48 protein-coding genes (2 of these 48 only partly in view) are annotated in these 57671 nt (G+C 60.5%); 21 read left to right on the forward strand and 27 right to left on the reverse strand.

All coding sequences use genetic code 11. The annotated features are described in order from the left end of the window. The 8 genes from LIS66_RS26605 to LIS66_RS26640 all read right to left on the reverse strand — a co-directional run. Positions 1 to 886, reverse strand: partial view of a peptidoglycan DD-metalloendopeptidase family protein gene (locus LIS66_RS26605; RefSeq protein ID WP_064365143.1) — the 5' portion only. The gene continues 11 nt to the left of window position 1, outside the view; the window shows 886 of its 897 coding nt (coding positions 1–886); its start codon is at positions 884 to 886; the stop codon falls past the left edge of the window. Positions 887 to 1071: 185 nt separating this feature from the next. Beyond that, positions 1072 to 2022: a response regulator gene (locus LIS66_RS26610; protein WP_227973319.1), complete on the reverse strand. Its 951-nt coding sequence runs from the start codon at positions 2020 to 2022 to the stop codon at positions 1072 to 1074. Between the two features lie 187 nt (positions 2023 to 2209). Next, positions 2210 to 2971 carry a phosphate signaling complex protein PhoU gene (gene phoU / locus LIS66_RS26615; protein ID WP_016772483.1) on the reverse strand — a complete coding sequence of 254 codons (762 nt, stop codon included), beginning with the start codon at positions 2969 to 2971 and terminating at the stop codon, positions 2210 to 2212. 118 nt (positions 2972 to 3089) lie between these two features. Beyond that, positions 3090 to 3923 carry a phosphate ABC transporter ATP-binding protein PstB gene (gene pstB, locus LIS66_RS26620; protein WP_016772482.1) on the reverse strand — a complete coding sequence of 278 codons (834 nt, stop codon included), beginning with the start codon at positions 3921 to 3923 and terminating at the stop codon, positions 3090 to 3092. A 131-nt stretch (positions 3924 to 4054) separates the two neighbouring features. Beyond that, positions 4055 to 5725 (reverse strand): phosphate ABC transporter permease PstA, encoded by a 1671-nt coding sequence (gene pstA / locus LIS66_RS26625; protein ID WP_042608075.1) that lies wholly within the window; start codon positions 5723 to 5725, stop codon positions 4055 to 4057. 16 nt (positions 5726 to 5741) lie between these two features. After that, entirely contained in the window at positions 5742 to 7775 is a 2034-nt protein-coding gene (locus LIS66_RS26630) for an ABC transporter permease subunit (protein WP_172667892.1), read from the reverse strand. 506 nt (positions 7776 to 8281) lie between these two features. Continuing rightward, a complete protein-coding gene (locus LIS66_RS26635; RefSeq protein ID WP_042608073.1) occupies positions 8282 to 9280 on the reverse strand; it encodes a phosphate ABC transporter substrate-binding protein PstS in 999 nt (332 codons plus the stop codon). A gap of 231 nt (positions 9281 to 9511) precedes the next feature. After that, positions 9512 to 10810, reverse strand: a complete 1299-nt coding sequence (locus LIS66_RS26640; RefSeq protein WP_227973320.1) for an MFS transporter — start codon at positions 10808 to 10810, stop codon at positions 9512 to 9514. A gap of 377 nt (positions 10811 to 11187) precedes the next feature. On the opposite strand from LIS66_RS26640, the gene LIS66_RS26645 reads away from it, so the two are divergent. Continuing rightward, on the forward strand, positions 11188 to 11592 hold the full coding sequence (locus tag LIS66_RS26645) for an acyl-CoA thioesterase (RefSeq protein ID WP_003229628.1): 405 nt from the start codon (positions 11188 to 11190) through the stop codon (positions 11590 to 11592). Positions 11593 to 11649: 57 nt separating this feature from the next. Next, complete coding sequence (locus LIS66_RS26650; protein WP_227973321.1) at positions 11650 to 12549, forward strand: D-hexose-6-phosphate mutarotase; 900 nt, start codon at positions 11650 to 11652, stop codon at positions 12547 to 12549. Between the two features lie 85 nt (positions 12550 to 12634). Here LIS66_RS26650 and LIS66_RS26655 read toward each other — a convergent pair whose 3' ends face one another. From LIS66_RS26655 to LIS66_RS26675, 5 genes are all read right to left on the reverse strand, one after another. Next, positions 12635 to 13171, reverse strand: a complete 537-nt coding sequence (locus LIS66_RS26655; RefSeq protein ID WP_042608068.1) for a DUF3299 domain-containing protein — start codon at positions 13169 to 13171, stop codon at positions 12635 to 12637. A 93-nt stretch (positions 13172 to 13264) separates the two neighbouring features. Then, entirely contained in the window at positions 13265 to 13510 is a 246-nt protein-coding gene (locus LIS66_RS26660) for a GlsB/YeaQ/YmgE family stress response membrane protein (protein WP_016772475.1), read from the reverse strand. Between the two features lie 112 nt (positions 13511 to 13622). Continuing rightward, complete coding sequence (locus tag LIS66_RS26665; protein ID WP_042608067.1) at positions 13623 to 14705, reverse strand: 5-(carboxyamino)imidazole ribonucleotide synthase; 1083 nt, start codon at positions 14703 to 14705, stop codon at positions 13623 to 13625. A gap of 10 nt (positions 14706 to 14715) precedes the next feature. Then, on the reverse strand, positions 14716 to 15207 hold the full coding sequence (purE, locus tag LIS66_RS26670) for a 5-(carboxyamino)imidazole ribonucleotide mutase (RefSeq protein WP_007920220.1): 492 nt from the start codon (positions 15205 to 15207) through the stop codon (positions 14716 to 14718). 330 nt (positions 15208 to 15537) lie between these two features. Continuing rightward, positions 15538 to 16446, reverse strand: a complete 909-nt coding sequence (locus LIS66_RS26675) for a LysR substrate-binding domain-containing protein (protein WP_083353846.1) — start codon at positions 16444 to 16446, stop codon at positions 15538 to 15540. Between the two features lie 180 nt (positions 16447 to 16626). Between LIS66_RS26675 and aspA the strand changes: the two genes are divergently transcribed. The 3 genes from aspA to LIS66_RS26690 all read left to right on the forward strand — a co-directional run bounded on the left by aspA (position 16627) and on the right by LIS66_RS26690 (position 21173). After that, the gene (aspA, locus tag LIS66_RS26680) at positions 16627 to 18051 is read left to right on the forward strand and encodes an aspartate ammonia-lyase (RefSeq protein ID WP_016772472.1); all 1425 of its coding nucleotides are present in this window, start codon (positions 16627 to 16629) and stop codon (positions 18049 to 18051) included. A gap of 498 nt (positions 18052 to 18549) precedes the next feature. Continuing rightward, positions 18550 to 19998 carry an alanine/glycine:cation symporter family protein gene (locus LIS66_RS26685; RefSeq protein ID WP_042608066.1) on the forward strand — a complete coding sequence of 483 codons (1449 nt, stop codon included), beginning with the start codon at positions 18550 to 18552 and terminating at the stop codon, positions 19996 to 19998. Between the two features lie 170 nt (positions 19999 to 20168). Further along, a complete protein-coding gene (locus LIS66_RS26690; RefSeq protein ID WP_227973322.1) occupies positions 20169 to 21173 on the forward strand; it encodes an asparaginase in 1005 nt (334 codons plus the stop codon). 72 nt (positions 21174 to 21245) lie between these two features. Here LIS66_RS26690 and LIS66_RS26695 read toward each other — a convergent pair whose 3' ends face one another. Then, positions 21246 to 21677 (reverse strand): hypothetical protein, encoded by a 432-nt coding sequence (locus tag LIS66_RS26695; RefSeq protein ID WP_227973323.1) that lies wholly within the window; start codon positions 21675 to 21677, stop codon positions 21246 to 21248. Between the two features lie 404 nt (positions 21678 to 22081). On the opposite strand from LIS66_RS26695, the gene LIS66_RS26700 reads away from it, so the two are divergent. The 4 genes from LIS66_RS26700 (at position 22082) to LIS66_RS26715 (ending at position 30193) form a co-directional block, all read left to right on the forward strand. Then, complete coding sequence (locus LIS66_RS26700) at positions 22082 to 23077, forward strand: AraC family transcriptional regulator (protein WP_065616391.1); 996 nt, start codon at positions 22082 to 22084, stop codon at positions 23075 to 23077. A gap of 256 nt (positions 23078 to 23333) precedes the next feature. Continuing rightward, positions 23334 to 24359: a histone deacetylase family protein gene (locus LIS66_RS26705; RefSeq protein ID WP_227973324.1), complete on the forward strand. Its 1026-nt coding sequence runs from the start codon at positions 23334 to 23336 to the stop codon at positions 24357 to 24359. Continuing rightward, the gene (locus tag LIS66_RS26710; protein WP_227973325.1) at positions 24356 to 25450 is read left to right on the forward strand and encodes a polyamine ABC transporter substrate-binding protein; all 1095 of its coding nucleotides are present in this window, start codon (positions 24356 to 24358) and stop codon (positions 25448 to 25450) included. Before LIS66_RS26705 ends, LIS66_RS26710 begins: the two co-directional genes overlap by 4 nt. A 138-nt stretch (positions 25451 to 25588) precedes the next feature. Continuing rightward, entirely contained in the window at positions 25589 to 30193 is a 4605-nt protein-coding gene (locus tag LIS66_RS26715) for a dermonecrotic toxin domain-containing protein (RefSeq protein WP_227973326.1), read from the forward strand. Here the strand turns inward: LIS66_RS26715 and LIS66_RS26720 are convergent. Beyond that, a complete protein-coding gene (locus LIS66_RS26720) occupies positions 30150 to 31703 on the reverse strand; it encodes a PLP-dependent aminotransferase family protein (protein WP_227973327.1) in 1554 nt (517 codons plus the stop codon). The two genes, LIS66_RS26715 and LIS66_RS26720, sit on opposite strands and share 44 nt — an antisense overlap. 92 nt (positions 31704 to 31795) lie before the next feature. On the opposite strand from LIS66_RS26720, the gene LIS66_RS26725 reads away from it, so the two are divergent. From LIS66_RS26725 to LIS66_RS26735, 3 genes are read left to right on the forward strand one after another with little or no spacing between them, the layout of a single operon-like run. Continuing rightward, the gene (locus LIS66_RS26725; RefSeq protein WP_227973328.1) at positions 31796 to 32419 is read left to right on the forward strand and encodes an FMN-binding negative transcriptional regulator; all 624 of its coding nucleotides are present in this window, start codon (positions 31796 to 31798) and stop codon (positions 32417 to 32419) included. Between the two features lie 10 nt (positions 32420 to 32429). Then, the gene (locus LIS66_RS26730; RefSeq protein WP_116657238.1) at positions 32430 to 32876 is read left to right on the forward strand and encodes a GNAT family N-acetyltransferase; all 447 of its coding nucleotides are present in this window, start codon (positions 32430 to 32432) and stop codon (positions 32874 to 32876) included. Between the two features lie 12 nt (positions 32877 to 32888). Further along, on the forward strand, positions 32889 to 33560 hold the full coding sequence (locus LIS66_RS26735; RefSeq protein ID WP_227973329.1) for a GNAT family N-acetyltransferase: 672 nt from the start codon (positions 32889 to 32891) through the stop codon (positions 33558 to 33560). A 121-nt stretch (positions 33561 to 33681) separates the two neighbouring features. Here the strand turns inward: LIS66_RS26735 and LIS66_RS26740 are convergent, their stop codons facing one another. Continuing rightward, on the reverse strand, positions 33682 to 34584 hold the full coding sequence (locus tag LIS66_RS26740) for a homocysteine S-methyltransferase family protein (protein WP_227973330.1): 903 nt from the start codon (positions 34582 to 34584) through the stop codon (positions 33682 to 33684). Between the two features lie 113 nt (positions 34585 to 34697). Between LIS66_RS26740 and LIS66_RS26745 the strand changes: the two genes are divergently transcribed. After that, entirely contained in the window at positions 34698 to 35516 is an 819-nt protein-coding gene (locus tag LIS66_RS26745) for an ABC transporter substrate-binding protein (RefSeq protein WP_042608054.1), read from the forward strand. Next, complete coding sequence (locus LIS66_RS26750) at positions 35513 to 36349, forward strand: amino acid ABC transporter permease (protein ID WP_064365163.1); 837 nt, start codon at positions 35513 to 35515, stop codon at positions 36347 to 36349. Before LIS66_RS26745 ends, LIS66_RS26750 begins: the two co-directional genes overlap by 4 nt. A 15-nt stretch (positions 36350 to 36364) precedes the next feature. Here LIS66_RS26750 and LIS66_RS26755 read toward each other — a convergent pair whose 3' ends face one another. The 3 genes from LIS66_RS26755 to LIS66_RS26765 all read right to left on the reverse strand — a co-directional run bounded on the left by LIS66_RS26755 (position 36365) and on the right by LIS66_RS26765 (position 38300). After that, positions 36365 to 36643, reverse strand: a complete 279-nt coding sequence (locus LIS66_RS26755; protein WP_024014849.1) for a helix-turn-helix domain-containing protein — start codon at positions 36641 to 36643, stop codon at positions 36365 to 36367. Further along, positions 36640 to 37989 (reverse strand): HipA domain-containing protein, encoded by a 1350-nt coding sequence (locus LIS66_RS26760; RefSeq protein WP_227973331.1) that lies wholly within the window; start codon positions 37987 to 37989, stop codon positions 36640 to 36642. The genes LIS66_RS26755 and LIS66_RS26760 overlap by 4 nt, the downstream gene beginning before the upstream one ends. A 110-nt stretch (positions 37990 to 38099) precedes the next feature. Further along, positions 38100 to 38300 carry a hypothetical protein gene (locus LIS66_RS26765; protein ID WP_227973332.1) on the reverse strand — a complete coding sequence of 67 codons (201 nt, stop codon included), beginning with the start codon at positions 38298 to 38300 and terminating at the stop codon, positions 38100 to 38102. Positions 38301 to 38356: 56 nt separating this feature from the next. On the opposite strand from LIS66_RS26765, the gene LIS66_RS26770 reads away from it, so the two are divergent. Continuing rightward, on the forward strand, positions 38357 to 40552 hold the full coding sequence (locus tag LIS66_RS26770; protein WP_227973333.1) for an autotransporter outer membrane beta-barrel domain-containing protein: 2196 nt from the start codon (positions 38357 to 38359) through the stop codon (positions 40550 to 40552). A 194-nt stretch (positions 40553 to 40746) separates the two neighbouring features. Here LIS66_RS26770 and oadA read toward each other — a convergent pair whose 3' ends face one another. Further along, a complete protein-coding gene (oadA, locus tag LIS66_RS26775; RefSeq protein WP_116657233.1) occupies positions 40747 to 42555 on the reverse strand; it encodes a sodium-extruding oxaloacetate decarboxylase subunit alpha in 1809 nt (602 codons plus the stop codon). 10 nt (positions 42556 to 42565) lie between these two features. After that, on the reverse strand, positions 42566 to 43981 hold the full coding sequence (locus tag LIS66_RS26780) for an acetyl-CoA carboxylase biotin carboxylase subunit (protein WP_227973334.1): 1416 nt from the start codon (positions 43979 to 43981) through the stop codon (positions 42566 to 42568). A gap of 190 nt (positions 43982 to 44171) precedes the next feature. Between LIS66_RS26780 and LIS66_RS26785 the strand changes: the two genes are divergently transcribed. Further along, positions 44172 to 45134 (forward strand): LysR family transcriptional regulator, encoded by a 963-nt coding sequence (locus LIS66_RS26785; protein ID WP_227973335.1) that lies wholly within the window; start codon positions 44172 to 44174, stop codon positions 45132 to 45134. On the opposite strand, the gene LIS66_RS26790 is transcribed toward LIS66_RS26785, so the two are convergent. The 3 genes from LIS66_RS26790 to LIS66_RS26800 form a co-directional block, all read right to left on the reverse strand. Continuing rightward, on the reverse strand, positions 45076 to 45279 hold the full coding sequence (locus LIS66_RS26790) for a PA3496 family putative envelope integrity protein (protein ID WP_227973336.1): 204 nt from the start codon (positions 45277 to 45279) through the stop codon (positions 45076 to 45078). The two genes, LIS66_RS26785 and LIS66_RS26790, sit on opposite strands and share 59 nt — an antisense overlap. Positions 45280 to 45510: 231 nt before the next feature. Continuing rightward, a complete protein-coding gene (hexR, locus tag LIS66_RS26795) occupies positions 45511 to 46377 on the reverse strand; it encodes a transcriptional regulator HexR (RefSeq protein WP_007962240.1) in 867 nt (288 codons plus the stop codon). A gap of 127 nt (positions 46378 to 46504) precedes the next feature. Next, positions 46505 to 49378 carry a GGDEF domain-containing phosphodiesterase gene (locus LIS66_RS26800; RefSeq protein ID WP_227973337.1) on the reverse strand — a complete coding sequence of 958 codons (2874 nt, stop codon included), beginning with the start codon at positions 49376 to 49378 and terminating at the stop codon, positions 46505 to 46507. Between the two features lie 257 nt (positions 49379 to 49635). On the opposite strand from LIS66_RS26800, the gene uvrD reads away from it, so the two are divergent. From uvrD to LIS66_RS26815, 3 genes are all read left to right on the forward strand, one after another. Beyond that, on the forward strand, positions 49636 to 51819 hold the full coding sequence (gene uvrD, locus LIS66_RS26805) for a DNA helicase II (protein ID WP_064365169.1): 2184 nt from the start codon (positions 49636 to 49638) through the stop codon (positions 51817 to 51819). Positions 51820 to 52115: 296 nt separating this feature from the next. Beyond that, positions 52116 to 52991, forward strand: a complete 876-nt coding sequence (locus LIS66_RS26810; protein WP_042608044.1) for a Tim44 domain-containing protein — start codon at positions 52116 to 52118, stop codon at positions 52989 to 52991. A 136-nt stretch (positions 52992 to 53127) separates the two neighbouring features. Further along, positions 53128 to 53535, forward strand: coding sequence for an SMI1/KNR4 family protein (locus LIS66_RS26815; protein WP_038359443.1), 408 nt, complete (start codon positions 53128 to 53130; stop codon positions 53533 to 53535). Positions 53536 to 53556: 21 nt separating this feature from the next. Here the strand turns inward: LIS66_RS26815 and LIS66_RS26820 are convergent, their stop codons facing one another. Further along, positions 53557 to 55320, reverse strand: coding sequence for a cation:proton antiporter (locus LIS66_RS26820; RefSeq protein WP_083353860.1), 1764 nt, complete (start codon positions 55318 to 55320; stop codon positions 53557 to 53559). 279 nt (positions 55321 to 55599) lie between these two features. Between LIS66_RS26820 and LIS66_RS26825 the strand changes: the two genes are divergently transcribed. After that, on the forward strand, positions 55600 to 56082 hold the full coding sequence (locus LIS66_RS26825; RefSeq protein ID WP_016772447.1) for an acyl-CoA thioesterase: 483 nt from the start codon (positions 55600 to 55602) through the stop codon (positions 56080 to 56082). 107 nt (positions 56083 to 56189) lie between these two features. Here the strand turns inward: LIS66_RS26825 and pdxY are convergent, their stop codons facing one another. Next, entirely contained in the window at positions 56190 to 57062 is an 873-nt protein-coding gene (gene pdxY / locus LIS66_RS26830; protein WP_227973338.1) for a pyridoxal kinase PdxY, read from the reverse strand. 117 nt (positions 57063 to 57179) lie between these two features. Here pdxY and LIS66_RS26835 point away from each other — a divergent pair, with 117 nt between their 5' ends. Continuing rightward, a complete protein-coding gene (locus LIS66_RS26835) occupies positions 57180 to 57593 on the forward strand; it encodes a DUF3301 domain-containing protein (RefSeq protein WP_042608041.1) in 414 nt (137 codons plus the stop codon). Positions 57594 to 57599: 6 nt separating this feature from the next. On the opposite strand, the gene LIS66_RS26840 is transcribed toward LIS66_RS26835, so the two are convergent. Then, positions 57600 to 57671, reverse strand: partial view of a CobW family GTP-binding protein gene (locus LIS66_RS26840; RefSeq protein ID WP_227973339.1) — the end only. 894 nt of this gene lie beyond the right edge of the window; 72 of the gene's 966 nt are visible here — the last part of the coding sequence; its start codon lies off the right edge, out of view; it ends in the stop codon at positions 57600 to 57602.

A 57671-nucleotide genomic window follows, 5' to 3' on the forward strand; every position in this document is an offset into this window, starting at 1 on the left:
CCAGCGCAAAATTGGGCAACGCCCCCAGTGGCTGGTTGAACTGATACGGAATCGACACCAGCCCTTCGCCGGTATTGCGCTGCACCACGAAGTGCAAGTGCGGGCCGCTGCTGTTGCCGGTATTGCCCGACAGGGCCAGCGGGCTGCCGACCTTGACCCGCTGCCCTTCGCGCACGCTCACCGAACCCTGTTTCAGATGCAGGTACACGCCCATGGTGCCGTCATCGTGCAGCACCCGGACGAAATTGCCGGAGGCATCGGTGCCGCGTCCGCTCTGGGCATTCTCGGTCTTGACCACCACCCCCGCTCGCGCGGCAATGATCGGTGTGCCCACGGGCATGGCAATGTCCATGGCGTAGCGATTTTTCGGTCCATAGTGGCTGTACTGCCCGTTGGCGCCTTGGCTGAGGCGGAACGGTCCGCCACGCCAGGGCAGCGGATAGCGATAGCTCTGCGCAGTGCCTGAGGGGTCGCCCAGCGAATACTGGAACTGCGGCGAATACACCAGCGGCTGGTCGCGGCTGATCGCTGTCAGCAGCGCCAGCCGCGTGTTGCTGCGCGGCGGCAGTACGCGACGGATCGCCTGCGCGGGCGCGCCACGCACATTGCTCGTGCCGATGAAGGCCAGCGCAACCTCGACCGGCGCGTACAGATCGTTGCGCGCAAACACCACATCAACGCCCTTCTGCTTCTTGATGTCCAGGTACACCTGGCGATCAAGGCGTTCGACCATGCGATCCTGAAAAACGAACACTTTCGCGCCTTTGCTCGGGCGGTCACTGTACGAGACCACGCCGTTGGCGTCGGTGGATTTGTAGATGGTCATGGCCATCGCCAGCTGGGAGGCCAGGCAGAGACCGCAGAAAAACAGCAGGCGCGCGAGCATGGGCAAGAGTCTGTCGAAGGAAGGCCTGGGAATCAGCCTAGCAGCTGAGACAGACCAGGCTAGTCGACAGATGTTTCAAATTGGCCAGCACACAAAGCAAAAGATCGCAGCCTTCGGCAGCTCCTACATGAGAATGCGATCCCCTGTAGGAGCTGCCGAAGGCTGCGATCTTTTGGGCCGCGCAGTTACGCGCCGGGTACGAAGTGCTTCTGCGCCGTGCCACGGGCGATCAGGCGCGAGATGTAGTCGAGCTTCTGTGCGTCCTGGTCGACGAAGCGGAAAGTCAGTTGCAGCCAGTCGCTGTCGGCTTTCTGCTCGTGGGCGACAATGGCGTGCAGGTAACCATTGAGGCGAGCGATCTCGGCGTTGTCGCCCTGCTCCAGATCGAGCACGGCGCTGTCGAGGATCTGCGGCAGGGTCTCGGTGCGCTTCACTACCAGCAGCGCTTCCTTGATGCTCAAGGCCTTGATCACGCATTGCTGGGTGCCGCTCGGCAGGCGTAGCTGGCCCTGACCGCGACCACCCACCGGCGCTTTCGAGGCGCCAGCTGCCTGCACCGGCGGGCTGTTGAGCAAACCACGCGAGGGTGCAGCGGCGGCCGGAGCGGCGACAGGCTTGGCAAACGGGTTGGCTGCAGCGGCGGCCGGGGCGCCGCCGACCACGGCAGGCTTGCCACCGGTCAGTGCGCTCAGGGAATCGTTGCCGAACGCTGAATTCATCTTCGTCGGTGCGCTGTTCATCAAGGTGTCGAGCTTGCCGACCTTGTTCAGCGCCTGCTTGACCTTGGTCAGCAATTGCTCGTTGGTGAACGGCTTGCTGACGTAACCGGATACGCCGGCCTGAATCGCCTGCACGACGTTTTCCTTGTCGCCACGGCTGGTGACCATGATGAACGGCATGGTCTTGAGGTTGTCCTGCTCGCGGCACCAGGTCAGCAGTTCGAGGCCGGACATTTCCGGCATTTCCCAGTCGCACAGCACCAGGTCGAAGGCTTCTCGGGCCAGCATGGCCTGGGCCTTTTTGCCGTTGATGGCGTCCTCGGTGCGAATCCCCGGGAAGTAATTACGCAGGCACTTTTTCACCAGGTCACGAATGAACGAAGCGTCGTCCACGACCAACACACTGATCTTGCTCATCCAACACCCCTATTAAAATCCCGGCAAGCATAACGCTGGCTGATGGCACATTGCCAAAACTCTTCAGTCACGCCGGGACTTTTCGTTCGCGGGTGCTGCTTTTTAATTCGCTTTAATTCGCCTCCGCCTTTGAAAAGCAGAAACAAAAACGCCCGGCCAGAGGGCCGGGCGCTTTTCTCAGGCAATCTTACTTATCGTCAGCTTCGCCCGGAACATTAGCGGTTTCAGCACTTGTGCCTTCAACTTCTTCCTTCATGCGCTTGAGGCCCATATGGCGCACGTCGGTGCCGCGCACCAGGTAGATCACCAGTTCCGAGATGTTGCGCGCATGATCGCCGATGCGCTCCAGCGAACGCAGGACCCAGATAATGCTCAGCACCCGCGAGATAGAGCGCGGGTCTTCCATCATGTAGGTGGCCAGCTCACGCAGGGCGGTCTTGTATTCGCGGTCGATGATCTTGTCGTACTGCGCCACCGACAAGGCCAGATCAGCGTCGAAACGCGCGAAAGCGTCGAGCGCATCGCGAACCATGTTGCGCACCTGGTCGCCGATGTGACGAACCTCGACGTAACCGCGCGGTGCTTCGCCTTCTTCGCACAACTGGATGGCGCGGCGGGCGATCTTGGTGGCTTCGTCGCCGATACGCTCAAGGTCGATCACCGACTTGGAAATGCTGATGATCAAACGCAGGTCGGACGCCGCCGGCTGACGACGGGCGAGAATGCGCAGGCATTCTTCGTCGATGTTGCGTTCCATCTGGTTGATCTGATCGTCGATCTCACGGACCTGCTGAGCCAGACCGGAGTCGGCTTCGATCAGCGCCGTGACCGCATCGTTGACCTGCTTCTCGACCAGCCCGCCCATGGCAAGGAGGTGGCTGCGCACTTCCTCCAGTTCAGCGTTGAACTGCGCGGAAATGTGATGGGTAAGGCCTTCTTTGGAAATCATTGTTCGCTCCGCGAAAGTTGCAAGCTTCAAGCTGCAAGCTTCAAGCAGTTATGTATAAGTCCTGATATCGCACCGCATCTTTCTTGCCGCTTGAAGCTTGCGGCTTGCAGCTGTACGGCTAGCCGTACCGCCCCGTGATGTAGTCTTCGGTCTGCTTCTTCGCCGGGTTGGTGAACAGCGTATCGGTATCGCCGAATTCCACCAGTTTGCCCATGTACATGAATGCCGTGTAGTCGGATACCCGCGCGGCCTGTTGCATGTTGTGGGTAACGATGACGATGGTGAACTTGGACTTGAGCTCGTAGATCAGCTCTTCGACCTTCAGCGTCGAGATCGGGTCGAGGGCCGAGCACGGTTCGTCGAGCAGCAACACTTCCGGCTCGACCGCGATGGTGCGGGCGATGACCAGACGCTGTTGCTGACCACCGGAAAGGCCAAGGGCCGAGTCGTGCAGGCGGTCCTTGACTTCATCCCACAGCGCCGCGCCTTTCAACGCCCACTCGACCGCCTCGTCGAGAATGCGCTTCTTGTTGATGCCCTGAATGCGCAAGCCGTAGACCACGTTTTCGTAGATGGTCTTCGGGAACGGATTGGGCTTCTGGAACACCATGCCGACACGACGACGCAACTCGGCAACGTCTTCGCCCTTGCGATAGATGTTGTTGCCGTACAGGTTGATCGCGCCCTCGACGCGGCAGCCGTCGACCAGATCGTTCATCCGGTTGAAGGTACGCAGCAGCGTCGACTTACCGCAGCCGGACGGGCCGATGAACGCGGTCACGCGCTGCTTCGGGATGTTCATGCTGACGTCGAACAGCGCCTGTTTCTCGCCGTAGTACAGGCTCAGGCCCGGCACTTCGATGGCAACGGTTTCCTGCGCCAGGTCCAGGCTCTGCTTGTCGCGGCCCAGGGCAGACATGTTGATGCCGTGGCTGTGTGTTTCGTGCTGCATGGGAGGCTCCCTGTGCTAACAAATTCGGTTCGTTTTTTGTAGGAGTGAGCCTGCTCGCGATCCAGACGCTGCGGTTTGTCTATCAAACCGCGGTGTTGCCATCGCGAGCAGGCTCACTCCTACATGAGAAATCAGCTGTCCAGTGCTTTGTATTTTTCGCGCAGATGGTTGCGGATATACACCGCCGACAGGTTCAACGTCGCGATCACCAGCACCAGCAGCAGCGCGGTGGCGTAGACCAGCGGGCGGGCGGCTTCGACGTTCGGGCTCTGGAAGCCGACGTCATAGATGTGGAAGCCCAGGTGCATGATCTTCTGGTCCAGGTGCAGGTACGGGTAGTTGCCGTCCACTGGCAGCGACGGCGCCAGTTTCACCACACCCACCAGCATCAGCGGCGCCACTTCACCGGCGGCGCGCGCCACGGCGAGGATCATGCCGGTCATCATTGCCGGGCTGGCCATCGGGATAACGATTTTCCACAGCGTTTCCGCTTTGGTCGCGCCGAGGGCCAACGAACCTTCACGCACGGTACGCGGGATACGCGCCAGACCTTCTTCGGTCGCCACGATCACCACCGGCACTGCGAGCAAGGCCAGAGTCAGCGAGGCCCAGAGCAGGCCCGGCGTGCCGAAGGTCGGTGCCGGCAATGCTTCAGGGAAGAACAAGCGATCGACCGAACCACCCAGCACGTAGACGAAGAAGCCCAGACCGAACACGCCGTAGACGATCGCCGGTACGCCGGCGAGGTTGTTCACCGCGATACGAATGACGCGAGTCAGGGTGTTCTGCTTGGCGTATTCACGCAGGTACACCGCCGCCAGCACGCCGAACGGGGTGACGATCATCGCCATGATCAGGGTCATCATCACGGTGCCAAAGATCGCTGGGAAAATCCCGCCTTCGGTGTTGGCTTCACGGGGATCATCGGAGAGGAATTCCCAGATTTTGCTGAAGTAGAAACCGACCTTGGTCAACGTGCTCATCGCGTTCGGCTGGTAGGCGTGAACCACTTTGCCCAGACCGATTTCAATCTCTTTGCCGTTGGCATCGCGAGCGGTCAACGCGTCGCGGTTGAACTGCGCATGCAGATCGGCCAGACGCGCCTCGATGTCCTGATAACGCGCGTTCAACTCGGCGCGCTCGGATTCCATGTCCGCTTGTGCGGTGGCGTCGAGTTTGCCTTCAAGCTCCAGCTTGCGGCCGTGCAGGCGGATGCGTTCGAGGCCGGCGTTGATCGCGCCGATCTCGACTTTTTCCAGCGATTTCAGTTGGGCAGCGAGGCCGTTCACGCGGTCGATGCGCGCTTGCAGTTCAGGCCATGCGGCCTCGCCCTCGGCGATGACCTTGCCGTCCTGTTTGACGTTGACCAGGTAGCCGTAGAAGTTGCCCCACTCACGACGCTCGATCGCCATCAGCTCGGGCGGCGTGGTCTGGTTGGTCAGCCACTCGCCGACGATCCAGGTGAAGTCGTTGCCGTTCAGGTCACGGTTGCCGACCTTGATCAGCTCGCGAGTCATGAATTCCGGGCCTTCGTCCGGCACCGGCAGGCCGGCACTCTTCAGACGGGCACGCGGCACTTCTTCTTTTTGCACCACTTCGCCGATCACCAGGTGATTGGCCTGGCCCGGTACGTCGTAATGCGCGTGGATCAGATCCGCCGGCCAGAAGTGACCGAGACCGCGCACGGCAATCACCGCCAACAGGCCAATGGTCATGATGACCGCGATGGACACCGCGCCACCGCTGATCCAGACGCCGGGGGCGCCGCTCTTGAACCATCCTTTCAGGGAGTTCTGTTTCACAGACTTCTACCTTTGCTTAAAGCGACGAGTATTTCTTGCGCAGACGCTGACGAATCAGTTCTGCCAGGGTGTTCATGACGAAGGTGAACATCAGCAGCACCAATGCCGAGAGGAACAGCACGCGGTAGTGGCTGCCGCCGACTTCCGACTCGGGCATTTCCACCGCGACGTTAGCGGCCAGGGTGCGCAGGCCTTCGAACAGGTTCATCTCCATGACCGGGGTGTTGCCGGTGGCCATCAGCACGATCATGGTCTCGCCGACCGCACGGCCCATGCCGATCATCAGCGCCGAGAAAATGCCCGGACTGGCGGTCAGGATCACCACGCGGGTCATGGTCTGCCATGGCGTGGCGCCGAGGGCCAGAGAACCCAGGGTCAGGCCGCGCGGCACGCTGAACACGGCGTCTTCGGCGATCGAGTAGATGTTCGGGATCACCGCAAAACCCATGGCCAGACCGACCACCAGAGCGTTGCGCTGGTCGTAGGTGATGCCCAGGTCGTGGGAAATCCACATGCGCATGTCGCCACCGAAGAACCAGTTCTCCATGAACGGACTCATGTACAGCGACAGCCAGCCCACAAACAGGATCACCGGAATCAGCAGCGCACTTTCCCAGCCATCCGGGACTTTCAGGCGGATCGACTCGGGCAGGCGGCTGAAGGTGAAACCGGCGACGAGGATGCCGATCGGCAGCAGCATCAACAGGCTGAAAATCCCCGGCAGATGACCTTCGACATACGGCGCCAGGAACAGGCCGGCGAAGAAACCGAGGATCACCGTCGGCATCGCTTCCATCAGCTCGATCACCGGTTTGACCTTGCGGCGCATGCCCGGGGCCATGAAGTACGCGGTGTAGATCGCCGCAGCGACGGCCAGTGGCGCCGCCAGCAACATCGCGTAGAACGCGGCTTTCAGGGTGCCGAAGGTCAGCGGCGACAGGCTCAGTTTCGGTTCGAAATCGGTGTTGGCCGCCGTCGATTGCCAGACGTATTTAGGCTCGTCGTAGTTCTCGTACCAGACCTTGCTCCACAACGCGCTCCACGAAACTTCCGGGTGGGGGTTGTCGAGCAGCAGCGGTTGCAGCTTGCCGCCGGCTTCGACGATCACCCGGTTGGCGCGTGGCGACAGACCGAACAGGCCTTGGCCTTCAACGACCTGATCAACCAGCAAAGTGCGGTGCGCGGTGCTGTGGAACACGCCGAGCTTGCCGCTGGCATCGAGGGCGAGGAAGCCTTTGCGGCGTTCTTCGGCAGCGATTTCAACGATCGGCGTGGTGCCCATCTGGAAAGTGCGGATCTGCTTCAGGCGCAGCTCGCCATCGGTGTCGCGGGCCATGAACCACTGGGCCAGACCGCCCTTGGAATCACCGACGATCAGCGAGATGCCGCCGACCAGTTGCCCGGTCGCAGTGACTTCGGCGTCGGCATTTTCCAGCAGTTTGTAGCGGCCGTTGAGGCTCTTGTCGCGCAGGCTGAACACGTCGGCCTGGGCACGTCCGTTGACCACGTACAGCCATTGCTGACGCGGGTCGACGAAGATGTTTTTCACCGGCTCGGTCATCTGCGGCAGATCGATACGCTTCTGCTCGTTGGTGACTTCGCCGGTCATCATGTTTTCTTCGCTGGTCAGCGAGAGCACGTTGAGTTGCGAACCGGTGGAGCCGACCAGCATCAGCGTCGAGTCGGTGGCGTTGAGGCTGACATGCTCCAGCGCGCCGCCGCTTTCATTCAGCGCGATCGGCGCCTCACCGTACGGGTATTCGATGGCCGGGCTGATGGTTTTCTTGCCATCCGGGTAGCTGACTTTATAGGTATGACGGAACACCAGCGCCTGGCCGTTGGACAGGCCTACGGCCACCAGCGGATGGCCCGGCTGATCTTCGCCAATCGAAGTCACCGTGGCGCCCGCCGGCAATGGCAGGTCGACGCGCTTGAGTTCAGCGCCACTGTCGATATCGAAAAACAGCGCCTGGCCCTTGTCGGAGACGCGCATGGCCACCTGATTCTGCTCCTCGAGCGAGATCATCAGCGGCTTGCCGGCGTCCTGCATCCAGGCCGGGGTGATCGAGTCTTTCGCGGTCAGGTCGGCACCCTGGAACAAGGGCGCAACGACATACGCGAGGAAAAAGAAAATCAGGGTGATTGCCGCGAGCACCGCCAGGCCGCCAACAAGGACGTACCAGCGGGTGAAGCGGTCCTTGAGCGCGCGAATGCGACGCTTGCGTTGCAGCTCAGGCGTATTGAAATCAATGCGCTTGGGAGGGGAAGACGTAGTCATTGGGGAATTGGCCAGATCATTCATGCGCACACCCTAGCGATCCTGTATGACAGAAAGATGACAGTGCAGTGACGCAGCAAATCCGCCGCCAGCGGGATGCTGGAGGAGGATCGAAAAATTCGATGTAGTGAAACCTGTGCAGGAGCTGTCGAGGGAACCGAGGCTGCGATCTTTTGATCTTGCGATCAGAAGCCAGATCAAAAGATCGCAGCCTCGGTTCCCTCGTCAGTTCCTACAGGGTTTCAGCAGGTCCGGGTTTTGCCCCCGGATCCAAAGTGTTATTTCTTGGCGACCGCGCCGCCTTCCTGCAGACCCAGGTCAGCCAGAGCTTTGGCAGCAACCTTGGCTGGCAGCGGGATGTAGCCGTCTTTCACTACCACTTCCTGGCCCTGTTTCGACAGCACCAGCTTCACGAACTCGGCTTCCAGCGGGGCCAGAGGCTTGTTCGGGGCCTTGTTGACGTAAACGTAGAGGAAGCGCGACAGCGGATACTTGCCGTTCAGGGCGTTTTCTTCGGTGTCTTCGATGAACTCGGAGCTGCCTTTCTTGGCCAGAGGTACGGTTTTCACGCTGGCGGTCTTGTAACCAATGCCCGAGTAACCGATGCCGTTGAGCGAGGAGCTGATCGACTGCACTACCGACGCCGAACCTGGTTGCTCGTTGACGTTCGGCTTGTAGTCGCCTTTGCACAGGGCTTCTTCCTTGAAGTAGCCGTAGGTGCCGGATACCGAGTTGCGGCCAAACAATTGCACTGGCTTGTTGGCCAGGTCGCCGGTCACGCCCAGATCGCCCCAGGTTTTCACGTCGGCCTTGGCGCCGCACAGGCGGGTCGACGAGAAGATCGCATCAACCTGTTCCATGGTCAGGTGCTGGATCGGGTTGTCCTTGTGCACGAACACCGCCAGGGCGTCCACGGCAACCGGGATAGCAGTGGGCTTGTAGCCGTACTTCTGCTCGAAGGCCGCCAGTTCGGTGTCCTTCATCTTGCGGCTCATCGGGCCCAGGTTAGAGGTGCCTTCGGTCAGCGCAGGTGGTGCAGTGGCCGAGCCTGCTGCCTGAATCTGGATGTTGACGTTCGGGTATTCTTTTTTGTAGTTCTCGGCCCAGAGGGTCATGAGGTTGGCCAGGGTATCGGAACCGACGCTGGACAGGTTGCCCGACACACCAGTGGTCTTGGTGTAGCTCGGGATAGCAGGGTCAACAGCGGCGAACGCGTTGGCAGTCGCAACGCCAGCAGCGACAAAAGTCATTGCCGCCATCAAACGCTTCAGTTTCATGCCTTACTCCTAGCAGATAGGGTGTGTTAAGTCGGGGCCAAGTATCGGCAGGCCATGTGAACACTCTATGGCTGAAATATGACAATTGGATGAAAGGCCAGCATCGGTTATTGCTAAGTGATTTGTGGCGCCTCATTCGCGAGCAGGCTCGCTCCCACAATTGAAATGCATTCCAACTGTGGGAGCGAGCCTGCTCGCGAAGACGTCGGTATTGCTGGAGGATATCTCGGGTCAGCGACCCTTCTTCCACAGCCACGCTCCCACCACCATCCCCATCCCGCACAACACCGCTACGTAGTAAGCCGGCCCCATCGCGCTTTCCTTCAACAGCAGGCTCACCACCATCGGCGTCAAGCCACCGAAAACTGCGTAAGCGACGTTGTACGAAAACGACAACCCGCTGAATCGCACCACCGGAGGGAACGCCTTGACCATCACGTACGGCACCGCGCCAATCGTGCCGACCAGCAGACCGGTCAATGCGTACAGCGGGAACAGCCAGTTCGGGTGGTCGGCGAGGCTGTGGTAGAAGGTCCAGGAGCTGATCAGCAGGCCCAGGCAACCGAACATGAATACGCGACCGGCGCCGAAGCGATCAGCCAGTGCGCCGGCGCCGATGCAGCCGAGGCTGAGGAAGACGATCGCCAGGCTGTTGGCTTGCAGCGCGGTGGTTGGCGAGAAGTGGTAGACCGTTTGCAGCACGGTCGGGGTCATCAGAATCACCACGACGACGCCTGCCGACAGCAACCAGGTCAGCAGCATCGAGATGGCGATGGCGCCGCGGTGGTCACGCAGTACCGCGCGCAGCGGCACTTCTTCGGCCAGTGCCTTGCGCAGTTGCAGTTCGGCGAATACCGGGGTTTCGTGCAGCCAGCGGCGCAGATACACCGAGAACAGGCCGAACACGCCGCCAAGCAGGAACGGAATCCGCCAGGCGTAATCCGACACTTCAACGGGCGTATAAATGCTGTTGATCGCCGTGGCGACCAGCGAGCCAAGGAGGATGCCGGCAGTCAGACCGCTGGTGAGGGTGCCGCAGGCGTAGCCGATATGCTTTTGCGGTACGTGTTCGGAAACGAAGACCCACGCCCCCGGCACCTCACCGCCAATCGCGGCGCCCTGGATCACCCGCATCAGCAGCAACAGGATCGGCGCCCAGATGCCGATCTGCGCGTAGGTCGGCAGCAGGCCCATGATCAGCGTCGGTACGGCCATCATGAAAATGCTCAGGGTGAACATTTTCTTGCGCCCCAGCAGGTCGCCGAAGTGCGCCATGACGATGCCGCCCAGCGGCCGCGCCAGATAGCCGGCCGCAAAGATGCCGAAGGTCTGCATCAAGCGCAGCCACTCGGGCATGTCGGCCGGGAAGAACAGCTTGCCGACCACGGTGGCGAAGAAAACGAAGATGATGAAATCGTAAAACTCCAGCGCCCCGCCAAGGGCGGACAGCGACAGAGTCTTGTAGTCATTGCGGGTCAACGGTCGTGCGGGTTGCTCGGGCTGCGCGAGGCTCGAAGGCGCTGTGGTCATGGCAAGGGCTTCTCTTATAGTCGAATCTGTCGCCACAACAACGCTGGCGGTGGCTTGGACAGGTTCGGCACCATAGCAAATTGTTCGAAAAAGCACATAGAGGTGCGTAATTGACGGTCGAAATCAGAACCGGGTGGTCGTCGCGGGGTCTATCGACCGATATACTCGCCACCTGCGCAGGATTTGTAAGAGGTTACTGTGCGAAAACGTTGTTGGCCCGTCCTTTGCTCGGGATTTAGCCTTTTTCGCAGAGTTTCCCTTTAGGCGCCTGATGGAAAACGTGACGAACGCAGTGTGTTCGGTGTTGAATCGTTTTTCTTGAAGACGGCTACCACCCGCAATACCCACGAAGAGTCACGGGTCAGAGGCCCCTCGGCATGATAGAGCTCGAACAAGAAGATCCGATCCCACAGGGCGACCTGGCCCTGCAAATCACCGCACTTCCGCGCGAAACCAATGGCTTCGGCGATATTTTCGGCGGATGGCTGGTCGCGCAAATGGATCTGGCCGGCACCGCCATGGCCAGCCGTGTTGCCGGTGGCCGCGTCGCCACCGTCGCCATCGACCGCATGGCGTTTCTCGTGCCGGTCGCCGTCGGCGCGCAGTTGTCCTTTTATACCCAGACCTTGGAAATCGGCCGCAGCTCGATCCAGATGATGGTCGAAGTGTGGAGCGATGACCCACTGTCCAGCGAATGGCGCAAGGTTACCGAAGCGGTTTTCGTCTTCGTTGCCATCGACGGCAGCGGTCGCACCCGCTCGGTGCCGCCACGCGCGCGTTAAACCTCGCGGCCGTTTTGCGGTCGATAGTCGTCCCCAGTGTCTGATCGAGAGTTGCCCATGAACACGCCCAACGTTGAAGCCGTCAAACAGGATGAACTGAACTGCTGGCGCATCCGCCACGGCAAGGCCGAAGTGCTGGTGGCCCAGCAAGGCGCGCACATCCTCAGTTATCAGATCGACGGCCAGCCGCCGATCATCTGGCTCAACGACAAGGCCGAGTTCAAGACCGGCAAGAGCATCCGCGCCGGTGTGCCGGTGTGCTGGCCGTGGTTCGGCAAGTTCGAACGCAACCCGCACAGCGTGCAGGCCATGTATACCGGCGAACAACCGGCCCCCGCGCACGGTCTGGTGCGGGCGATGGACTGGGAGTTGGGCAACATCGAATCAGAGGCTGACGGCATCAAGGTCGAGTTCAAGCTGCCCTACCCGGAAGGAGGCCTGCCGGGCTGGGCGCACGAGGTCGATCTGACCCTGACCCTGCATCTGGCGGATCAATTGCACTACAGCCTGACCAGCCATAACCGTGGTACTGACACCGTCACATTGAGTCAGGCGCTGCACACGTATTTCGCCGTGAGTGACGTGCGCACTGTGCATGTCGACGGCGTGGCCGGGCTGAATTACATCGAGACCCTGGATGACTGGAACACGGCCAGCCAGAGTGGCGATCTGCATTTCAGTGGCGAGACCGACCGCATCTACCTTGACGCTCCGCCACAGCTGAGCATCGTTGATCCGACCTGGGAACGACGCATCGTGCTGACGGCTACAGGCTCGCGGACGGCGGTGATCTGGAACCCGTGGATCGACCGAGCTGCCGCATTGCCCGACATGGACAACGATGGCTGGCAGCGCATGCTGTGCATCGAGACGGCGAATGTGATGGATGACATCGTGAGCCTGGCGCCGGGTGCGAGCCACACCATGGGCGTCAGCGTCGCCAGCAAACCACTTTAAGATCAAAAGATCGCAGCCTTCGGCAGCTCCTACAGGGCGTACATCAATCCCATGTAGGAGCTGCCGAAGGCTGCGATCTTTTGCTTTAAAGGTCAGCCTCCTCCACCACCCGCACCTTATCCGCTTCCAGCGCATAGGCCGCATCCGCCAGGTCATTACTGACCTTTTCGATTTTCAGCGTGCCGGTCACCCAGAGCGGTGTATAGATGTCGTCCAGCTTCAAGCCTTTCGGATAACGCACCAGCACCAGTTGATTCGGCGGCGGTGGCGGCACGTGGATGCAGGCGCCCGGATACGGCACGAGGAAGAACAACGTGCTGCGGCCCTTGGCATCGGATTCCAGCGGCACCGGGTAGCCACCGAGGCGGATGTGCTTGTCGTTCATCGACGCCACGGTTTTCGTCGAATACATCACCGCCGGCAGACCTTTGGCCTGCTTCATACCGCCCTTCTCGGTGAAGGTGCCAGTGGCCTCGGGGGAGTTGTGGTCGATTTCAGGCATGGCCTCGAGGGCCTTCTGGTCCGACTTGGGCATCAGTTCCAGCCAGTCGGTTTCCGGCAGTTCGCCGGCGTGGGCGAGATAGCTGCCCAGCAAAAGGAGAGTCAACAGAAGACGGCGCATGAAGGTGCTCGGCAGGCAAGGGAATGAACGGTGAGTCGCCGCGCATTCTAGCCCTCCCGGCCGCGATGGCCGAGAGTGCTTTGTCGCTTTCGATCAGTTCTTTTTGATCAGACCGTAGATCACCAGCAACACGACAGCGCCGACCAGTGCGCCGAGGAATCCCGCGCCCTCGCCCGCCTGATAGATGCCCAGAGCCTGGCCGCCGTAGGTGGCCGCCAGCGAACCGCCGATACCGAGCAGGATGGTCATGATCCAGCCCATGCTGTCATCGCCCGGTTTCAGGAACCGAGCCAGCAGGCCGACGATCAAGCCGATAAAGATGGTTCCGATAATTCCCATGGCATTTCCCTCTGATTTGGTAGATATGCGAAAGCCTAGACAGACTTTGGCATCCTGCCATGAGAGAACGGCGGCCCTTGAATGGTTCCGCCGCTGCCACATGAAACCGTTTTTACTCGGCGATCAGCGCTTCGACCTTGATGATCTGCGCCTGTAGCGTGGCCATGTCGGCGCAACGCAGGTTGGCGTGGCCGACCTTGCGTCCGGCCTTGAAGGCCTTGCCGTAGTGATGCAGATGGCAGTCTTCGATGGCGATGACTTTCTCAACCGGCGGTACCACGCCGATGAAGTTGAGCATCGCGCTCTCGCCGACCTTGGCGGTCGAACCCAGTGGCAGGCCGGCCACGGCGCGCAGGTGGTTTTCGAACTGGCTGCACTCGGCGCCTTCGGTGGTCCAGTGCCCGGAGTTGTGCACGCGCGGGGCGATTTCGTTGGCTTTCAGGCCACCGTCGACTTCAAAGAACTCGAAAGCCATCACGCCGACGTAGTCGAGGTGCTTGAGCACACGGCTGGAATAATCTTCCGCCAGCGCCTGCAACGGGTGATCGGTGCTGGCGACGGACAGCTTGAGGATGCCGCTGTCGTGGGTGTTGTGCACCAGTGGATAGAACTTCGTTTCACCATCGCGAGCACGCACGGCGATCAGCGACACTTCGCCGGTGAACGGCACGAAGCCTTCCAGCAGGCAGGCAACGCTACCCAGTTCGGCGAAAGTACCCGCAACGTCTTCCGGCTTGCGCAGGACTTTCTGGCCCTTGCCGTCGTAACCCAGGGTGCGGGTTTTCAGCACGGCCGGCAGGCCGATGGAAGCGACGGCGGCTTCCAGATCGGCTTGCGACTGGATGTCGGCGAAGGCCGGGGTCGGAATGCCGAGGTCCTTGAACATGCTTTTTTCGAACCAGCGATCGCGGGCGATGCGCAGGGCTTCGGCGCTCGGGTACACCGGCACGAATTGCGAGAGAAACGCCACGGTTTCCGCCGGCACGCTTTCGAATTCGAAGGTCACCAGATCGACTTCATCGGCCAGTTGGCGCAGATGATCCTGATCGCCGTAATCGGCCCGCAGGTGTTCGCCCAACGCAGCGGCGCAAGCGTCCGGCGCAGGGTCGAGAAAAGCGAAGTTCATCCCCAGCGGAGTGCCCGCCAGAGCCAACATGCGACCCAACTGGCCGCCACCGATTACACCGATCTTCATCTCAACAACCTCAGGCAATACGTGGGTCTGGATTGTCCAGGACGCTGTCTGTCTGCTCGGCACGGAAGGTTTTCAGTACCGCGTGGAACTGCGGGTGCTTGGCGCCGAGGATGCTCGCCGAGAGCAGCGCGGCGTTGATCGCGCCGGCCTTGCCGATAGCCAGGGTGGCGACCGGAATGCCGGCGGGCATCTGCACGATCGACAGCAGCGAATCGACGCCCGAGAGCATGGCCGACTGCACCGGCACGCCCAGCACCGGCAGGTGGGTCTTGGCCGCACACATGCCTGGCAGGTGGGCTGCGCCACCGGCACCGGCGATGATCACCTCGATGCCGCGGCTTTCAGCCTCTTCGGCGTACTGGAACAGCAGATCCGGGGTGCGGTGGGCGGAGACCACCTTGACCTCGTACGGGATGCCGAGCTTTTCCAGCATATCGGCGGTGTGGCTAAGGGTGGACCAATCGGACTTGGAGCCCATGATCACGCCAACCAGTGCACTCATCGTCGCGCCTCTTCTCTCTGGAGCGCCCGCAGGCGCGTCATAAAACAACAAGCCACGCAGGTTGCGTGGCTTGATTGTGCGAAAAATGGCCGGACGTGCCGGCCGAAGGCCGCGCAGTATACCGCAAAGAAAGCAATAAACAGCCCCCGAAACGACCATCTGTCAAATGAGCGAAAGGCCCGGTTTTATTGACCTGAAGGTCAGCGCCGCAACACCACAAATCCCTGTAGGAGTGAGCCTGCTCGCGATGGCGGTGTGTCAGTCACATCATCGTTGAATGTGCAGACGCTATCGCGAGCAGGCTCACTCCTACAAAGGGTCCGCGTAGGGTCAGGAAGACTGTGCAGCGCCGCCTTCAAGCTTGCGCCACAGCAACCGCACGTTGGCCTTGCGCACCAGGGCGCAGCGGTACAGGCGGATCTCCAGCGGCACATGCCATTGCGGGCCGCCACAGACCACCAGTTCGCCGCGCGCCAGTTCGGCGCGTACGCTCAGTTGCGGCACCCAGGCGATACCCAGGCCTTCCAGCGCCATGCTCTTCAGGCTGTCGGCCATGGCGGTTTCGTAGATCGTGGTGAAGCGCAGCTGGCGCTGGCGTAGCAGGCCGTTGACCGAACGGCCGAGAAACGCCCCGGCGCTGTAAGCCAGCAACGGCACGCTCGCCTCACCTTCCAGATCGAACAATGGCTTGCCATCCAGATCCGCCGCGCACACCGGCAGCATCTCGGTCTGGCCCAAGTGCAGCGAGGGGAAGATTTCCGGGTCCATCTGCATCGCCGAATCCGGGTCGTAGAACGCCAGCATCAGATCGCAGCCACCTTCGCGCAGCGCATGCACGGCATCACCAACGTTGGTCGCCACCAGCCGCGTGGCAATGTTCAGCCCTTCGTTGCGCAACTGGGCGATCCAGCGCGGAAAAAAGCCCAGGGCCAGCGAGTGCGCCGCTGCGACTTGCATCACCTCGCCCTGCCCGCCTTCCAGATGATGCAGGTGGCGCAGCACTTCACCGAGCTGTTCGACCACGGTGCGCGCGGTCACCAGAAACAACTGCCCCGCCGCCGTCAGTTCGACCGGCGTGCGCGAACGATTGACCAGGGTCAGCCCCAATGCGGCTTCGAGGCTGCGAATCCGCCGACTGAACGCCGGTTGGGTCACGAAGCGCCGTTCGGCCGCCTGCGAGAAGCTGCGGGTAGCGGCCAGGGCACTGAAGTCCTCGAGCCATTTGCTTTCCAGATTCATCACGTCCTCCCGGACACGCACCAAAACAGGTCACACGTCTGCCGCACAGACGGCGTCACATGGGCATTATGCCGAATGTGCATAGGGCAGTGCTGAACAGCATTGGCCCAAAAATCCCCACAAGCCTAGCATTCGCAGCGTTCCGGCACAGACCGGGTCCTTATCGAGATGATTTCTATCATGTCCTCCGCTGCATCTTTCCGCACAGAAACCGACCTGCTTGGCGCCCTCGAAGTACCGGCCCATGCGTATTACGGCATCCAGACCCTGCGAGCGGTGAACAACTTCCGCCTCTCGGGCGTTCCGATTTCGCATTACCCGAAACTGGTTGTGGGCCTGGCGATGGTCAAACAGGCCGCCGCTGACGCCAACCGCGAGCTGGGTCACCTGAGCGAAGCCAAGCACGCTGCCATCAGCGAAGCCTGTGCCCGATTGATCCGCGGCGATTACCACGAAGAGTTCGTGGTCGACATGATTCAGGGTGGCGCCGGCACGTCCACCAACATGAACGCCAACGAAGTGATCGCCAACATTGCTCTGGAAGCGATGGGCCACGAGAAAGGCGAATACCAGTACCTGCATCCGAACGATGACGTGAACATGGCGCAGTCGACCAACGACGCCTACCCGACGGCGATCCGTCTGGGTCTGCTGCTCGGTCACGACGCGCTGCTGGCCAGTCTCGACAGCCTGATTCAGGCCTTCGCGGCCAAGGGCAAAGAGTTCGACCACGTCCTGAAAATGGGCCGTACCCAGCTGCAAGATGCCGTGCCGATGACCCTCGGCCAGGAATTCCGCGCGTTCGCCACCACCATGGGCGAAGACCTCGCCCGCCTGAAGACGCTGGCCCCGGAACTGCTGACCGAGGTCAACCTGGGCGGCACCGCGATCGGCACCGGCATCAACGCCGACCCGCGCTACCAGGCACTGGCGGTACAGCGTCTGGCACTGATCAGCGGTCAACCGCTGGTACCGGCCGCCGACCTGATCGAAGCAACCTCCGACATGGGCGCGTTCGTGCTGTTCTCCGGCATGCTCAAGCGCACTGCGGTCAAGCTGTCGAAGATCTGCAACGACCTGCGCCTGTTGTCCAGCGGCCCACGCACCGGCATCAATGAAATCAACCTGCCGGCGCGTCAGCCAGGCAGCTCGATCATGCCCGGCAAGGTCAACCCGGTGATCCCGGAGGCCGTGAACCAGGTGGCGTTCCAGGTCATCGGTAACGATCTGGCGCTGACCATGGCGGCCGAAGGCGGCCAGTTGCAGCTGAACGTGATGGAGCCGCTGATCGCCTTCAAGATCCTCGACTCGATCCGCCTGCTGCAACGCGCCATGGACATGCTGCGCGAGCACTGCATCGTCGGCATCACCGCCAACGAAGCGCGCTGCCGTGAACTGGTCGAGCACTCGATCGGTCTGGTCACCGCACTGAACCCGTACATCGGCTACAAGAACGCCACCCGCATCGCCCGTATCGCCCTTGAAAGCGGCCGTGGCGTGCTGGAACTGGTGCGCGAAGAAGGTCTGCTCGACGAAGCCATGCTCGCCGACATCCTGCGCCCGGAAAACATGATCGCTCCGCGTCTGGTTCCGCTCAAAGCCTGAGCCGACGCAAACTTGCAGCACCGCTCACCAGGTCGAGGGACTAGACACCTCTCACCTTTTGAGGGCTTGGGGATTTTGTCCCCGAGCCCTTTTTTTTAACTGTTTGAAGGACAAACGTCTTCTGTGGGAGTGAGCCCGCTCGCGATGAACGATGACGCGGTGTGCCATTAGAACCGCAGCGCCTGCATCGCGAGCAGGCTCACTCCTACAAAAGCCCGGCGCCGGTAATGCCGGGTGTTTCAACGCTTCGTTTCGTCGCTTGCACCACTACCGTGCAGACGGGCGCGCCACTGATCGGTATAGTGCCGCCCCTCTTCGCGTGAGCGGTCGTCGGTAACGAGGCCATTACCCATGCGAAACCCGAACTAATAACAAAACCCGCGATATGGATCCGGGACGAAACCTTCGCCTCACCCGTCGTGCCGCGCGCAGACCGGTGTAACACGATGTTTCTCCGATCCAGCATTTGCACCCACAAAAAACAGCGAGGAAAAATCCATGCTCGAAGTCATCAACGACTTCCTCTCAGGGAAAGTACTGATCGTGCTCATTGTCGGGCTCGGTAGCTACTTCACGATTCGCTCGCGTTTCGTTCAACTGCGTCACTTCTTCCACATGTTCGCGGTGTTCCGCGACAGCCTCAAAGGCAGCGCCGGGCAACTCAGCTCGTTCCAGGCCTTGATGCTCAGCCTCGCCGGCCGCGTCGGTGCAGGCAACATCGCCGGTGTCGGCATCGCCGTGACCCTCGGTGGTCCGGGTGCGGTGTTCTGGATGTGGGTGACCGCACTGGTCGGCATGTCCAGCAGCTTCTTCGAGTGCACCCTGGCCCAGGTCTACAAGCGCGCCGATGGCGACGGCCTGTACCGTGGCGGCCCGGCCTACTACATCCAGCATGGGCTCAAGCTCAAAGGCATGGCGGTGGTCTTCTCGATTCTGCTGTTGGTCACTTACGGCTTCGCCTTCATTGGCCTGCAGTCCTATACCGTGACCCACTCGCTGCAGAACGCCTTTGACTTCGACCCGCGCCACACCGGGATCGTCCTCGCGGTGCTGCTGGCCATCACTTTCATCGGCGGGATCAAGCGCATCGCTTCGGTCTCCGACCTGCTGGTACCGATCAAGACCCTGGCCTATATCGGCGTGACCCTTTATGTGATCGGCACGCAGATCGAACACGTGCCGGCCATGCTGGAAACCATCTTCAAGAGCGCCTTCGGCCTCGATCCGGCCTTTGGGGGCCTGCTCGGCAGCGCCATCGTCATGGGCGTGAAGCGTGGCGTGTTCGCCAACGAAGCGGGTCTGGGCAGTGCGCCGAACGTCGCCGCTGTGGCCGCCGTAAAGCACCCGGGTGCACAGGGCGTGGTTCAGGCTTTCAGCGTGTTCCTCGATACCTTCGTGATCTGCACCTGCACCGCGCTGCTGATCCTGCTGTCGGGCTTCTATACGCCGGGCTTCGAAGGTGACGGCATCGTCCTGACCCAGAACTCGCTGGCTGCCGTAGTCGGTGACTGGGGTCGCATGTTCGTCAGCGTCGCGCTGTCGCTGTTTGTCTTCACTTGCATCCTCTACAACTACTACCTGGGCGAAAACAGCCTGCAGTTCCTCAGCCGCAACCGCGCCCTGCTGATGCTGTTCCGTGGCCTGGTGCTGGCGTTGGTGGTCTGGGGTTCGATGCAGGACCTGTCGACCGTGTTCGCCTTCGCCGACATCACCATGACCTGCCTGGCCTTCGTCAACCTGGTGGCCCTGGCCATGCTGTTCAAGGTCGGCCTGCGCGTGATGCGCGACTACGACGAACAGCGCCGCGCCGGCGTCAAACAGCCAGTATTTGACTCCAGCAAATTTGCCGATCTGGATCTGGATCGCAACGCTTGGCCAGTCAACCCGCCAGCCGCTGCGGGCCAGACTGAAACTGCGCCGCAAGGCGTACCTGCAGCGCAACGCTGACAGGTGAATGACGGGCGCATCCGCTGCGCCCGTCAGTTATTGTGATGCAATAACTTGTAGGAGTGAGCCTGCTCGCGATAGCGATTGATCATTCAACATTTATGTTGGCTGAAAGACTGCTATCGCGAGCAGGCTCACTCCTACAATGTCATCTCTTGTGGAGACCTCAGATGATTGCCCATTCCTATCCCGCCGCCCAACACGTCATGGTGCTCTACACCGGTGGCACCATCGGCATGCAGGCCAGCGCCCACGGCCTGGCCCCGGCGTCCGGTTTCGAAGCGCGGATGCGTGACTACCTGCACAGCCAGCCTGAGCTGGTGGTGCCACAGTGGCAATTTCGCGAGATGTCGCCGCTGATCGACAGCGCCAACATGACCCCGGCCTACTGGCAGCAACTGCGCGAAGCGGTGGTCGATGCCATTGACGTAAAAGGCTGCGACAGCGTGCTGATCCTGCACGGCACCGACACGCTGGCGTACAGCGCCGCGGCGATGAGTTTTCAATTGCTCGGTCTGCACGCCCGCGTGTGCTTCACCGGTTCGATGCTGCCGGCAGGCGTGACCGACAGCGATGCCTGGGAAAACCTCGGCGGCGCGCTGGTTGCCCTCGGCCAAGGCCTGGCGCCCGGCGTGCATCTGTACTTCCACGGCGAACTGCTGGCCCCGACCCGTTGCGCGAAAGTGCGCAGTTTTGGCCGTCATCCGTTCAAACGACTTGAGCGTCAGGGCGGTGGCCTGAAAGCGCCTTCGATTCCAGCGTCGTTGAACTACAACCAGACGAAGCAACTGGCCAAGGTAGCGGTGTTGCCACTGTTCCCGGGCATCAGCGCCGAGGTGCTCGACGGCCTGCTCGACAGCGGCATTCAAGGTCTGGTGCTGGAGTGCTACGGCAGCGGCACAGGGCCGAGCGACAACCCGCAATTCCTCGCCAGCCTTGGCCGCGCGCGGGATAACGGCGTAGTCGTGGTTGCAGTCACGCAGTGTCATGAAGGTGGCGTTGAGCTTGATGTGTACGAAGCGGGCAGCCGCTTGCGAGGTGTGGGCGTACTGTCCGGTGGGGGCATGACCCGCGAAGCGGCGCTCGGCAAGTTGCATGGTCTGCTTGGCGCAGGGCTTAACACACAGGAAGTTCGTCAACTGGTTGAGCTGGATCTGTGTGGAGAGCTGGTCTGACCAGCGCTGTCCAATACACTTCTCATCATAAATAAACCTTCCTGCAAAATTGATGCAGGAAGGTTTAAACAATTAATCTAAAGTAACTTCGAATTTTCCGCTGGTGAGTTTGGAGTTACCGTCTCTATCGCCTTGAACATTATCCAGCAACCCAGCTATCTTTTTACTGCCCTCTTGCCACTCCACTCGAATCCAGCCCTTTGTCGCCACCCACTCTTGCACAGAATCCTGAAACAACAAATAAACAGGGTCGCCGTGCGCTACAAACTCCACTTTCGTATTCAAATAAGCTTTGCCGATTACCACGCCGATAATATTATTGCGGCCCGGATCTCCGCCGCTCATATCGAAGTCGAAAACAATATCATTAGCACGAACTTCGGCGTGAATGACGGGAAACGTTTGCTTGTGACCGTCAACCTTCACAGTAATCTGGCCTTGAAGCGCCTTCTTGCTGCCTTTGAAAAATTCCAGCGAATATTTTTTAGCTTGTGAACCGCTCATTTAAATCTCCTTATCGACACATTGGTCAAAATTCATATTTACTGAAAACTCGCAACATCCACTAAACAATTAGCGACATCCACTGGCAAACTAGACCCGACTTATGTAGCTGTCAAAAAAAATACCTATAAATAAAAATATTCGACAAACGGTTAACAATTCGCCAAAAACCTGTGATTTCTGACAGTAGACCAAGCGCAGCTTAATATTTAGAATTGTCATGGGCCATGTCCTGCTCTGATTACTCAACGGCTTAAAGGCAACTTTAAAAACATAACTTGCAACTTGCAAATCTCTCGTCAGAGATTGGAAGTTTAACTTCCAATATAATCTCGACATTACAAATTATCTTGAGCGGCACATAAATTGCTGGTGTATCCCCATCCATGATCGGGGAACTTCTTATGCTCCACTCCCACCTCACCACCCTCAACGCGGTCTCGCTGATCCTCAACACCTTCAAGGCCGAAGGCCTGTCGAGCGAGGCGTTGCTGGCTGGCAGCGGCATCGTTGCGGCAGATCTGCAGCGGGCCGACACGCGCATCACCACCCATCAGGAGATGCAGGTCTGCACCAACGCGGTCGCGCTCAAGCGTGACATCGGCCTCGAACTGGGCCGGCGCATGCACGTCTCCTGTTACGGCATGCTCGGTTACGCCCTGCTGACCTGTGCCACCTTCGGTGACGCTTTGCGCCTGGCGATCCGTTATCCGGCGCTGTTGGGAACGCTGTTCGAACTGAGCCTGGAAGACGATGGCGAGCAGGTATGGTTCGTCGCCGCCGACTATCGCGAGAGTCCGGCCATGGCGGTGTTCAATGCCGAATTTTGTCTGGTGTCGCTGAAAGTCATCTGCGACGACTTACTCGGCCATGCGCTGCCACTGCGCGCTACGCGTTTCGAGCACGCCGCGCCGGATTACCGTGAAAGTTATGCTGAACCTTTCAACTCGCCGCTGCAGTTCTCGGCCAAGGACAACGCCTTCGCCTTCGACCGCCACTGGCTGGATCAGCCGTTGCCGCTGGCCGACGCTATTACCCATCAGGCCATGGCCGAACGTTGCCGCAAGCAGAATCTGGAGTTCACCGGACGTCAGGCCTGGCTGGGGCGGATTCGTCAGCTGCTCAGCGCGCAATTGAATGCCGCGCCGGGACTCGAAGGGCTCGCGCAGCAGATGAAGTGTTCACCGCGCACCTTGCGCCGGCATCTGAAAGACATGGGCAGCAGCTATCAGGAACTGCTCGATGAATTGCGTTTCGAGCGGGCCAAGCAGATGTTGTGTGAGGATCAGTTGCCGATCTATCGGATCGCCGAGACGCTGGGCTTCAGTGAGACCGCCAGTTTCCGCCATGCCTTTGTGCGCTGGAGCGGCGTGGCGCCGAGTCAGTTCCGGCCGCATTGATCCTCCCTGTAGGAGTGAGCCTGCTCGCGATGGCTATTTATCATCCAACACATTCTTTGCCTGACGGACCGCTATCGCGAGCAGGCTCACTCCTACAAGGGTTCGTAATTCACCCTTGAGCCAGCGTTATCAAGGGGCGAATTGCGGTCAGAGGTTTTGGCCATTTCGATCCCCTTTTGGCCGCTCCCGACGTTCCCCGATTCACCTCGCCCCGCAACACTGAAGACCACCGAATCAGCCCTGCGGAGAACAACAAATGCTGACGATCTACTCAGACGATCACCACTTGCACCATGGCCGCTGTGAGCTCATCGATGGCCAGCTCAAGCCATGCTTCGAGATGCCCTCTCGTGCCGACCACGTACTGCAACGGGTGCAGAAGCAGAATCTCGGTGCCGTCGAAGCGCCGAAGGATTTCGGTCTGGAGCCGATCGCGCGCATTCACAGCCGTGACTATCTGGAATTTTTCAAAGGTGCGTGGGATCGCTGGACCGCGTTCAACACCGACGGCGACCTGCTGCCCTACACCTGGCCGGCGCGCACGCTGCGTGCGATCAAACCGACCAGCCTGCACGGCCAGCTCGGTTATTACAGCTTCGACGGTGGCGCACCGATCACCGCCGGCACCTGGCAAGCGGCCTACAGCGCAGCGCAAGTGGCCCTGACCGCGCAAGCGCAAATCCAGGGTGGCGCCCGCGCGGCCTTCGCCCTGTGCCGTCCGCCGGGCCATCACGCTGCCAGCGAGTTGATGGGCGGTTATTGCTACCTCAACAACGCCGCCATCGCCGCGCAAGCGTTCCTCGATCAGGGTCACCGGAAAGTCGCGATCCTCGACGTCGATTACCACCACGGCAACGGCACCCAGTCGATTTTCTACGCGCGCAGCGACGTCCTGTTCACTTCGATCCACGGCCACCCGGAAGCGGAGTTTCCGTTCTTCCTCGGCTACGACGACGAGCGCGGCGAAGGTGCCGGTGAAGGGTTCAATTTCAATTATCCGCTGCCGGCCGGTTCCGGCTGGGACGTGTGGAGCGCGGCGCTGGATCGGGCCTGCGATGAAATCGACAATTATGGCGCAGACATCATCGTCGTCTCCCTCGGCGTCGACACGTTCAAGGACGACCCGATCTCGCAGTTCAAACTCGACAGCCCGGATTACCTGGCCATGGGCAAACGCATTGCCGCCCTTGGCAAACCGACCCTGTTCGTCATGGAAGGTGGCTACGCCGTTGAAGAGATCGGCATCAACGCCGTGAACGTGCTGGAAGGTTTTGAACAATGAAAAAGCGACTGATCGCCTCGGCGCTGTGCGCGGCCATACTGAGCGCCGGCGCCCACGCCGAAGAACGCACACTGCGCGTCTACAACTGGTTCGACTACATCACCCCCAAAGCGCTGGACGAGTTCAAGGCACAGAATGCCCAGACCAAACTGATCTACGACATCTTCGACACCAACGAAGCACTCGAGGCCAAGTTGCTCACCGGCAATTCCGGCTACGACGTGGTAGTGCCGTCCAACGTCTTCCTCGCCAAACAGATCGAGGCCGGAGTATTCCAGCCGCTGGATCGCAGCAAGCTGCCGAACTGGAATCACCTTGATCCGAAACTGATGAAGCTGATCGAAGCCAATGATCCGGGAAACAAATTCGCCGTGCCTTACATGTACGGCACCATCCTGATCGGCTTCAATCCGGCCAGGATCAAGGCAGCGCTGGGCGACAACGCGCCAGTGGACAGTTGGGACCTGATCTTCAAGGAAGAGAACATCAGCAAGCTCAAGCAGTGCGGTGTCGCCCTGCTCGATTCGCCGTCGGAGATTCTGCCGCTGGCCCTGCAACACCTGGGTCTGGACCCCAACAGCAAGAAACCGGCGGATTACGCCAAGGCCGAAGCGCTGCTGATGAAGATCCGCCCCTACGTGACCTACTTCCATTCCTCCAAATACATGGCCGACATCGCCAACGGCGACATCTGCGTGGCCGTCGGTTATTCCGGCAGCTTCTCGCAAGCGGCCAACCGCGCCAAAGAAGCGAAAAACGGTGTGGTGGTGGACATGCGCCTGCCAAAAGAAGGGGCGCCGATCTGGTTCGACATGCTCGCCATCCCCAAAGGTGCGAAGAATACCGAGGACGCCTACAGCTTCATCAACTATCTGCTGCAACCTGCGGTGATCGCCCCGGTCAGCGATTTTGTCGGATATCCCAATCCGAACAAGGACGCCACCGGTCTGGTAAATCCGGCCATTCGCAACAACCCGAACCTGTACCCGACCGATGCGGCGATGAGCACGCTCTACACCTTGCAGCCGCTGCCTCGGGATGCCGAACGCGCACGAACGCGGGCGTGGACCAAAATCAAATCCGGAACCTGATCCCCTTACCGCCTCCAGGACCCGCGCACGCGGGTCTTTTTTTGCCCGGCAGATCTATGTACCGCACGCGCGAACGTGGCGCCTTTTAACTTGCCCTGAACCGCCGGCATTCGGCGCCCGACAGAGCAGGAATCACTGATGCCCGAACTCCCCTCCCCCAGTGCCGTCGATATCGTGACCCAACTGGTCACCGGCCCCTCACTCCATGAAGTCGCCACGAAAACGCTGGGCCCGGCACTCAAGACGCTGTACCCCAACCTTGAGATCGACCCGCAATTGGCCATGGTCGTAGAACCGACCTGGGAGATCGACGACGATCAAGTCTTCGCCGGTCGGCCCAACGTTGAATCGCTGACCGATGCGCTGGTACGCCTTGGCATGACCGGCAAAACCGTGACCTATCTGGACGGCGAGCATTATCTGACCCAGCAGCCTGCCTGGCCGGCCCCCGTGCAGTTGCCGGTGAAAATCGAGGCCATCGGTCTGCTGCTCAACGAGCTCGCACCGCTGTTGTTCATCGCCTACAAGGATCGGCACGTCATCTACTGGGATGAGTTCACCTACCCGGGACAGCCGCGCTGGCAGCAGTTGTCGCAAGCGTTGCGCAACTTATGGAGAGCCGATGCCAGCCATGGCTGGGATGCCGCTCAAACCGCCGTCGCCGAGGCGGTGTTCCGCCAGCCCGACAGGCAACAACGCGTGAGCGCTGACACCTACGACACACGGGCCTGCCTGATCGACCTCGACCGGCAAGACACCGCACAGCCCGCCCACCTGGCCTTGCTCGATATGGCGGTGATCATTGGCACGGTTGCGGAACGTAGCGTGATTCTCACTCACGCGGTCACTCGCGGTTACCAGCACTTCGACTCGCTGCAAGCGCTTGGCGAGGATCTGCAGCAACGCTTCGGTGCCACTTGCGCAGATCCGCACCTCAGGTGGCGGCTGGTCGAACCGCAGGGCAATTTCTTCGATCATCAGGCCTGCACCTTGATTTCGCTTGAGGCCGACGCCTTGGGGGAGATCAATTTTTTTGCTGAAAGGCCGCTCAACCGCGTCTATCCGCACACCGGAACCCTGGGCAAAACGGCTGAACCGACGCCGCGCCTTGAGACCCATTTCGAGCGACTGCGACCGATGCTGCCGCAGTGGCTGAACGATGCGCTGCCCGTCGATCAGGCACGCTATAGCCGGCATCTGCTGGACCTGACCACGTTTGCGCATGAACACGACGGCAAATCGTTCCAGAGCGAGGTCATCGACCTGCGCGCGTACACCCGCGACGCCTTGGTGCAACAGATGGCGAAGGACCAGCCGAGCGCCAAGGACATCAACCCCGATGACATTCTGATCACCATCACCAGCCTGGTGGTCTGGGGCACGTTCGTATTGCCCGGCAACACCAGCGTCCAGTCCCTGACGTTGCCGGAACTTGCCCTGCAGAATCTCGCCGGACTGCCACTGGGCAACAAGACCGTGAGCTATAAAAACGCCAGCGCAGTGCCTGCGTGGATGACCGTGGCCTACCTGGAAAAACTGATCAGGACGGTGGATATCGGCAAGACCTATCCAGCGCACTTGAAGGCATGCCTGGTAGACGACACCGATCAGGCGTCGGCCTTGGAAGAGTTGTACAAGAGCCAGTTACGCATTGAGCTGCCATTGCTGGCGTTGCAGCACAAGATCCAGGGCCGGGGCGGCATTGATGAGTCGGGGTATCGCTACGTGGCAGCGGCGCTGGCGATGACCGGCGCAGAGCGCTACGTCGATGGCGAGGAAATCGTGATCCGCCCGCTGGCCTTTGTCGCGCACCGCAGCAGTTCCGTAACCGACAGCGTCGTCAACATGTACGTCATCGGCCCGCGCGAAGCGAACAAGGGCCCCTGCCTGCTGTACCGTCCACTGTTCGAGATGCCGTTGATGCAATATCCCGGGCACGCCAACCTCCTCTACGCGATCGAGCATTCGCGACATTTACGCGATTCGGTGCTGGCATGGTTGCCCGATGACGTACGTTTCAATTACAGCCAGTTTGTCTTTACCGCCAGGCTGCCGTCGGTGTGGACAATTCCACAGATGCTGGTCAATCCGACGACGGCACTCGACATGTCGGGCCCCGTCGCGCTGGGTACCCAAGTGCTGACCGGCGACGTGCTGGAGACCCTTCATGACCGCAACGTACAGGCCCTGCTGACCCAGGCCGACCGGCAATCGGTGTCCAACGCCGAGGCACGCTGGGCCACCCTGAAACAGGGCGGCTGGCTGATGTTCAATGCCGCTCTGCCGTTTCTGGGGCGCAGCGTCGGCACGGCGGCGTGGATCTGGCAAATCATGGACGATCTGCAAGAAGTCACCGACGTTGCCAATCAGCAGTCGGGCAAGATCGCGTGGACGGCAATTGCCGACATCCTTCTGGCCCTGGGCATGGTCCTTGCGCATCGCGCGGCAGTCGGCGAGGCACCAGCACATGAATCGTTGGCGCAGCCAGAAAAACAAACAACATCTCTCAACCCGGTCGTAAAAGTACCCAAGGCGCTGCAATTGCCCGATGTCATCGGCGCTGAAATGACCGGCGTACACGCGACCACCATCGATATCGTCACCGCACTGAAACGCTCGCCGCAGGCACTGGCCAAGGTTCTCGACAGCTTCAAGCTCGACCGACCGAAAGATCTTGGCGCCGCCGCCAGCGACGGCGCGCACCGGGGCCTGCGCCCTCACCGCGACACCTGGTACGTGCAGGTCGGTGAGCGCTGGTTCGAGGTGATGCGCAACGAACACGATAAAGTGCAGATTATCGACTCGCGCCAGCAACCACGCCGCTTCGGTCCGACACTGGCCTATTCCGTCAGGGGCGAGTGGGTGATCGATATGCGCCTGCGTCTGCGCGGCGGGGGCCTGGACTCGGCACTGCAAAAATCCCGTGGCAGCAGGCAGACCGTCGCCAAAGCGTTGACCGAAAAAATCACCGCCTTCGATGACACCATGCATGCCAAGGAGCTACGTCTGAACGCGGACCGTGATGCCTTAAGCGATGCTTTGCCGCAGGCGCAGTCACAGGCGCGCACTCAGTACCTCGCCACACTCGATGCCCAGTACAAGGAGTACGCAGCGAACATTCAGCAGATCAGAGAGTTGAATCTCAATCAGACCATTCCCAATTACCGCACCGTCATGACCGAGCGCCTGCAAATGCAATTGTTTCTGGGCCAGGAGTGGCTCAACGAGCATTCCTCACACTTTCAACAAAGTGTCGAGGCCATGCAGACAATGATCGCGGATGGGCGCACCGTCGAGCCTGAAGCATTCAGCCAGGCGGCAGTCAGCCTGAATGACACCACTCAGAGCATCATCGAGAAAATCGAGGCGGCACACGTTTGCTTCGAAGAAATGAAGCTGTTGGGAAAAGACGCCGTGCAAGCCATGCGTGTGTATCGGGACGCTTTGCCGGATTACCGGTTGAACGACCTCAAAGTGCTGCAAATCAGCCTCGCCGAGAGAATATGTATCAAGCCGGGCGACACCACGGAACATGCCAGCGCTCAACAGGCACTGGCCGATCTCATCGAAGACGCTGCGCTGAATATCCAGAGCTCGCTGGACTTGAGCGCCGATGAAAGCCTGGGCGACTTGCGTGGACGCATCGATGCCTTGAGCAACGTTGCCCAGCAGTTCGATTCAGTGAACAAACGCTTCAGCGATCTGGCCAGCGAATATTCCGACCAGCTCCACACAGACCGACTCAAACATGTACAAGCGCGGGTGATTGCCTTCAAGGCCGCCGCCGACAATCGCCTCGCCGACCTGTTGCGCTACCGGCATCTGCTCGTGCCGCAGGCCGGTCCGTCAACGCCATCCGCGTCTGCCTCGAATCGACAGATCATCCACACACGATCAAGGGGCACCGTGGTCGGCGAACGCAAGAAAAGCGTCGGCGATGACACTACCGAAATGATGGAAGTGCGTACCCATCTGACGGGCGTCATTGCCACATTTCACGAAGAGTCGCCCGGTGTCTGGGTCGAACAGCGTACGCCGCCGGCGCCGGCGCCAACCTCTCCCGTCGATTTGAAGAACAGTGTTCGCGAGGGCCAGGCACTGATCGATGGCCTGGCGGCATTTCATCGGCGCATCGAGGCGCGCCTCAAACGCGGCGCGCGGATCCCGGTGGAGGTCGAGGAGGAATACCACCAGCATGCCGCACTCTTGCGCAAGGCCATTGCGGCGATCGACGAAGCACTGACCGCCAGGAACCTCACCGCGGGCCCGCATGAACCCTCCGAAACGCTCAGCCACGCGCTCGACAAAGCAGCGAAAACCCTGGAAGAAAAAGGCACCAGCACGCGCATTCGCCTGGTCAAACAGCAACTACCCACGGCGGCGGGCATGCAATGGCTCAAGGAAAAGGGAGAAATAACCATCGACAAAACCGTCACCCGGCGCCCGATCAGACGCCGTCAGCATGATTTCCTCGACGAGTACCGGATTCGTGATGCCCATAATGACAAGGTCCTGTGCTACGCCCATTTTCACTACAGCAGCGCTGAGGCGCATGATCCATCGTTCGTTCGCGGGCACATGAAAACCGCCGCCCAACAGCGAATGGGCGGCGCCTACGAGCCCAGCCAGCCAAGCAACCAGCAACTGATTGAAATCCATCGCAGCGAAATTTCCAGTCGCTCGGCCGAGGCGTTGTTCTTCAACCTCCCCAAGCCTGGCGCAAGCGCGCCAGTGCCGCTGTGATCGCAGCCTCCGGCACCGCGGCAAAACCCAGCACCAGGCCGGCGCGCCGGGCCATGGGTGTGGTTGAGTCCGGCAACCAGTAAGTGCTCAGGCCGTTGATCTCGACATCGACATCAGCGGCCTGAGCGATCAACTGTTGCTCGCGCTCCACGCTGTCCACAGCGACCGTCAGGTGCAGCCCGGCGGACACGGCGGGCAATTGACCGACACCGGCGATTGCTGTCGGCCAACCTTCGAGCAAGCAATTGCGCCGGCTCAGCGCAGCCCGGCGCATCCGGCGGATATGCCGCTGAAAATGCCCGGCAGCCATGAACTCGGCCATCACCGCCTGGGTGCTGACTTCCGAATGCCGCACGTCGACAGCACGCCGTTGCGAGAACGCCTCGACCAGTGCTGGCGGCAGCACCAGATAACCGAGGCGCAACGCCGGAAAGGCGACTTTGCCGAACGTGCCGACGTAGAGCACACGACCCTGACGATCAAGTGCGGCCAACGGCGCCAGCGGCGCGCCGGTGTATCGATATTCGCCGTCATAGTCATCCTCGACGATCCAGCCGCCGACGCGCTCGGCCCAGGCGAGCAACTCCAGACGCCGGGCCAGGCTCATCACCACACCGGTCGGGTACTGATGAGACGGCGTGACGTAGGCCACACGGCAGTCGCTGAGCTGAGCCATGGAGCTGCAATCGATGCCATCGCCATCTACCGCCACGCCGTGCAACTTCGCCCCCGCTACGGCGAAGGCATGCCCGGCGGCGCGATAGCCCGGATTCTCGATCGCCACCCCGTCGCCCGGCTCGACCAGCAGCTGTGCACAAAGGCTTATGCCCTGCTGCGCGCCACTGGTGATCACAATTTGCTCAGCCGAGCACTGCATGCCCCGCGAGCTGCGCAGATAAGCAGCGATCATTGCGCGCAGCCGCGGATCACCGGATGGGTCGCCATAACACAGTTGCTGCAGATCCGGTTTACGCCAGAAAGCCGCATTCAGCTTGGCCCACACCTCGAAAGGGAACAGATCGAACGCTGGAACGCCTACCCGAAAAGCCCGCGGCGGACCGCTCGGTGGTCGGGGCAAATGATGCTTTTCGATACGGGAAAATCCACCGCTGTGGATAACTTTGCTGGATGGATTCACAGGTAAATCCAGCCGATTTGTGGATAAGGCTGTGGGTAAGCCTGTTGACAAGCCTGTGGATGGATTTGTGGATAGTTTTTTCTTCGAGGTGGAACCCAGAGCCAATTGCGCGACATAGGTGCCGTCGCCCACGCGTCCTTCGATAAAGCCCTCGGCATACAACTGATCGTAGGCGCGCACCACGCTGTTGCGGGAAATGCCCAGCGCCGAGGCCAGGTCGCGGCTGGCCGGCAATCGCGTGCCACTGACCAGACGTCCGTCGAGTACCCGCAGACGCAGGGCCTGATAGAGCTGGCGACTCAAGCCCTGACGGCGATCAAGCGCGATTCCGGCCGGATTGAACGGCATCGACAGCGGTGGCAGATCAGACATGGCAATGGACCTGTGAAATGGCTCGGCAATGGCTCTTACAACAGACCAATAGCCTGCCTAGGATGCAGGCATTCGCCTAGGAAAATCTGTCCATGTACACACCACGCGCCTTTGCCATCGAAGACTTGTCCCAACTGCACGAACTGATCCTTGCCACGCGCCTGGCCATTCTGGTCAGCCACGGTAAGAGCGGACTGCAAGCCAGCCATGTGCCAGTGCTGCTGCATCGCGAACAGGGCGAATACGGCACGCTCTACGGTCATCTGGCCAAAGCCAACCCGCAGTGGAAAGACCTGCGCGACGGCGCCGAAGCGATGCTGATCTTCGCTGGCCCAGACGCCTACGTCAGCCCGAGCTTCTATCCGAGCAAAGCCGAACACGGCAAAGTCGTGCCGACCTGGAACTACATCGCCGTACACGCCTACGGTCATGCCGAGACCTTCAGCGATGGCGGGCGGCTGCTCGACATCGTCAGCACCCTGACCGACCGTCACGAAGCGGGCCGCGCCCAGCCTTGGTCGGTGGAAGATGCGCCGGCCGATTACATCGACGGCATGCTCAAGGCCATTGTCGGTTTTGCCATTCCCATCGATCGCCTCGAAGGCAAACGCAAGCTCAGCCAGAACCGCAGCGCCGAAGACATTGCCGGGGTGCGCGAAGGCCTCGCCGCCAGCCCCGACGCCAACGACCAGACCCTCGCCCGCTTGATGCGCTAAGGAAACCCGCATGACCCAGATCGACATTCGCCCGGTCAGCGCCAATGACCACGCCGCCTGGCTACCGCTGTGGCAAGCTTACCTGCGCTTTTACAACACCGAGCTACCGGACACCGTGACCCAAAGCACCTGGCAGCGCTTTCTCGACCCGAACGAACCGACCCACGCGGCCATCGCCTGGGCTGATGGCAAAGCGTTGGGCATGGTGCACTACATCTATCATCGCTCGAACTGGAGCATCGAAAACTCCTGCTACCTGCAGGATCTGTTGGTAGTGCCGGAGTCGCGGGGCACGGGTGTCGGCCGCCTGTTGATCGAACATGTCTACGCTACCGCCAAGGCTGATGGCTGCTGCAAAGTCCACTGGCTGACCCACGAAACCAACGCGACCGCGATCCAGCTCTACGAGCGCATCGCCGAACGCCCAGGCCTCATTCAGTTTCGCCAAGCCCTTTAAGGAGACGCGCACATGACCGCTTCACTCGCTGACTGGAAAGGCGTCCCCGCCCCCTCCGCCACCTTGCTCGAAGGCCGCTTCATTCGTCTGGAGAAACTCGACCCGGCACGGCATGCCGATCCACTCTACGCTGCTCTGGAAGGGCCGGGTGCCGATCCGAAACTCTGGGATTATCTGCCTTACGGGCCGTTTCGCGAGCGCAGCGCGTTCAACGACTGGTTGAACAACCATGCGGCCAACAGCGACCCGTATTTCTTCAGCGTCATCGACCGCGCGACTGATCAGGTCCAGGGCATCCTCAGCCTGATGTCGATCGTCCCGGCCCAAGGTCGTATTGAAATCGGTCACGTCGCCTTCGGCGCACCCATGCAGCGCTCGCCGAAAAGCACCGAGGCGGTGTACCTGCTGGCCAAATACTCGTTCGAGCTGGGTTACCGGCGCCTGGAATGGAAGTGCAACAACGGCAACGCCCGCTCCAAATACGCGGCCGAGCGTCTGGGCTTCAGCTTCGAAGGAGTGTTCCGCCAGCACATGGTGGTCAAGGGACAGAACCGCGATACCGCGTGGTATTCGATTCTGGATGCGGAATGGCCGGCGATTGGTGCCGGGTTCGAGCGCTGGTTGAGCGATGAAAACCAGACGCCGGGTGGCCAAGTGAAAGGCTTGGCCGAGTGCCGTAGCTGAATTTCACAAATACCCTGTGGGAGCGAGCCTGCTCGCGAAGGCGGTGTGTCAGTCACTGAAAATGTTGACTGACTGACCGCTTTCGCGAGCAGGCTCGCTCCCACAATTGGCGGGGTCAGGCTTATCGACGCAGTTCCTGCGCCAGCACCGCAATATGCTCCGGCCCGATCCCGCAGCAGCCGCCCAAGTGAGTGGCGCCGCGCTGTTGCCAGTCCAGCGCCCAGTGCAGATACCCCGGCGGATCAAGATCGTCACGCAGCGGGTCGAGTCCGTCGTTGGCCGTGGCTTCCTTCGGTTGCGGAGGAAACGCATTGGCGTACGCGCCGATGTTGATGTTCACGCCGAGACGCTCGAACGTTGCGCGCGCCGCGTCGATGGCCGCGCCAATCACTTCAGGCTGGCTGCAGTTGAACAACAACGTCTCGACACCCAGCTCAGCCGCCACCGCAGCCGCTTCGGCAACAGGCTCACCGGAGCGCAGGCGCGGCACTTCATCGGTGTCTTCATCCTTGAGGGTGAATGACAGCCAGAACGGTTTGCCATCCTGCGGCAGCCCGGCGTGAATGGCGCGCGCCTCGACGATCGAGCTTTGCGTTTCTGCCAGCCACAGGTCGACATATGGGGCCAGACCGTTAACCAAAGGCGTCAACAGTTCGGTCACGCGAGCAGCCTCGAACAGATCCGGACGGTACGAGCCGAACAGCGGCGGCAATGAGCCGGCAACGCGTACGGATCTACCTGAAGCCTGCACCGCGCGCTGCGCCACTTCCCCCGCCAGTGCTGCAAGCGCCTGACCTTCAGCGGCAAAGCGCTCTTCACCAATGTGAAACGGTACCACTGCGTAACTGTTGCTGGTGATCACATTGGCGCCGCTATTGATGTAAGCGGCATGCACCGCCTCGACCGCTAGCGGCGCTTCGCTCAGCGCCAGTGCCGACCACTCGGGCTGGCGAAATGGCGCACCGGCGCGTTGCAACTCACGGCCCAAGCCGCCATCGAGAATGACCGTTCCTGCTGCGCTCATATGCGTTTCACTCATATGCTTATGAAAATAACTCACTATCGGAGCCGTTCTTATAACTATTTAATACGCACCACTCGGTTAATAACAACCTCTTTTTTCAACAGGAAGCGACTGTGAAATTCCAACCGCTATTGGCCCTGGGCCTGACCGTTCTGGCCTCCACCCAAGCCTTCGGCGGCGCGACGCTGGACCGTGTCGAGCAGAAAAAAGAACTGGTTGGCGTGCTGATGGAGAGTTATCCGCCCTTCTCGTTCCTCAATGAACAGAATCAACTCGACGGTTTCGATGTCGACGTTGCCAAAGCGGTGGCGGATAAGCTCGGCGTCAGACTTCGTCTGGAAACGCCGTCCTGGGACGTGATCGCCGCCGGCCGCTGGAGCGGGCGCTACGACATCTGCATCTGCTCGATGACCCCGAGCAAGGCCCGCGCCGAAGTGTTCGATTTCCCGGTCGAGTACTACGCCTCGCCAGCAGTGATCGTGGTCAATGCCAAGGATGAGCGGATCCACAGCGCCAAGGACCTGAGCGGCAAGAAAGTCGGCCTGACCAGCGCCTCCAGCTATGAAAGTTATCTGAACAAGAATCTGGTCATCGAAGGCGCCGAGGATACACAGCTGCAGTATCCGTTCGAGGAGGTGCAGATCGCTCCGTACGACACCGACAACGTCGCCTTTCAGGATCTGGGTCTCGGCGCCGGCGTGCGCCTGGATGCGATCCTCACCAATCTGGTCACCGCACAACCGCGCTTGAACCAGGACCAGCGCTTCAAACTGGCCGGCGAACCGCTGTACTCGGAGCCGAACTCGGTGGCCATCGAAAAGGGTGACCCGCAGTGGGACGCCAAGGTGCGCGAGGTGTTCGCCCAGCTGAAACAGGACGGCACCCTGAGCAAGCTGTCGCAGAAATGGATCGGCGCCGACATCAGCCAATGAGTTCTTTTCCAACCCCGCCACAGCCACCGCAACCGGTGGCTGAAACCCGCCTGCAAAAGCTTTTCGGGTTCCGTACGCGCCTGTACCTGACGTGGGCTGCGCTGTTCTGTCTGTTTGCCGGATTTTTCCTCAGCTTCGACCTGAAGTTCGCGATCATCCTCGACAAGCTGCCCAACCTCGTTGGCCTGAAGCTGGCGCCGAACGGCTTCCTGCAGGGCGCAGCGCTGACGCTGTTCCTCTGCGCCTGCTCGATCATCGCCTCGTCGCTGCTCGGTTTCATCACCGCGCTGGCGCGCCTGTCCAACAGCGCCGTGGCGTTTGGCATTGCCAGTTTCTACACCTCGTTCTTCCGTGGCACGCCGTTGCTGATCCAGATCCTGCTGATCTACCTCGGCCTGCCGCAACTGGGCATCGTCCCCGGCGCCATCGTCGCCGGCATCATTGCCCTGTCGCTGAACTACGGCGCCTATCTGAGCGAAATCTTCCGCGCCGGGATCCTCGGCGTCGATCACGGACAACGCGAAGCATCCCTGGCGCTGGGCCTGCGCGAAAGCGTGATCTTCTGGCGCATCACCCTGCCCCAGGCCATGCGCACGATCATCCCGCCGACCACCAATCAGTTCATCTCGATGCTCAAGGACTCGTCGCTGATCTCGGTGATGGGCGTCTGGGAAGTGATGTTTCTCGCCCAGTCCTACGGCCGCTCAAGCTATCGCTACATTGAAATGCTCACCACGGCGGCGATCATCTACTGGCTGATGTCGATCGGGCTGGAGCTGATTCAGGCAAGGATGGAGCGGCATTACGGCAAGGCGTATTTGCGGCGTGGTTAAACAGTCGCGCAGGTTTTAAACGGTGTCCCGGCGTATTCGCACAACACCCATTTTCATGCCGAATGGGCGGAACACCGCGTTCAGCGACTTCAATGTCTGGTTGCCTTCGCCATGTTCGATATGCACCAGCGTGCGCACTGAAATCTTGCACATCTTCGCAAACTGGGTCTGATGCAGACCGGTGACTTCGACCCGTAAACGGCGCACGGCGTCACCGATTTCCAGAGTGCCTTCGGCCAGTGATTGCTGAATGCTTTCGATGAGCGCCGTGCGCTCGAGGACGGTCAGACTCATTGCAGGTCCCACTCTTTCAAACGTTGCTCGAGGTTTTTCAGGTGAACGCTCGGGTGATTCATGGTTCTGGCGGGCAAACCGCTGGCCGCAAGAATATCCGGCAGTGCGGCCAGACGGCGGGCATCCGCGCGCAGGCCTTCGAACAGCGCAGAGGCATCCAGCCCCGCCAACGAATCGTGCGGATCTGCGCTATCGGCCAATACGCGGCAGACACCTCGCCAATCGACATCGCCCGCCCGCTCCAACTCTTTTGGCCATTTGGTCGTACGCGTCACGCCTTCGTCATCCATGACCATCGGGGCGAGGTCATAAATAGGCGCGAGTCGGAAAGCGTTCTCTTGCCGGATGATCGCCGTGTTACGACCGTGGTTATCGGAGTTTCCGAGGATTTTATTGATCAGGTCGCGACGCAGGTAATCGGCGACGAGGCCGGGAATCTGGCTGGCCTGACCCGCTTTGCGCCATAGCCCGGCGAGCATGCGGATCACGTCCAGATGATTCATGGCGCTGCCAGGCGTCGTCACTTCAGCCAGCGAATAAATCGATTCGACGGCAAAACGCGACACCGCCCCATCTTCCACTTGTCGATCAAAACGCCGCATCCACAAACTCGGTTTGTTCGCCTCTTCCAAGGCCAGGCCTTCTGCCGCGACCGTTTCGATGCCCAATGTCTGCAGCGCTTTGTAGTAATGGAATTCGCTGCGCAGGATGTCCTGATCGGTCTGCCCGCCCCTGTTTCTGGCGAATTTCACGAACCAGTGCTGTCGCACTTCTTCATCGTCCAATACCGCGTCGGGATACAGAAGCCCGGCGCTGTTCTCTGCCAGTAATAGCTTCGGAGCTTCACCACCTGCCCCCGTCGCGCCACCGATGGCCGCGCCCAGCTCGTAGGCATATTCAAGAAAGCGGTTGTCGCGGCTAATGACCTCTTCGCGCTTGAATCCGATCGGCTTCCTCTCATCGACTGCTTCCGCCGATTCCTTTATTCGCATGTTGCCAATGGGAGCCGGTGTTCTGCGGCCCAGCAGAAACAGATCGGCGCTGATCTCGGCGGGTCTTTCCTGACCCAGGCGGGCGAGCAGAAACCGCTTGGCTGCGCCTGCCGGTGCGATGTCGTGGACAAAGGCTGGTGTCTTCGCGCGCCGACCTTCCCAATCCAGCGGATACAGGGCACTCACGGCTTGGGAAAAAGGCGACCCGATCAACTCAATGTTTTCCACCAGATAGTCCGCTTCATAGCCAAAACTGCAGCGGCTTTCAAAGCCTTTTTCCGGATCATCGAAGTCAAGAGTCATCGCGTCGTGCCATTGCCCGGCGGTGAAGATCTGGAGTGTCAGGTTATACATGCTGGTTCCTTGCGCATTTTAATGCGTTTCAAGAAAGAGAAATCCTCGATAATTGCAATATAGTGCATTCTTTCAGCCAAAGACGCCGTAAATCTGCAACAAAATGCACATTAGCCTTCGCTATCAGCTTCATAAGTGCAAAATAATGCAGAGAAGCGTTTAACATCACGCTGATAAATGCCGCCTTTAAGCGAAAGCTGTAGGAAAAAGAACAAGCGGCGCCGCGCAAAAGAATTGTTTGCGAAATCCGGTGAGGATTTTCCGTAGAACGATCCGATGTCGCCTGCATGGATGTGGGAAGCGGCCGACATCGATTTTTTTCGGGCAGCAATAGAGTTGGGTCTTCTCGATAAGGAGGTCGAACTTGATGCCCACTCAACACCTATTCGCACCAAAACACCTGGCTCTGGCTATTTCACTGGCGCTGGGTTGCGTAGCGCTGGCTAATGCCGAGCAATCCAGCGAAGCCACCGAGTCGCCCCCAAGCGTGGAAGCGACGGAGCAGCCCGAAACCAACCTCAAGCAACAGACCATACAAAGGCTTCAGGATTTTCTCAGCGACGCGAGCACGGTTCCCATCACGTTCACTACACCGGAGACCGTGTTCAAAGGGACTGACGTCAACGACTTGATTACCCTTAAAGACGGCGCGAGCTTCACTGGCCGACTGGATGGGGGCAAGGGCGACAATGTGCTGTTCCTCGATGCTGCGAACGGCGGCACGTTGAGCGACACACGCAACTTCAATGGATTATTCGTCGCCCAAGGAGACTGGACGCTGAGCCCCAAAGGTGATTTTCATGAAGGCGTTATGGTCAATAGTGGTGGAGCACTGACCAACCTCGGCAGCATCAAGGGTGACGTCTATGTCCAGACTGGCGGCGGGTTCGCAGGTAAAGGCTCGGTAGGCAATCTTGAAGTGGACGGCCTGCTCACTGTCAATGCGGCGCTTGGCGCTCCCCGAGTAAAAGGCAATCTGCACTTGGCGCCTGGTGCCGAACTGGCTTACGAGGTCACACCCACCGGTAGCCCGACAATCAAGGTCGATGGCACAGCTCAGCTTGACGGCGCCACCCTCAAAGTCGTCGCAGCTGCGGGTGAATTTCCGCAGAGCAGCCAGTACAAAATCATCGAAGCCCGTGAGGTTAAGGGCCAGTTTGGCAGGATCGAGAACGAGCTGGCGTATATGACCGCCACAGCTCAATACAACAAGAAGTCGGTTGCACTGACGTACGCTCGCAATGACGTAGCGCTTGAAAGCCTCGCGCCTACCGAAAATGCAGGCGCGCTTGCAGGCAGTATCATCGAGCCAGAGCCCGACCCGATCTCAACACCCATATCGCCAACGCCTGCTCCCGCCTCACTTACAGCGGTGATCGCAGCTCCAGCGCCGGTCCCGACCTCAGTTGCGAACTTGATTGAAGACTCCGCATTGGTGGGATCATCGACACTAAACGAAATCGTGACTGCGCAAACCAGCGAAGCCGCCGCCCAGCCTGTGCCTGAACTTACAAAGCCTGCTAACGCCGCTGTAGCCGCACTGCTGACCAGCGATAAAACCACCGCGCCTATCGCGCTCGACCAACTCGCTGCCGGCAGCAATGCCAACCTCGCCAAAGCCACTCTGAACAGTGTCACACCGGTCAGTGCGAGCATGCTCTCGGCGATGCGGCAACTGGACAACCGTCCCGGCGCAACGGACGGATCGCGCAGTTCACCGGGTCAGGCCGCAGGCAGCGGAGACTCCGGGCGGGTGTGGATTCAAGCGCTGGGTAACGGCGGCAAGGTTGATCGGGACGGTGACGGCATCCTCCAACACTCCACGCAAGGTCTGGTCGTGGGCGCTGACTGGCGACTCGACGAGCAGTGGCACGTCGGCCTGCTCGGCGGCAAATCACAGACGAAACTGGATGCTCGCCAGTACGACGGCGATCTCGACAGTTGGCACTTGGGCGCCTACGCCGTGCGTCAGGACGGCCCACTGTCGTTGCGTCTCGGCGCCACCTACGCCAGCCATGACGGTAGCAGCACACGACGGGTCGCGTTCAAGGGTTTCAGCGATCGTCTGAAGGGCAACTACGACGCCAATACTCAGCAGGCATTCGCCGAAGCCGGGTTCAATTTGGGCCGCGACAGCGTAACCCTCGAACCCTACGCCAGCCTCGGCTATCAACGTTATCAACGCGACAGCTATAACGAGAAAGGTGGCGACGCAGCGCTGAAAGTTTATGGGCAGACCCGCGACAACTTCAGCAGCACCTTCGGTCTACGGCTTGCGCAGGTCAACACGCTGGATAACGGCATGCGCCTGACGCCGCGATTGACCGCAGGCTGGAAACATACCTTCGGCGACATCGACAGCGACACCCGCCAGCAACTGCGCAAGGGCGGCAAGCGTTTCGAAGTGACCGGCGCGGCGCTGGACCGGAACAGTCTGTCAGTGGATGCGGGGCTCGATCTTGGCCTGTCGGCGGCGCACACGCTGGGCGTGGGCTTAACCGGTGAGCTGGGTAATGACAGCCGAACGTATGGCGTGGCGGGCCAATGGCGCATGGCGTTCTGACGGAGCGCGTTCCTGTGTAGGAGTGAGCCTGCTCGCGATAGCAGTGTGTCAGACGAGCAATCATTGACTGACACGACCCCATCGCGAGCAGGCTCACTCCTACAAGGGATCTTCGTCATCGCGGTAAATCACAGGCAAAAAAAGGGGAGCACATGCCCCCCCGAGGTTTAAAGCGTTGGATCGCGGCCGTTATCTCAGCCTTCGATCTCGATAAGGATTTCGCCCGGGTTGACCCGGTCGCCCTTGGCCACATGGATCGCGGTGACTTTGCCGGCAATGGCAGCCTGGACTTCGGTCTCCATCTTCATCGCTTCGGTGATCAGTACCGCCTGGCCTGCCTTGACGGTATCGCCCTCCTTGACCAGCACATCGACGATGTTGCCCGGCATGGTGGTGCTGACATGGCCCGGCGCCGAGGCCTGTTTGCGTTTGCTGCTGCCGCCGCTGACAAATTCATTGAGCGGTTCGAACACCACTTCTTCCGGCATGCCGTCGATGGACAGATAGAAGTGGCGCTTGCCCTCGGCCTTGACGCCGACGCCGGTGATGTCGACGCGATAGGTTTCACCGTGGACGTCGATGACAAACTCGGTCGGCACGCCTTCGCCGCTCGCCGAGGCCACGGCGCCCGCTTCCGGAATAGGCAGCAGCACTTCCGGGGTGAGGGTGCCGGCGGCACGCTCTTCGAGGAACTTGCGGCCGATGTCCGGGAACATGGCGAAGGTCAGTACGTCTTCTTCGGACTTGGCCAGTGCGCCGATATCGGCACGCAGCTTGGTCATCTCCGGCTTGAGCAGATCGGCCGGACGTACGTCGATGACGTCTTCGCTGCCGATCGCCTGACGCCGGAGTTTTTCATTCACGACGCCCGGTGCCTTGCCGTAGCCGCCCTGCAGATACAGCTTCACCTCGTTGGTGATGGTCTTGTAGCGCTCGCCGGCCAGTACGTTGAAGAACGCCTGGGTGCCGACGATCTGTGAAGTCGGGGTCACCAGCGGCGGGAAGCCGAGGTCTTCACGTACGCGCGGAATTTCTGCGAGCACTTCGCCCATGCGGTTCAGGGCGCCCTGCTCTTTCAACTGGTTGGCGAGGTTGGAGATCATCCCGCCCGGCACCTGGTTGACCTGCACACGAGTGTCGACGGCGGTGAATTCGCTTTCGAACTGGTGGTACTTCTTGCGCACGGCATAGAAGTACAGGCCGATTTCCTGGAGCAGCTCCAGATTCAGGCCGGTGTCGTATTCGGTGCCTTTGAGCGCGGCGACCATCGACTCGGTGCCCGGGTGGCTGGTGCCCGAGGCGAAGCTGGAGATTGCGGTGTCGATATGATCGGCACCGTTTTCGATCGCCTTGAGCTGGCACATGGCGGCCAGGCCAGCAGTATCGTGGGAGTGGATGAACACCGGCAGCGACTGTTCGGCTTTCAAAGCACGCACCAGTTCACCGGTGGCGTATGGAGTGAGCAGACCGGCCATGTCCTTGATCGCCACCGAGTCGCAGCCCATGGATTCCATTTGCTTGGCCTGGGTGACGAAAGCCTCGATGGTGTGCACCGGGCTGGTGGTGTAGGCGATGGTGCCTTGCGCATGTTTGCCGGCAGCTTTCACTGCTTCGATGGCAACGCGCAGGTTACGCACATCGTTCATTGCATCGAAGATGCGGAACACGTCAATACCGTTTACCGCGGCCTTGGCGACGAAGGCTTTGACCACGTCATCGCTGTAGTGACGATAGCCGAGCAGGTTCTGCCCGCGCAGAAGCATTTGCAGACGGGTATTGGGCAGCGCGGCGCGCAATTGGCGCAGGCGCTCCCACGGGTCTTCCTTGAGGAAACGTACGCAGGCGTCAAACGTCGCCCCGCCCCAGCATTCCAGCGACCAGTAGCCGACCTTGTCGAGCTTGTCGCAGATCGGCAGCATGTCTTCGGTGCGCATGCGGGTGGCGAGCAGCGATTGGTGAGCGTCGCGCAGGATGGTGTCGGTGACAAAGATCTTCTTGCTCATTCTTGATTCCTCACAGGCCTGCGTGGGCGGCGATGGCGGCGGCGATGGCCAGGGCCAGCTCTTCGGGTTTGCGCTTGATCGAGTAGTTGGTCAGTTCCGGGTGGCTTTCAACGAAGCTGGTATTGAACTGGCCGCTACGGAATTCCGGGTTGCGCAGGATTTCCTGGTAGTACGCGGCGGTGGTCTTCACGCCCTGCAGGCGCATGTCGTCGAGGGCTCGCAGGCCCCGGTCCATCGCTTCTTCCCAGGTCAGCGCCCAGACCACCAGCTTCAGGCACATCGAGTCGTAGAACGGTGGAATCGTGTACCCGGTATAGATCGCCGTGTCGGTGCGCACGCCCGGGCCGCCGGGAGCGTAGTAGCGGGTGATCTTGCCGAAGCTCGGCAGGAAGTTGTTCTTCGGATCCTCGGCGTTGATACGGAACTGCAAGGCGAAACCACGGTGCTGAATGTCTTCCTGCTTCACCGATAGCGGCAGGCCGGAAGCGATGCGAATCTGTTCGCGAACGATGTCGATGCCGGTGATTTCTTCGGTGATGGTGTGCTCCACCTGAACCCGCGTGTTCATCTCCATGAAGTACACCTCGCCCTCGGCGAGCAGGAACTCCACGGTGCCGGCATTCTCGTAACCCACAGCCTGGGCCGCACGTACCGACAGGTCGCCGATGTACGCGCGCTGCTCCGGGGTCAGCTGTGGGCTCGGTGCGATCTCGATCAGCTTCTGGTTGCGGCGCTGGATCGAGCAGTCACGCTCGAACAGGTGCACGACGTTGCCGAAGCTGTCGCCGAGGATCTGCGCTTCGATGTGCTTGGGATTGACGATGCATTTTTCCAGGAACACTTCCGCCGAACCGAACGCTTTGGTGGCCTCGGATATGACACGGGGGAAGTTCTGTTCGAGTTCTTCGCGGCTGTTGCAGCGACGGATACCGCGCCCGCCACCACCGGAGGTGGCCTTGAGCATCACCGGATAGCCGATGCGATCACCTTCGACCAGGGCTTCTTCGATGCCGGAGACATTGCCTTCGGTGCCGGGCGTCACCGGTACGCCGGCCTTGATCATGCTGCGCCGCGCTTCGGTCTTGTCGCCCATGCGCCGGATGACTTCCGCCGACGGGCCGATGAATTTGATGCCGCGCTCGGCGCAGATTTCCGCCAGCTCGGCGTTTTCCGAAAGGAAACCATAGCCGGGGTGCAGCGCATCACAGCCGGTTTCCACCGCCAGGTTCACCAGCTTGCGCGGGTTCAGGTAGCCGGCCAGCGGCTCGGCTCCGACGCTGTGGGCCTCGTCTGCACGCTTCACATGCAACGCATGGCGATCGGCGTCGGAGAAAATCGCAACCGAGCGAATGCCCATTTCGGCGCAGGCTCGCACGATTCGTACGGCAATCTCACCACGGTTGGCGATCAGGATCTTTTTTATCACTTGGAGGTTCCCTTGAGCCGGTGGCACCACGACCTGCTAGACCCAGGTCGACGCGTGACCAAATGTTTCAATTCGGTCGCAGGACCACACTAGCGCTGCCAAGGGATTAACAAAAATGAATAAAAATTGGGTCAAGCATAAGTAAACACTTATAGTTGAAACATCTGTCCGCCGACCGAGCCCGAACCCTATGCGTAAGTCATTGATGCGTATGACATTACGTCAATTGCAGATCTTCAATGAGGTGTGCGATTTACGTTCCTACAGCCGCGCAGCCGAGGAAATGTCTCTCACACAACCGGCCGTAAGCCTACAGATTCGTCAGCTCGAAGAGCTGATTGGCCAGCCGTTATTCGATTATGTCGGTAAAAAACTCTATATGACCGAGGCGGCGGAAGCGCTTCAGCGCGCCAGCCGCGACATTTTCGGCCGGCTGGAAAACCTCGATATGCAGCTGTCGGACATGCAGGGGTCGCTGCAGGGTCAGTTGAAACTGGCGGTGGAATCGAGCGCCAAATATTTCGTGCCGCACCTGTTCGCCGCATTCAAGCGCCAGCATCCGGAAGTCAATTTGCAACTGACCGTGGTCAACCGTGGCCAGGTCATCCGCCGCCTCTCGGACAACCGCGATGATCTGGTGATCATGTCGATGGTGCCGCAGGACATGGGTCTGGAATTCCTGCCGTTTCTCAACAATCCGATCGTCGCCGTGGCACGCCCGGATCACCCGCTGGCACACACCGGCCCGCTGCGCTTGCAGGATCTGGAACCGTACACACTGCTGATCCGCGAGCCGGGCTCGGGTACGCGCCTGGCCTGCGAGGAATACTTCAAGGAAAAGCGCGTGCACTTCACCCAGACCCAGGAAGTGGCGTCCGCCGAAGCTCAGCGCGAATGCGTGCTGGCGGGTCTGGGCCTGGCGCTGTTGACGCGCCACGCCCTGAACCTGGAGCTGGCGACCGGCGGCCTGGTCGAGCTGCCGGTCGAAGAGTTGCCGCTGATGCGCAGTTGGTGTCTGGTGCAAGCCAAAGCCAAACGGTTGTCACCGGTTGCGCATGCGTTCCTGGCATTTATCCGCAGCGAGCGGGCGCAGATTATTGCGCTGGTTGAGCGTTTCGACGGGAAGCTGCGGGCGGTACCTGCCAGTGAGTGATCTCGGGAAAATCGCCGATCTCGGCTTGAAGCTGGCGAAGTTCGAAGCGATCTTCAATCGCACGGCGGAATTCCATGCGGCGCTGATCTTCCTGCTGACGACGGGTTTTCGCGGCGCTGTTGCGTTCTTCGTAGGGCTGAGCCATTTCGATTCTCCCAAGGCGAGTACGGGAGTTTCACGATAGGCGTGGGGGATGACGGTTTGGCTGCGTCAGGGTTACAGACTGATGAAAATTTCAAATGTGCGGTATTTACAGGTGCGCCTTCGCGAGCAGGCTCGCTCCCACATTTTTATCTCCGGCAGACACAGAATTTGTCTTTACAGCAGAACTCTGTGGGAGCGAGCCTGCTCGCGAAGAGGTCGGCCGACCTTGGATTTAGTCGTCCAGCGCTTTCACAGCCTTGGGCGACAAGCGCAGACTGCGCAGACTGCGCTTCACGCTCTTGAGGTGATTGACCAGGCTCGGTCCGCGGGCCATGGCCACGCCCATCGCCAGCACGTCGATCACCACCAGGTGAGCGATGCGCGAGGTCAGCGGTGTATAGATTTCGGTGTCTTCGTGCACATCGATCGCCAGGTTCACCGTCGACAACTCCGCCAATGGCGTCTGACTCGGGCACAAGGTGATCAGCGACGCCCCGCTCTCGCGAACGAGGTTGGCGGTGATCAGCAAATCCTTGGAACGCCCCGACTGGGAAATACAGATCGCCACGTCGGTGGGCTTCAGCGTTACCGCCGACATCGCCTGCATGTGCGGATCGGAATACGCCGCTGCGGTCAGCAGCAAGCGGAAGAACTTGTGCTGCGCATCCGCCGCCACCGCGCCCGAGGCACCGAAACCGTAGAACTCGACGCGTTGCGCCTGGGACATCAGCGTGACTGCGCGTTGCAACTCCACCGGGTCGAGTTTCTCGCGCACTTCCATCAAGGTGTGCAGCGTGGTGTCGAAAATCTTCAGGCTGTAGTCGGCGACGGAGTCGTCTTCGTGGATGGCGAACTGACCGAAGCTGGCACCGGCGGCCAGACTCTGAGCCAATTTCAATTTGAGATCCTGAAAGCCGGAACAACCGATGGCGCGGCAGAAGCGCACGATGGTCGGCTCGCTGATGCCGACGCTGTGAGCAAGGTCGGCCATGGAACTGTGCATCACTGCCGCAGGGTCAAGCAGCACGTGGTCGGCGACCTTGAGCTCCGACTTGCGTAACAGGTGACGTGACTGGGCGATGTGTTGCAGCAGATTCAAGGGGCTGGACTCTTCTTGTGGGCAAGGATGTAGCAAGCTTGTAGTTATACTACATGAATGGGCATTTTGCCTGCTCAATGCGTAACTCAATGTCCCTGTATCAGGCCTGCTGAGGTGCATGTAGCCCTTACTGCGGATTTTCCTGATCGCGCAAAAGCCCGGCCAGACTGGCAGCGTCCACTGGCCGGCTGATCAGGTAGCCCTGCACCTCGTCGCAGCGCTCGACGCGAAGAAATTCCAGTTGATCCTGCCGCTCGACGCCCTCGGCCACGACTTTCAGGGCCAGCCCGTGCGCCATGGCGATGATCGCGCGAGTGATCGCAGCGTCCGCACTGCCCGCGCTCAAGCCGCGAATGAACGCTTGATCGATCTTCACGTAATCCACCGGAATACGCTTGAGATAACTCAAAGACGAATAACCGGTACCGAAATCATCGATCGCCAGTTTCACCCCCAGATCGCGCAGTTGCTGGAACGTCGCAATGATGTGTTCGACGCTGTCGAGCAAATGGCTTTCGGTCAGCTCGAGCTCAAGGTAGTGCGGCGCCAGGCCGGTTTCTTCCAGCACCTGCCGCACCAGACTGACCAGTTTGCCCTGGCGCAACTGATGCACCGACAGGTTCACCGACACACGGATCGGCGCCAGGCCCTGACGCTGCCATTCGCACGCTTGCCAGCACGCCTGACGCAGGACGAATTCGCCGATCGGCCCGATCAGCCCGGTCTCTTCGGCGAGGCCGATGAAATCCGCCGGTGGCACCTGGCCCATGCTCGGATGATCCCAGCGCACCAGCGCCTCGGCAGCATTCAAACGACCGCTTTGCAGGCACAGTTTCGGTTGGTAGAACACCGTCAGTTGCTGCTCTTCAATGGCTCGGCGCAAGTGGTTTTCCAGCTGCAAACGCTCGAGTGTGCTGGCTTGCAGGCTGTCGGTGTAGAACTGGAAGTTGTTGCCGCCCAGATGTTTGGCATGTTGCATGGCCATGTTCGACTGGCTGACCAGCGTCGAGATCTCCCGCGCGTTGTCGGGCAACAGACTGATGCCCATCGAGGCACTCACCACCAGCTCATGCCCGTCAACACTCAGCGGCAAACGCAGCTTGGCCGACAACCGTGTCGCCACCCGGGCCAGGCTCGACAGATTGCCGTAGGCATCGAACAGCACGGCAAACTCGTCTCCCGACAAGCGCGCAATGGTGTCGGCCTCAGGCAAGGCATTGACCAGCCGGCGCGCCATCTTCTGCAGCAACTGATCGGCGACTTCATGACCAAGGCTGTCATTGAGCAATTTGAAACGATCCAGATTGATGTGCAGCAGCGCCAGACTGCGGCGCCCGCCCTGGCGAACCCGCTGATGGGCTTCATGCAGGCGTTCGCGGAACAGCGAACGGTTGGCCAGACCGGTGAGCTCGTCGTAATGGGTCAGATAGCGCAAACGTTCTTCCGACGCCCGCCGCGCCGAGAGGTCGGCAAAGAAACCAACGATATGGCTGACATTGCCGCGGCTGTCGCGCACCGCATTTAGCTGCAACCATTGCGGGTACAACTCGCCGTTCTTGCGGGTTTCCACCAGTTCGCCCTGCCAGCTGCCGTGCTGCTCCAGCGCATGCCGGATCGCCACGTAGTGACGACGGGCATCGCGGCTGCACGGCAACTCGACAACGTTGCGCCCGAGCATGTCGTCGATCTCGTAACCGGTAACCCGGCTGAAAGCCTGATTGATCGCAATCAACGCGTAGTCAGGATCGAGAATCACGATGCCTTCGCTGGCCGCCTCGAACACCGTCGCCGCCAGCCGTTGCTGCTCTTCGAGGCTTTTGCCGGCGCTGATATCGCGGCGGGTACCGACCATGCGGATCACCCGGCCGCTGGCGCTGCGCTCGACGGCGCGGCCGCGGTCCTCGATCCACACCCAGTGGCCGTCGCCGTGGCGCAAGCGATATTCGACCTGATAATCCTCGGTGCGCCCCTTCAAATGTTCGACCAGGGCGAACTGCAGTGACGGCACGTCTTCGGGGTGCAGTCGCGGTTTCAGATCGCGCAGCAGCGCAGTCACGTATTCCGGGGCGAGGCCGAACAGTTCCTGAACCTGCGTGTGGTGGACTTCGTCGGTCTGCAGATTCCAGTCCCATAAGCCGAGCTCACTGGCCTTCAGTGCCAGCGCCAACCGCGCTTCGCTTTTGCTCAAGGCCTGGTTGGCTGCATCCAGTTCGCGGCTGCGCTGGGCCACGCGATTTTCGAGATCAACCTGCGCTTCACGCAACCGGGCTTCGGCACAGCGGCGCTGCTCGATCTCTTTGCCCAGTTCCTGATTGAGTTGTTCGCTGCGGGCCTGTGCTTGCTGAAGGTGCTCGATCAGGTGCTGGTTCTGGAAACGCCGGAGCAGACCGCGATCGATCAGCCGATTGACCTGCCACGCGACCACGCTCAGCGAACCGAGAAGGATCAACCCCAGCCAGCCCCAGCCCCGTGCCTGATCGTCGCCGCCCCAGAACAGGTAGCCGATCGCTGGCAGCAGACAGGGCAAGGTAAACGACAGGAACGCCGGCAGGCTCACGGCGTAGGCGACACTGGCCGACAGCGTTGCCGCGCCGATCAGGCCGAATACCCAGGCCTGCTGAATGAAATTGTCGGCGGGAACGAGGGCGATGCCGGCACCGGCCAAAGTCAGACCGGTCATGGTCGAACCGAGCAGAAACATGCGAAACCAGATCGGCCGGGCCTGGCGATCGGGAATCGCCGAATCGAACGCAGCCACCTGGATCACCCGCAACGCGACCAGCGACAGCAGCCACACCAGCCAGACGCTGACCACGAAGTAGCGCTGCGGGCTCCAGAGCAAAGCGGCGCAGACCAGACCATTGATCAACATGAACAGCGTGGGCAACAACGAGCCCTGATACAGCAGACGCGTGCGCTCCACCGCCATTTCGACGGCATAGTGCTTGCGGATCACCCGAGGGTCCACGGAGGGCCCCGACAGTTCGGCGCTGAGGGTCATGGGCAACGTTCTTGTTCTTATAAGGAGGGCGTGCGCCCGAAACGTGGACGGAGCATACACAAGCCGACCCCGTTGCCAAACTGCTGCCGATCACAATTGCAGGGAAAATTTCCGCCGCCAACGCGCCGCTGCCACCTCCCAGGCGAGACAGGCCGAAGCCAGCAGCCAATGACCGACCGGTCGTCCTCGGCAGCACTTTCATCGGCTAATGCAACGCGCGGTTTGCCCGGGCCCGCGGCGCACCCTAGAATGCCCCGATGCGCGATGATCTCTCCCTTCTGCTGAACTCCCTCAACGATGCCCAACGCCAGGCCGTAGCGGCCCCCGTTGGCCGTCAGTTGGTCCTGGCCGGCGCCGGTTCCGGTAAAACCCGAGTGCTGGTGCACCGTATCGCCTGGTTGATCCAGGTCGAGAACGCCTCGCCTCACTCCATCCTGTCGGTGACCTTCACCAACAAGGCCGCTGCCGAGATGCGTCATCGCATCGAGCAGTTGCTGGGCATCAACCCGGCCGGCATGTGGGTCGGCACCTTCCACGGCCTCGCGCACCGCTTGCTGCGGGCGCACTGGCAGGAAGCGGGTTTGAGCCAGACCTTCCAGATCCTCGACAGCGATGACCAGCAACGGCTGGTCAAGCGGGTGATCCGCGAGCTGGGCCTGGACGAGCAACGCTGGCCGGCGCGGCAGGCGCAGTGGTTCATCAACGGGCAGAAAGACGAAGGTCTGCGCCCGCAACACATCCAGGCCAGCGGCGACCTGTTCCTCGCCACCATGCGCGGCATCTACGAAGCTTACGAGGCGGCGTGCCTGCGTGCCGGCGTGATCGATTTCTCCGAGCTGCTGCTGCGCGCCCTCGACCTGTGGCGTGATCATCCGGGCCTGCTGGCCCACTATCAAAAGCGTTTCCGCCATATTCTGGTCGACGAGTTTCAGGACACCAACGCCGTGCAGTACGCTTGGTTGCGCCTGCTCGGCAAGGGCGGTGACAGCCTGATGGTGGTGGGCGACGACGATCAGTCGATTTACGGCTGGCGCGGCGCGAAGATTGAAAACATCCATCAGTATTCTTCGGATTTTCCGGATTCCGAGACGATTCGCCTGGAGCAGAACTACCGCTCCACCGCCGGCATCCTCAAAGCCGCCAACGCCTTGATCGCCAACAACACCGGGCGCCTGGGCAAAGAGCTGTGGACCGACGGCGGCGACGGCGAAGCGATCAACCTGTACGCGGCATTCAACGAACACGACGAAGCACGCTACGTGGTCGAAACCATCGAAAGTGCGCTGAAAACCGGCCTGGCCCGTAGCGATATCGCGATTCTGTACCGCTCCAACGCCCAGTCGCGAGTGCTCGAGGAAGCCCTGCTGCGCGAGCGGATTCCGTACCGCATCTATGGCGGGCAGCGCTTCTTCGAACGCGCGGAAATCAAGAACGCCATGGCCTACCTGCGCTTGCTTGAAGGTCGCGGCAACGATGCGGCGCTGGAACGGGTGATCAACGTGCCGGCCCGTGGCATCGGCGAGAAAACCGTCGAAGCGATCCGCGAGCACGCGCGACACAGCGATGTATCGATGTGGGAAGCGATGCGTCAACTGGTCGCCAACAAAGGCCTGACCGGCCGCGCCGCCAGTGCGCTCGGTGCATTCATCGAGCTGATCGAGAACCTCGCCGCCAAGTGCGCCGAGATGCCGCTGCACCTGATGACGCAAACCGTCATCGAGCAGTCCGGCCTGATCGCTTATCACGAGGCGGAGAAAGGTGAGAAAGGCCAGGCCCGGGTAGAAAACCTTGAGGAACTGGTCAGCGCCGCGCGCAACTTCGAGAACACCGAAGAGGACGAAGAGCTGACGCCACTGGCGGCATTCCTCGGCCACGCATCGCTGGAGGCCGGCGACACTCAGGCCGACGAGCACGAAGACAGCGTTCAGCTGATGACCCTGCACAGCGCCAAAGGTCTGGAATTCCCTTACGTGTTCCTGGTGGGCATGGAAGAAGGCCTGTTCCCGCACAAGATGAGCCTGGAAGAGCCCGGGCGTCTTGAAGAAGAACGGCGTCTGGCCTACGTCGGTATCACTCGGGCCATGCAGAATCTGGTGATGACCTACGCGGAAACCCGGCGTCTGTACGGCAGCGAAACCTACAACAAGGTGTCGCGTTTCGTACGCGAGGTGCCGAAGGGCCTGATTCAGGAAGTGCGTCTGTCCAATAGCGTCAGCCGACCGTTCGGCGGCAACCAGTCGATGAGCGGCAGCAATCTGTTCAGCGGCAGCGAGATTCCGGAAACCGGTTTCGTGCTGGGTCAGGCCGTACGTCATTCGATCTTCGGCGAAGGCGTGATCCTCAACTTCGAAGGTTCCGGCGCCCAGGCCCGAGTCCAGGTGAACTTCAGCGAAGGCAGCAAATGGCTGATGCTCGGCTATGCCAAGCTGGAAGCCATCTGACCCCGGTTTGTTTTTTTGTGGGAGCGAGCCTGCTCGCGAATGAAATCACCGCGGTTGATCTGATACACCGCGGTGCAGCTTTCGCGAGCAGGCTCGCTCCCACAGGGTTCGGTGTTCTGACCCACAATCCCTCTGAACCTATCGCCTTTTCCTACAGACAAAAGTACATCGGCTGATTGCCTCGCCAAGCTGAACGCAACCTGTCAGGCAAAAGCCCGAAACACTCTCTCGCTAGCCAGTAACACTTCAGCTGTGCAACATGGCGCGCGTGTCTCCACAAAACGGGAATACCCTTTATGAAACGTTTTCTTAGCATCGCCATGGCGTTGTGCATCGGCCTGACGATGAGCCTCGACGCCAACGCCAAGCGCTTTGGTGGTGGCAAAAGCGCCGGCGCTGCGCCGACGCACCAGACCAGCCAGATGGCTCCTTCTTCTCCAGGCGTGGGCGGTGCAGCAGCGACCGCTGGCGCTGCCGGTGCTGCTGGCGCCGCGGCCAAGGCCGGCGGTGCTTCGCGCTGGCTCGGCCCTCTGGCGGGCATCGCCGCCGGTGGCTTGCTCGCGTCGATGTTCATGGGCGACGGCTTCCAGGGCATGCAGATCTTCGACATCCTGATCATGGCCCTGATCGCGTTCGTGATCTTCCGCTTCATTGCCGCCCGTCGTCGCAAGCAGCAGGAGCAATTCGCTCCGGCCGGCGCGCCGATGCAGCGTGAAGTGTTCGAGCAGAAGCCAGCCCCCATGGGTTCGATCTTCGGTGGTTCGGCTGCTCCGGCTGCCGCCCGTCCGGTGATCAACGCACCGGCCTGGTTCAACGAAGAGCGCTTCCTTGAAGCCGCACGCAGCCACTTCCAGTCGCTGCAGCAGCACTGGGACGCCAACGAAATGAACAAGATCGCCGAGTTCGTGACCCCGCAAATGCTCGAGTTCCTCAAGCGTGAGCGTGCCGATCTGGGCGACGGCTTCCAGTCGACCTACATCGACAATCTGCAGGTGCAGCTGGACGGCGTCGACGATCGTGCCGACAAGACCATCGCCACCCTGACCTTCACCGGCGTGTCGAAAACCTCGCGTTTCGACCAGGGCGAAGTGTTCAGCGAGAGCTGGAACATGGAACGTCCGCAGGGCGACAACCAGCCTTGGCTGGTCGCCGGTATCCGCCAGAACGGCTGATCCCTGCTGCGCTTCACTTGCGGTAACAGAACCCCGGCCCCGGCCGGGGTTTTTCATTTCACGGTTGCATCTGTAGCGAGCTACTGTATAAACCGGCCCATATAAACCGCGCCATTCAAGCAAGAGGATCCCGGACGTGGAAGAAATTATCGAACAACTGCGCGAAGCCAACGAACCCGTGCCGGTTCCTTTGGAACTGCCTGACGAAGACCTGCTGGTGGAAATCGAAGAACAACTGTTCATCGACATTCCGTTTGTCTTCAAGGAATTTTTGCTGACCGTCAGCGATGTGGTCTATGGCAGCCTCGAACCCGTGACGGTCACCGACCCGCAGTCACACACCTATTTGCCGGACGTCGCGGCCAATGCGTGGGATGTAGGCGTTGATCGCAGCTTGATCCCGATCTGTCAGGACGGCGACGACTACTACTGTGTCGAAGAAGACGGCACCGTGGTGCTGTGGCAGGCCGAAGAAGAATTGATCGCCGAGGAAACCTGGGAATCGGTATGGCACTGGGCGCGGGACGTCTGGCTGGAGAGCTGATCCGCCAGACGCCCCGGGTGGTCAGTGCCCCGACGACTCGTTGTGGTTGTCGAGGGTTTCCAGCAGGGCCACCTGCATGCGCGTGTGCACGCGGATGAACCAGCGCCAAAGCAACGCCGCTACCGCGGCGGCGACTACGGCGATCAGCACCAGCAGCTTGTTGGTCGGCAGGATACTGGCCGACAAGGCCGCCAACAGCAGGAAAATCACCAGCAGCGAGAGAATCGGGATCACTTCGGCGATCACCCGTCGCACTCGCTGCGTGTGACGCCCGGCCATCTCCGGCTTGACGCCCATCTCCGCCAGTAGCATCGACAGCGCTTTGAGCTTGCGATATGCCGCGATCAGGAATGGCAGCGAAACCAACAGCGCCCCGCCCCAGATCAACGCCTTCTGCCAGCTCGGATCGCTGATCCAGTCCTGCAGCCACAACGACATGCGCTCGGCGAAATACGCGCCGGCGAAGAAGATCGCAATCACCAGCGCCAGATTGACCCCGACCTGCAACAGAATCCGCCGGATCATCGACGCCAGCATCGCGCCCTCGCCTTGCGGCTGAATGCTGCGCAACCATTCGCCATACATGCCGAGCACCCGGCCGAGACGCTTGGGTACGGCTGCCGAGAGCTTGATCGACAGCGGATCCGCCGCGCGAATCAAGTACGGCGTCAGCAGCGTGGTGATCACCGAAACGGCCACCGCGACCGGATAGAGGAAGTTGCTGGTCACCTGCAAGGTCATGCCCAGCGCGGCGATGATGAAGGAAAATTCGCCAATCTGTGACAGGCCCATGCCGACCCGCAGCGAGGTTCGTCCGTCGTTGCCAGCGATAAATGCTCCGAGGCCGCAGGACAACATCTTGCCCAGCACCACGGCGACGGTGATCACCGCGATCGGCCAGGCGTATTCGATGAGAATCAGCGGGTCGAGCATCAGCCCGATCGCGACGAAAAAGATCGCACTGAACAAGTCACGAACCGGCTCGACCAGTCGCTCGATTTTCAGCAGCTGTCGCGACTCGGCCATGATCGCGCCGATCAGGAAGGCGCCGAGGACCATGCTGTATTCGAGCTTGACCACCAGCAGGCAGAAGCCGAAACACAAGCCAAGCACAGTGATCAGCAGCATCTCGTTGCTTTCGAATTTCGCTACGTAGGCGAGCAGGCGAGGCACCAGAAGGATGCCGATGACCAGCGCGACGATCATGAACAGCGACAGCTTGCCGACCGTGGAGAACACTTCGCCCGAGCTCACCGTGCCGCTGACCGCGATGCTCGACAGCAGCGCAATGATGCCGATGCCGAGGATGTCCTCGACAATCAATACCCCGAAGATCAACTGCGCGAAACGCTCGTTCTTCATCTTCAGATCGTTGAGGGCTTTGACGATGATGGTGGTTGAGGAAATCGCCAGAATCGCGCCAAGGAACAGCGAATCCATGGTGTTCCAGTCGAACCAGCGGCCAATCTCGTAGCCGATCCAGATCATCAAAATGATTTCGAGGAACGCGGCAATAAACGCTGTAGCCCCGACCTTGAACAACTTGCGCAGGCTGAACTCCAGACCGAGACAGAACATCAGGAAAATCACCCCGAGTTCGGCCAGGGTCTTGATGGTTTCTTCGTCGTGGATCAGGCCGAACGGTGGTGTGTGCGGGCCGATGATGAACCCGGCGACGATGTAGCCGAGCACCACCGGTTGCTTGAAACGGTGGAACAGCACGGTGACCACACCTGCGACCAGCATGATCACTGCCAGATCCTGAATAAAACTGATGGCATGCATGGCGTGGGCTCCTTGATCACGACAGTCGCAGGCAGACGTCAGAAAAGTCCGCGCGAGCAGGTTAAAAATCCGCTTTAGATGTGGGAATTGCCCTTGGGCAGGGCTTTTGCAGGTTAACACCGCGACTTCGCTCTGGAAGCCGGTGCAATATATGGAAACAGATCGCTACCGGCGTGACGGCGGCCCGTTGCCCGGCGTCCCGATAACGGTGCTTTCTGAAAAGCCACCAAGCGCCCGCAGAGGCGCTTCCAGCCATCAGCCTTGACCCGTGAGAACGTTATGGAACCCGGAAACGCCCAGCTGTCGATGACGGTACTGATGACCCCCGACATGGCCAACTTCTCTGGCAATGTCCACGGCGGCACCCTGCTCAAATACCTCGACGAAGTGGCCTACGCCTGCGCCAGCCGTTATGCCGGGCGCTACGTGGTGACACTGTCGGTTGATCAGGTGATTTTCCGCGAGCCGATTCATGTCGGCGAACTGGTGACCTTCCTCGCCTCGGTCAACTACACCGGCAACACGTCGATGGAAGTCGGCATCAAAGTGGTCACGGAAAACATCCGCGAACGCTCGGTGCGCCATACCAACAGCTGCTTCTTCACCATGGTCGCCGTGGACGACCAGCGCAAACCGGCCGCAGTACCGCCGCTGCAACCGCAGAACAGCGAAGACAAGCGCCGCTTCATGCAGGCGCAACAGCGTCGGCAGATTCGTCAGGAGCTGGAGAAGCGTTATCAGGAGATCAAGGGCGACGCTTGAAATGGAGAGCGCTCGATTGATCGCTTTCGCGAGCAGGCTCGCTCCCACATTGGGAATGCATTCTTTCTGTGGGAGCGAGCCTGCTCGCGAATACAGACGACTAGCTCTTAGAGACTGATCGCCGTCGCCTCGAACTTCACCCGCGGATGGGCAATCCGGTCCTGCGCCCGCACCAGTTGCAGCTCATAACTGGCGCACGCCTGGGTTTCCAGCAACACCTCATGCACCGCCGCTGCGGTGAATTCGAAGGCTGCGAGCAGGCTGTCGCCCAGCAGTACCCGCGCCAGGAACAGGCCGGACGTCAAATCGCCCACGCCTACTGGCTGACGCGGAAACGCCAGTAATGGACGGCGCAGATGCCAGCTGCCCTCGGCCGTCACCAGCAGCATCTCGAAACCATCGGCCGGTTTGCCCGGGTAATCCAGATGCTTGACCAGCACTGCTTTCGGCCCGCGCGCCAGCAGCGCCCGCGCCATGGCAAGGCAATCAAACAGCGACTGCGGCTTGCGCCCGGAAAAACTGTCCAGCTCCAACTGGTTCGGGCACATGATGTCCGCCACGGCGGCCGCTTCATCGAGCAGGAAATCGCTGACCTCGGTGGGCACGCTGCAACCCTTCTCTGGATGACCCATGACCGGGTCACACAGATACAACATCTTCGGATTGACTGCTTTGATCCGCGCCACACCGCCGAGTATCGCCCGGCCCTGCGCGGCGCTGCCGAGATAGCCGGACAGCACCGCATCGCAGTTGCCCAGCTCGCCAATCGCGGCGATGCCTTCGATCAGTTCGGGAATCTGCTGCGGCGCCAGCACTTCACCGGCCCACTGACCATACTGGGTGTGGTTGGAGAACTGCACGGTGTTGAGCGGCCAGACGTTGACCCCGACGCGCTGCATCGGAAAAACCGCAGCGCTGTTGCCGGCGTGGCCAAACACCACGTGGGACTGGATGGCGAGCAGATGAGGCGTACGTTTCATTCGGGTCATTCCGTAAAACGATTGAAATTCAAGCCGCGCAGTATGCGACGAAACACAGCCTGTACGACAGACCGGCGAGACAGTTAAGCTGACGCCATCTTTTGGAGTTCGATGTAGATGCTGACCCTGGAAAACATCTTCGTGCTGATGCTGTTCGCTGCTGCCGGTGCCTGGTTCTGGCACAACCACGGCTTGCGCGAGCGCGCGCTGGAGCGGGTCAAACAGCATTGCAGCAACGTCGGCGTCGAATTGCTGGACGGTAACGTCGCGCTGAAAAAGATCGGTTTGATCAAGGACGCCAACGGTCGCCGCCGACTGGCGCGGGTGTACAACTTCGAATTCACCGTGACTGGCGAGAGCCGCCACAACGGCACCGTGACCCAATTCGGCGCGCACAGTGCGCAGATTGAATTGGCACCCTACCCGGCACCGTTCGACGATACGCCGCCGGTGGTCGAAGTGCACAAGCCTCGCGCGGAAGTCATCGAGCTGAGCCAGTGGCGGCAGGAACATACCAAGTGGAAGCCTTGAGCTAATTCACCGAACTCGGCATTGAGTCAAATCGGCGTCTAGCTGTTCGATGTTCTGCGGCCCGGTAAAGATCAGCTC

This window comes from Pseudomonas sp. HN2 (assembly GCF_020736465.1).
Lineage (GTDB): Bacteria > Pseudomonadota > Gammaproteobacteria > Pseudomonadales > Pseudomonadaceae > Aquipseudomonas > Aquipseudomonas moraviensis_A.

Coding starts and splice junctions, on each gene's coding strand:
- LIS66_RS26650 (WP_227973321.1), top strand. CDS start 11,650: ATGAACACGCCCAACGTTGAAGCCGTCAAACAGGATGAACTGAACTGC.
- LIS66_RS26785 (WP_227973335.1), top strand. CDS start 44,172: ATGCGTAAGTCATTGATGCGTATGACATTACGTCAATTGCAGATCTTC.
- LIS66_RS26675 (WP_083353846.1), bottom strand. CDS start 16,446: ATGAATCTGGAAAGCAAATGGCTCGAGGACTTCAGTGCCCTGGCCGCT.
- LIS66_RS26735 (WP_227973329.1), top strand. CDS start 32,889: ATGACCGCTTCACTCGCTGACTGGAAAGGCGTCCCCGCCCCCTCCGCC.
- pdxY (WP_227973338.1), bottom strand. CDS start 57,062: ATGAAACGTACGCCTCATCTGCTCGCCATCCAGTCCCACGTGGTGTTT.
- LIS66_RS26635 (WP_042608073.1), bottom strand. CDS start 9,280: ATGAAACTGAAGCGTTTGATGGCGGCAATGACTTTTGTCGCTGCTGGC.
- LIS66_RS26715 (WP_227973326.1), top strand. CDS start 25,589: ATGCCCGAACTCCCCTCCCCCAGTGCCGTCGATATCGTGACCCAACTG.
- LIS66_RS26655 (WP_042608068.1), bottom strand. CDS start 13,171: ATGCGCCGTCTTCTGTTGACTCTCCTTTTGCTGGGCAGCTATCTCGCC.
- LIS66_RS26710 (WP_227973325.1), top strand. CDS start 24,356: ATGAAAAAGCGACTGATCGCCTCGGCGCTGTGCGCGGCCATACTGAGC.
- LIS66_RS26610 (WP_227973319.1), bottom strand. CDS start 2,022: ATGAGCAAGATCAGTGTGTTGGTCGTGGACGACGCTTCGTTCATTCGT.
- LIS66_RS26800 (WP_227973337.1), bottom strand. CDS start 49,378: ATGACCCTCAGCGCCGAACTGTCGGGGCCCTCCGTGGACCCTCGGGTG.
- purE (WP_007920220.1), bottom strand. CDS start 15,207: ATGAGTGCACTGGTTGGCGTGATCATGGGCTCCAAGTCCGATTGGTCC.
- LIS66_RS26695 (WP_227973323.1), bottom strand. CDS start 21,677: ATGAGCGGTTCACAAGCTAAAAAATATTCGCTGGAATTTTTCAAAGGC.
- LIS66_RS26705 (WP_227973324.1), top strand. CDS start 23,334: ATGCTGACGATCTACTCAGACGATCACCACTTGCACCATGGCCGCTGT.
- LIS66_RS26755 (WP_024014849.1), bottom strand. CDS start 36,643: ATGAGTCTGACCGTCCTCGAGCGCACGGCGCTCATCGAAAGCATTCAG.
- LIS66_RS26820 (WP_083353860.1), bottom strand. CDS start 55,320: ATGCATGCCATCAGTTTTATTCAGGATCTGGCAGTGATCATGCTGGTC.
- LIS66_RS26810 (WP_042608044.1), top strand. CDS start 52,116: ATGAAACGTTTTCTTAGCATCGCCATGGCGTTGTGCATCGGCCTGACG.
- LIS66_RS26740 (WP_227973330.1), bottom strand. CDS start 34,584: ATGAGCGCAGCAGGAACGGTCATTCTCGATGGCGGCTTGGGCCGTGAG.
- LIS66_RS26660 (WP_016772475.1), bottom strand. CDS start 13,510: ATGGGAATTATCGGAACCATCTTTATCGGCTTGATCGTCGGCCTGCTG.
- LIS66_RS26730 (WP_116657238.1), top strand. CDS start 32,430: ATGACCCAGATCGACATTCGCCCGGTCAGCGCCAATGACCACGCCGCC.
- LIS66_RS26630 (WP_172667892.1), bottom strand. CDS start 7,775: ATGCAGGACGCCGGCAAGCCGCTGATGATCTCGCTCGAGGAGCAGAAT.
- LIS66_RS26760 (WP_227973331.1), bottom strand. CDS start 37,989: ATGTATAACCTGACACTCCAGATCTTCACCGCCGGGCAATGGCACGAC.
- LIS66_RS26765 (WP_227973332.1), bottom strand. CDS start 38,300: ATGTCGGCCGCTTCCCACATCCATGCAGGCGACATCGGATCGTTCTAC.
- LIS66_RS26640 (WP_227973320.1), bottom strand. CDS start 10,810: ATGACCACAGCGCCTTCGAGCCTCGCGCAGCCCGAGCAACCCGCACGA.
- LIS66_RS26700 (WP_065616391.1), top strand. CDS start 22,082: ATGCTCCACTCCCACCTCACCACCCTCAACGCGGTCTCGCTGATCCTC.
- pstB (WP_016772482.1), bottom strand. CDS start 3,923: ATGCAGCACGAAACACACAGCCACGGCATCAACATGTCTGCCCTGGGC.
- LIS66_RS26725 (WP_227973328.1), top strand. CDS start 31,796: ATGTACACACCACGCGCCTTTGCCATCGAAGACTTGTCCCAACTGCAC.
- LIS66_RS26770 (WP_227973333.1), top strand. CDS start 38,357: ATGCCCACTCAACACCTATTCGCACCAAAACACCTGGCTCTGGCTATT.
- LIS66_RS26685 (WP_042608066.1), top strand. CDS start 18,550: ATGCTCGAAGTCATCAACGACTTCCTCTCAGGGAAAGTACTGATCGTG.
- uvrD (WP_064365169.1), top strand. CDS start 49,636: ATGCGCGATGATCTCTCCCTTCTGCTGAACTCCCTCAACGATGCCCAA.
- LIS66_RS26665 (WP_042608067.1), bottom strand. CDS start 14,705: ATGAAGATCGGTGTAATCGGTGGCGGCCAGTTGGGTCGCATGTTGGCT.
- LIS66_RS26790 (WP_227973336.1), bottom strand. CDS start 45,279: ATGGCTCAGCCCTACGAAGAACGCAACAGCGCCGCGAAAACCCGTCGT.
- LIS66_RS26750 (WP_064365163.1), top strand. CDS start 35,513: ATGAGTTCTTTTCCAACCCCGCCACAGCCACCGCAACCGGTGGCTGAA.
- LIS66_RS26645 (WP_003229628.1), top strand. CDS start 11,188: ATGATAGAGCTCGAACAAGAAGATCCGATCCCACAGGGCGACCTGGCC.
- LIS66_RS26825 (WP_016772447.1), top strand. CDS start 55,600: ATGGAACCCGGAAACGCCCAGCTGTCGATGACGGTACTGATGACCCCC.
- LIS66_RS26835 (WP_042608041.1), top strand. CDS start 57,180: ATGCTGACCCTGGAAAACATCTTCGTGCTGATGCTGTTCGCTGCTGCC.
- LIS66_RS26690 (WP_227973322.1), top strand. CDS start 20,169: ATGATTGCCCATTCCTATCCCGCCGCCCAACACGTCATGGTGCTCTAC.
- aspA (WP_016772472.1), top strand. CDS start 16,627: ATGTCCTCCGCTGCATCTTTCCGCACAGAAACCGACCTGCTTGGCGCC.
- LIS66_RS26720 (WP_227973327.1), bottom strand. CDS start 31,703: ATGTCTGATCTGCCACCGCTGTCGATGCCGTTCAATCCGGCCGGAATC.
- oadA (WP_116657233.1), bottom strand. CDS start 42,555: ATGAGCAAGAAGATCTTTGTCACCGACACCATCCTGCGCGACGCTCAC.
- phoU (WP_016772483.1), bottom strand. CDS start 2,971: ATGATTTCCAAAGAAGGCCTTACCCATCACATTTCCGCGCAGTTCAAC.